Origin of the sequence: Micromonospora sp. NPDC050187, assembly GCF_044459745.1 — a bacterium.
Lineage (GTDB): Bacteria > Actinomycetota > Actinomycetes > Mycobacteriales > Micromonosporaceae > Micromonospora.
Genome location: NZ_JBITJH010000033.1, coordinates 1 through 50,504, shown reverse-complemented (window position 1 = coordinate 50,504; position 50,504 = coordinate 1). Strand labels below are relative to the sequence as shown.

The window sequence follows — 50,504 nt, the reverse complement described above, 5'->3', positions numbered from 1 at the left end:
TGCCCCTGCTCGCCGACGAATACCGCCGCAACCGCACCACCGGCGGCTTCATCATCATCGACGAAGCCACCAACCGCACCGTCGCCGCCGCCATGATCGTCGAAACCACCTGACAACTGGTTGCAGGGGGCCCTTCCTCATCACCAAACGGTAGGAAGGGTCCCCTGCAACCACCTCACCGCACGACCACGACCACCTCAGCCGCAGCCGACCGCCCGCGCACTGGTCTCCCAGAGCCGGGCGGCCAGCTGGCGGTCGGCGGCCTTCGGCAGTGGACGGCGGGGCCGCCGGTCGACGTAGTAACCGCCGTCGACCAGGCGCGCCGGGTCCTCGTGGGCCAGCCAGACCAGCGTGTCCGCGCCCCGCTCCGGGCTCCGGAACGGCAGCATCCGCATGCCCCACGCCACCAGCCGGCTCTCGTTGCCGAAGCGGGTCCGGACCATGCCCGGGTGGAAGCAGTGCGCCGGCACCTCCGGCCACCGGCGTGCGGCCTCGGCGGTGAACAGGATGTTCGCCTGCTTGCTGGTGCCGTACGCGCGGATCGGACGGTACCGGCGCAGGGCGGCGTTCAGATCGTCCGGATCGAGCGCGCCGCTGCGGTGCGCCGCCGAGGCGGTCACCACCATGCGACCGATCCGGTCCCGGAGCAGGTTGCTCAGCAGGAACGGGGCCAGGTGGTTCGCCTGGACGGAGAGTTCGAAACCGTCGATGGTGGTCACCGGCTGCAACACGATGGCACCGGCGTTGTGGGCCAGCACGTCGATCCGGTCGTACGCGGCGCGGAGCCGCTCGGCCAGCCCGCGCACGTCGTCCAGCACCGCGAAGTCGGCCCGGAACAGTTCGGGCTGTTCCCCGCCCGCCTCCCGCACCTGTTCCCCGGCGGCGGTCAGCCGGGCCGGGTCGCGGCCGACCAGTACCACCTGGTCACCCCGGCGGGCCAGGGCCACGGCGGCGGCCAGACCGATGCCCGAACTGGCACCGGTCACCACCACCAGTCGCCGTCGCGTGACATCTTCCACAGGTGCGTTCTCCCGCGTCATGGCGCGAGGTTACCGTGACGTAGCCGAGCCCCCGTGTCGTAGCCGAGCCCCCGTGTCGTCCCGTCCGCCGTCGTCGCCGGACGGGATTAGGAGTGCAGTCGATGGCCGCAGTTGGGCGTGCCCGCCGGTCCTGCCTGGCGGTGCCGGGTTCCGGCGTCAAGATGCTCGGCAAGGCGCAGGGGCTCCCGGCCGACCAGGTCTTTCTCGACCTGGAGGACGCGGTCGCCCCGCTGGCCAAGCCCGACGCCCGGAAGAACGTCGTCGCCGCGCTCAACGAGGGCGACTGGGCCGGTAAGACCCGGGTGGTCCGGGTCAACGACCTCACCACCCCGTGGACGTACCGGGACGTGATCGACGTGGTCGAGGGAGCTGGCGCCAACCTGGACTGCGTCATGCTGCCCAAGGTGCAGAACGCCGCTCATCCCGGACTACCCGGGCGACCCGTACCACTACATCCTCATGCGGATCCTGATGGCCGCCCGGATGCACGGCAGGCAGGCCATTGACGGGCCCTTCCTCCAGATCCGCGACGTCGACGGTTTCCGCGAGGTGGCGAAGCTTCCGCCGCGCTCGGCTTCGACGGCAAGTGGGTGCTGCACCCGGGTCAGATCGACGCCGCGAACGAGGTCTACTCCCCGGCCCAGGCCTACTACGACCACGCCGAGCTGATCCTCGACGCGTACGAGCACTGCACCTCGGAGGCCGGGGGCAGGCTCGGCGCGGTGATGCTCGGCGACGAGATGATCGACGAGGCGTCCCGCAAGATGGCGCTGGTGATCGCGGCGAAGGGACGGGCCGCCGGGATGACCCGGACCTCCGCCTTCACCCCGCCGACCGGCTGAGCGGTCGGCGGGTGCCGCCCGGACGCGCCGGGCCGGCACCCGCCCCCGATCAGTAGGTGCTGCTGCTCGACTGGGACACCGCGAAGACGATGAGCAGGATGTAGCCCACGATCGCCAGTCCGATGAGGCCGGTGAGGACCCAGCCGACGATGATCCCGGCCTTCGCCAGACCGTCGCCGTCCTCGCCCCGTTCCCGGATCTGCCGTCGAGCGACGTGACCGAGGATCGCGCCGATCGGAGCCGTGACACAGGAGGCGACCCCCATCACGGACAGGATCAGCGACACCAGGGCGAGGCTGTTGGTCTGGCGGATCGGCGGGTACGGGTACGCCGGGTAGCCGGTGGGAGGCGGGTAACCCGCCGGGGGGTAGCCGGCCGCCGGGTACGCCGGCACGGTGTAGGCGGGCGCCGCGTACGCGTCGGCGACCGGCTGACCGGGCACCGGCTCCGCCGGGGCGTACGGGTCGGTTCCGGTCGACTGCGCCGGTACGGGCGGGTCGGTCATCGACCGGGTCGGGTCGACCGGCGGGGCGGAGGAGGGGTCCGACCGGGCCGGGTCCTGCCACTGCGAGGGCGGGGGATATGTCATCAGGTCTTCTTCTCCGTCGTGTCCTGGCTGCGCCGTCAGGGTAGTCACCCGGGGCGAAAGCGGAACATCGCGTTACCGGGTGCCGCGTTGCCCGGACCCTGCCGAGCGGGCAGGATCGCGGCATGGCGATTGACGCGCGTGCCGCGGACCGTTCCGGCCGATCCCGTCGGGACGTGAGCCGCCCGGGGGCGGCCCGACGGAGCCGTGCCCCCCTCGCGGCGGCACTGACCGACCAGGACGAGCCGGTGCCCCTGCCCGAGCCGGTGACCATGCGACTGGACGGGCGGGTGGCGCTGGTGACCGGCGCCGGCAGTCCGGACGGCATCGGGTACGCCACGGCCCGTCGGCTCACCGATCTCGGTGCCCGGGTCGCCGTCGTCTCCACGACCCGGCGGATCCACGAGCGGGCCAGTGAGCTCGGGGCCACCGGATTCGTCGCCGACCTCACCGACGAGGCCGAGGTCGGCGCGCTGGCCGACGCCGTCGCCGAGCAGCTCGGCGAGGTCGAGGTGCTGGTCAACAACGCGGGTCTGGCCAGCCGGGCCAGCCCGGAGGTGCTCCGTCCGGTGGCGCAGCTGACCTACGACGAGTGGCGTACGGAGATCGACCGGAACCTGAACACCGCGTTCCTGTGCAGCCGGGCGTTCATCGGGGGGATGGCCGAGCGCGGCTGGGGGCGGATCGTGAACCTCGCGGCCACCGCCGGGGCGGTCAACGCCCTGCCGACCGAGGCGGCGTACTCGGCGGCCAAGGCGGGGGTGGTCGGACTGACCCGGGCACTGGCGATGGAGATGATCGCCGACGGGGTGACGGTCAACGCGGTCGCCCCGGGGACCATCCACACCGCGGCGTCGACCGTGGCGGAGATCAGACACGGCCTCGGCACCCCGGTCGGCCGGCCCGGTACGCCCGACGAGGTGGCCGCCGCGATCGTCTTCCTCTGCTCACCGGCCGCCTCGTACATCACCGGGCAGATGCTCGTGGTGGACGGTGGGAACAGCGTCCGGGAGGCGCAGTTCCGCTGACGTCAGGTGGTGGTGCCGCTGTTCGTCCCGGCCCACACCACCAGGCCGAGCCACCCGCAGCAGAACAGCAGATAGAGCCCGGTGAAGACGTAGCTGAGGATCAGGCCCCAGAGGGCGAGCTGGGCGCCGTCCTCGTGGGTCTGTCGGACCTGCCGGCGGGCCATGTGCCCGAGGACGATGCCGACCGGGGCGAACACGAACGCGAAGACCAGCGAGAGGATGGCCATCACGTTCATGCTTCCGCTGCCGGGCTGCGGTGGGCCGTACTGCCCGTACCCGGGCGGCGGCGTGTACGGCAACTGCTCGCCCCAGTGCGGCTGGCCGCCCTTGTGCGGCTGCTCGCCCCAACCCGGACCGGACGGTGGCGGGTAACTCACGACTTCCCTCCTCGCCGCCCGTTGGCGGAACGTCTTCTTTGCCGGACGCTAACAGTAGCGGTGGAGCTTTTCACAGGGATGTGTGGACCGGTCGCCTTGGCCCGGCCGCATGCCGGGCAGATGCTGACCGAACCTTCAGTCACCGCTCGGTAGGCCGTGGATTCCGCAGGCGGAGATGGTCCGACTCGCCCAGACAGCCGGCCTGACCGACGTGCAGCGGTCGATCCTCGGAGATCCAGAAGACCATCATCTCCCGGGGGCTGCTCCGCGAGTACGGGCTCTGATCCGCCCTCACCTGCTGGCTGGGGCGCGGCCCGGTGATGTTCCTAACCGGACACTGTCGAGTTGCCCGCACAGACGGGGCACCCTGCCCTCGCACCGGTCGACAGGGCCACCTCCGTTCCGGTGCAGGTCCGGGCGTCAGCGGCGGACGGTCGGACCCAGGTGGGGCAGGTCCGCCCGGACGGAGCTCCATCCGGGTGACTGCACCGAGGGGCGTGGCACCCCGGGCGGAGGGACCACCCGGCTTGCGTGGTCCGATGGACGGGGCAGCTTCAAAGGGCCCGGCAGGCCATGTCCCGCCGCATGCGGGGCCGGGCACCACCCGGCTGCGTGGTCCGATGGACGGGGCAACTCCAAAGGGCCGGCAGGCCATGTCCCGCTACAGGCCGGGTTCGGCTCCGGTGGCCCAAAGGTCGGACGCGTCGGTGCCGCCTCTCGCGTAGATGTGGTTCAGCGGCGGGTGAGACCGGCGGCGGCCCGCTCGACGATCAGACACCGGTCCTCGACGTAGTCGATGCCCGCCTCCTCGGCGATCCGACGGGCCTCGGGCGAGACGATCCCGAGCTGCAACCAGACCGCCGGCGCGCCGATCGCGACCGCCTCGCGGACCACCTCGACGGCGTCCTCGGCAGGACGGAAGACGTCCACCAGGTCCACCGGGTGCGGGATGTCGGCCAGGGACCGGTACACCGGCTCGCCGAACAGCTCGTCGGCGGTCGGGTTGACCGGGATGATCCGCCAGCCGTACCGCTGCATTTGGGCCGGCACACTGTGCGCGGCCTTGCGGGGATCGCGGGACGCGCCCACGACGGCGATCACGGCGGCGTCGGCGAGGATCTGCTGGGCGGTACGCACCCGTCGACTCTAACTCTGCCGGCCCGCCCGGCCGCCAAGGTGCGGCATGCTCGACCGGGCCGTCGCCGCCGGGGCTGCCAGCGCGGCGGGCCACTGCCGACGCGGCATATGGCCAGGACCCGAAGTTCCGCACCTGCTTGCAGCAGCAGCGGTCGGCTACGTCCTCGCCGTACCCCGCAACCAGCGGATCTCCGCGTCAGCGGACAGTTCTACCAACTCTGCTTCGGCCCCGCCGACACCAACCATGACGCGGTGATCCGCGTTGCCGGGCTCGGCGGGCCCGTCCCAATGTCGGCGCGGGATGTGTGCCGAGCGAGCGCGGCTCCGGCCGGACCCGATGGCTCCGGCCGGAGCCGTGTGAAACTGTCTCAGTGCTGGTGCTCGGCCAGCTTCTTGCGGACGTCCTCCATGTCGAGCGCCTGGACCTGCTCGATCAGGTTCTCCAGGGCCGACTCGGGGAGCGCGCCGGGCTGAGCGAAGACGATCACCCCGTCGCGGATCGCCATGATCGTCGGGATCGACCGGATGTCGAACTGTGCGCCCAGGGCCTGCTGCGCCTCGGTGTCGACCTTGCCGAAGACGATGTCCGGGTGCTTCTCGGAGGCGCGCTCGTAGACCGGGGCGAACCGCTTGCACGGGCCGCACCACTCCGCCCAGAAGTCGACCAGGACGATGCCGTCCTGTCCGGTCACCTCGTCGAAGTTCGCCGTGGTCAGCTCAACGGTTGCCATTCCAGTCTCCGATCAGCGCGGATTACGTACGCCAGGTGGAACCCGATGGGGTCACTCCGAATTCCCGCGAGTGCGGCCCCGAAACTCCGCAGCTCATCAGGGGGATCGAAGTACGTCTGTTAACACGTCGTGTGCCATCTGCACTTGCAGCCTGCACTTGCGTGACAAGCCGTAATGGGAGCGTTTCCATGAAAATCGACGGCCGTGTCGCTCGTCGTGCGATCGACGCCCCCTTGACAAGGGGGGATCCCAGCTGCGGTGATCGCTCCATCAGTGGATCTCCGTCACTCTCCGCACTGTAACGAAAGGGTAAATGTGACTTGCGTCTCTGTCCTGTGTTACATCTCGTGGGGCAGAATCTTTCCCATCAGAGCGTGGGCGGCGGGTGCCGGGGAGGGCCCCGCCGCTCATTGCGTCCGGACCCCTTCGGAGCTGCCTTAACCATCGATAAGGCATGCTGTGCCGAACGTCGTCGCCCTCACCTAAGGGGCCGGGATGTGGTTCGGTCGCTACTACGAGGAGTTCGCGGTCGGCGCGGTGTACCGGCACTGGCCCGGCAAGACCGTCACCGAGTACGACGACCACCTCTTCTGCCTGCTCACCATGAACCACACCCGCTGCACACGGACGCGCACTACGCGGAGACCGCGAGCCAGTTCGGGCGGAACGCATCGCCAACCTCGAGGTCGAGTCACTGCGGCACGTCGCTCCCACCTTCCACGGCGACACCATCTACGGCGAGACCACCGTGCTCGACAAGCGTGAGTCGACGTCCCGGCCCGACCGGGGTGTGGTCTCGGTGGAGACCCGGGGCTACAAGCAGGACGACGCCCTGGTCTGCGTCTTCCGCCGCCGGGTGATGATCCCCAAGCGGGAGTACGCGCTGGCAGCCGTCCCGGAGGGCGTCGACCCGGAGTGACCCAGCTTCCCCGAGCCCCGCTGACCCGGGCCGGGCGCCGGGTTCGCGCCGTAACGGGGAGGTCCGGCGTCCGGTCGCCCGGTGGCCGGCATATGCTGGCGCCGGAGGTTCCCATGAGCCACTCCCTCGCCGGAGAGCCGCCCGCCGCCGGCCGTCGCGCCGCACCGCTGACCACCGCCGTCTACTCCGCCGCCGAGTGGGACCTGCTCACCGGACTGCCCGGTCGGGTCGTGGCCGTGGCCGCCGCCCCGGCCGCCGGCCGACCGAACCGTGGCGTCGCCGCCGGGCTCGCGGGCCTGGAGGCGGTGGCCGCCGGACGGGCCTTCGACAGCGACCTGGTGCGCGCGGTGGTCGCCACCATCTACGCCCGGCACGACGAACCCACCCCTCCCGCTCGGGCCGGTTGGGGGCGTCGCCGCCGTGGATCCGCCCCGACCGACCCGGTGGAACTGCTCGCCGACTGCCGGGCGGCCACCCGGGTGCTCCGCCGTCGGGCCGACCCGGCCGACTCGGCGGTGTACCGGCAGTGGGTGCAGTCGATCGCGGCCCGGGTCTGCCGGGCGGACCCCGGCGGGTGCCCGCTCGGCCCGGTCGACCAGCGTCTCCTGGACCGGCTGGGAGTGGCGTTGGGTCTGCGCTGAGGCGACGGGCGGGCACCGTACGCTGTGCCAGCGTGACCGGTGACCAGCTCGACGTCGGCGTGGGACCGTGGCCCGGGGATCCACCCGACGACCCCCGCTACGACCCGGAGCTGCTCGCCGAGGGCGACCGGCGCAACGTGGTCGACCGGTACCGCTACTGGCGGCGGGAGGCCGTGGTCGAGGATCTGGACCGCCGCCGGCACGACTTCCACGTGGCGATCGAGAACTGGCAGCACGACTTCAACATCGGCACCGTGGTGCGCAACGCCAACGCCTTCCTCGCCGCCGAGGTGCACATCGTCGGGCGGCGGCGCTGGAACCGGCGCGGCGCCATGGTCACCGACCGCTACCAGCACGTCCGCCACCACGAGACGATCGAGGAGTTCGTCGCCTGGGCGGCCGGGCGGGACCTGCCCGTCGTCGGCATCGACAACCTGCCGGGGTCCTGTCCGCTGGAGACCACCACGCTGCCCCGGCGCTGCGTGCTGCTCTTCGGCCAGGAGGGACCCGGCCTCTCCGAGGCGGCCCGCGCCGCCTGCGACCAGCTCTTCTCGATCGCCCAGTACGGCTCGACCCGGTCGATCAACGCCGGGGTGGCCAGCGGCGTCGCCATGCACGCCTGGATCCGGGAGCACGCCGGCCCGCCCCCGGCCTGACCTGTGCTTTCTCCGTCCGTTACCAGGTGACGGGCCGGACGTGACCGAAAAGGCCGCTCCGCTTGACGGGGTGACGATCCGGGGTGACCGTGTGGATATGAGTGTTTCGGTGAGCTGTCCGCGGTGTGGCGGACCGGTACGGGGGCCGGACCTGATGCACACCGAGTCGCGTTGTCTGGCCTGCGGGCCCGTCCCCCCGCTGCACGTCCCGGAGCACATCGGCCCGGAGATCGTGTCGAGCGTGGTGGAACGGATCATGGCCGGTCCGGCCGGGGAGGCCCCGGCGGTCCCGCTCTGGTCCCCGTGGCCGCTGCCGCCCGGCTGGACCGTGACCGGGGTCGGCTGGGCCGGCGACGACCGCACCGGGGTCCGCGCCACCGTGGTCGCCTGCGCCGGTCCCGCCCCGCTCGGTGGTGGCCCCGCCGACGTGGTCTTCGTCGCCGAGGAGCCCGGCGTGGGGCTCGGCACCCGACTCGCCGGCACACCCGGTCCGGATCCGGGACCCCGGCTGACCGAGGCGCTGGCCGATCCCGGCCCGGGGCACCCCGGGCACGTCGCCACCGCGAAGATCCGGGTGGGGGGCCATCCCACTCCACTGTGGCTTGTCGATTCCTCGACAGATCGAAGCGCGTACGCCGGAGAGGCTCGGGGAATGTGGCTCCATGCGATAGCCTGGCCGGCGAGCGCGGGTTACCTCCTCGCGGAAGACGTCGTCCTCCACGACCTGACCGAGTGGACTCCGCCCGAGCTCGTGTACGGTGCGCCCTCTCCGTACCTGCACGGGAAGGCTTGACAAGCAGTGAGGCTTGACAAGTCTCCCGGAATGCCGGAGAACTGACGCAGTATTCACCGTACGACACCTGACTGATACTCTGGGTGCCGCTGCGGTATGGGACCCGGCACCGCGCGAGAGGATGGGCCCGTCATGGTCAAGAAGGTCCTCACCTGGGCCGGAGTCGCGTTCTTGATTTTCTTCATCGCGTTCCAGCCAAACTCCGCCGCTGACGTCTTCAAGTCGCTCGGCGGGGGCATCATGGACATTGCGCAGGGCTTCGGCGACTTCTTCACCAACCTCTTCGCCTAGCCAGCGATGGGAAGCCCCTCCGGCCTGCCCCCCGACCCCGACGATCCCGACCGGGAGCGCCGGGAGCGCGACACGGAGCCCATCCCCCGGTATCGCGCGGACGACGACCCGCCGCCGGGCTACGGCCCGGAGCGCGGCGAGCGCTCCTCCTATCCGGACGACCTCGGCTACCCGGTCGACGGGCCGCCCTATCCGGACGACGCCCGCTCGGGCCGCACCTGGGTCCGCGATCCGGAGGCCGAGTACCAGCCGCCGGTCTTCTCCGACGACGAGCTGGCCGGTCTCCGGGCGGACGCCGCCGGCTCGGCGCCGCGCCGGGTGCTGCCCCTGGAGGACGAGCCCAGCTCGCTGGTGGCCCGTTACCTCTTCCCCACCGAGCGGTACCGCGGTGAGTGGAAACGGCACTGGATCCACCTCACCACGCCGATCCTGATCGGGGTGGCCGCGACCTTCGTCCTCGGCTACCTCTCCGGCGCGCTCGCCAACCGGAACATCGGCCCGCTGACCACCATCGCCGTGCTGCTCTGGTTCGCGGTCATGGGCTGGGTCGCGTGGAAGGTCGCGGACTGGTGGTACGACCGCTTCATCCTGACCAACAAGCGGGTCATGGTGGTCAACGGGATCATCACCCGTAAGGTCGCGATGATGCCGCTGGCCCGGGTCACCGACATGAAGTACGAGCAGACCCCGACCGGCCGGGCTCTCAACTACGGCACCTTCGTGCTGGAGTCCGCCGGCCAGGACCAGGCACTCCGCGAGATCAAGAACCTGCCCAACCCGAACGAGCTCTACCTGCGCGTCGTCGAGGAGATGTACGAACCGCAGGCGGTCGAGGCGCGGTTGGGCAAGGAGGCCGACGAGGCGAAGGCGGACGACGGGGCGTAGGTTTTCGTCCGAACATCGGAGGAACACGCACCTATTTGCCGTCGACCCGGCTCTCCGGGCATGGCAGCCTGCCACCTACAGGGGCGGGAGGTGAGCGGTGACCGACAGGGACAGCCTCGAGGAGGAGTTCCGCGAGTTCGTCGCGGCCCGTTCCGGTGCCCTGCTGCGTACCGCCTACCTGCTCGCCGGGGACTGGGCCACCGCCGAGGACCTGCTCCAGACCGCGCTGACCAAGACCTACCTGGCCTGGAAGCGCAACGGCGGGATCGACGCCGTGGAGCCGTACGCCCGGCGGGTGCTGGTGAACACCTCGACGAGCTGGTGGCGACGCCGCTGGCACGGTGAACGCCCCACCGAGGTGCTCCCCGAACGGGCCGCCACCGACGAGATCGAGCAGCAGCTCGACCGGGACCTGCTCTGGCGGCACCTGCGTGCCCTGCCGGTCCGGCAGCGGGCGGTGCTGGTGCTGCGCTACTACGAGGACCTCTCCGAGGCGCAGACGGCGGCACTGCTCGGCATCTCCGTCGGCACGGTGAAGAGCCAGACCTCGCGGGCCCTGAACACGCTGCGCCGCCGGCTCGGCACCGAGGAAGCTCTCGACCTGTCCGCCCGGGCGGCCACCCCGGACGACACCGGGGCACCCGCCGGGCCGCCCGCCTCGGCGGCACGGGCCCGCGCGGTGCCGCGTACCCCGGTACGGCCGGTGGCACCGCGACCCGCCGCCGGCACCGGGGCCGGCGCGGATCCCGGCGTCGAGTCCCGGCCGGTCCCCGCGCCGGCCCGGCCGCCGGTGCTCGCCACCCGGCTTCCCGCGTCGACCGGGGAACACCGGTGAACCGCCCCGACAACCCGCACGGCGGTCCGCAGCGTCCATTCCGTGTGGCGCGGGAGGACCTGGAGCAGGCGTTGCGGGAGACCCTGGCCCGGCAGGTCAGTGCGCCCCGGCCGCTCGCCGTCGACCCGGCCGGTCAGGCGGTACGCCGTGCCGAGCGACTGCAACGGCGACGGACCCTGACCGGGGTGGCCCTGGCCGCCGTCGCGACCGTGGCGGTCAGCACCGGCATGGCGCAGCTGGACACCGACACCGCGCGGTACACCAGCCCGACCGTGGTGCTCGGCGACCCGACCGGGCCACCCGCCACGTCGACCGTGCCAGCGGTGCGCCTCGACGGGCCGGTCTTCGCGGGGCTGTCGCTGGTCGCCGGCTCCACCCTGGTCGTCGACGGCCAGGGAACGGACCTCGGTGGGATCGGTCCGGTCGAGCGGGGGCTGCGCACCGGGGAGGGCTGGCTGTTCGTCGGCACCCCCGGGGCGGCCGGGCGGACGGTCTGGGCGTTGGCGGGCAACGGCACCTCGCGGGTGCTGCTCGCCGGGGCGGACGCGGTGGCCGTGGACCCGACCGGCCGGCGTCTCGCCTGGCGGGACGGGACCGAACTCCTCGTCGCGTCGATCGTCAACGGTCAACTGCTGCTCCCGGGGCTGCGGACCCCGGCCCCCGAGTCGGCCGCGCCGGTCGGTTTCGTCGGTGACGACATCCTGGTCCGGGTGCGCCCGGACCGGGCCGGCTTCGCCCTCTGGCGGGCCGACGGCAGCCCCTTCCAGGCCGGCGCGGACCGCTCCGTCCTCGACGTCTACGGCCAACTGCCGGACGGACGGCTGGTCGCCCGGGTCACCGCGTCGCCCCGGCCGTGCCTGGCCCTGCTCGACCCGGCCCGCGCCCTGGCCGTCTCGGCCACCGGCTGCGCGGTGCCCGCGATCGGGGACGGGCCGGGGTCGGTCTCCCCGGACGGGCGGTGGCTGCTGGTGAACGCCGCCACGGGCAGCCGGTCCGCCGACGCCACCGCCCTGCTGGTCGACCTCGCCAAGGCCTTCGGCACCCAGCCGGTGGCCCGTCCCGTGGGGCCGGCGGTGGCCGGCCCGGCGGCCTGGCCGGAGGCCGAGGTCGCCTACCCGGCGGTCGACGGGACGCTGGTGCGGTTCGAGCTCGACCGGAACCCGGTGCGGGTTACGGCGGCGCTGGTGCCGGGACTGCCGGCGGGCCAGCGCCCCGCGCTGGTCACCGCAGCGGCCCGCTGACCGCCGCCCGCCGCACCGCAGCCGGTAGCGTCCGGACCGTGACCCCGCGACCCTCGTCCGCCCCGCCCCGGATCGACCTGCACACCCACTCCACGGCCAGCGACGGCACGCTGACCCCGGCCGAGCTGGTGCGGGCCGCCGCCGACGCCGGACTCGACGTGGTGGCGATCACCGATCACGACACCACCGCCGGGTGGGAGCCCGCACTGCGGGCCCTGCCGTCGGGACTCACGCTCGTCCGGGGCGCGGAGATCTCCTGCCTCTGGAACGGCGTGCGCCCGGGCGTGTCGCTGCACCTGCTCGCGTACCTCTTCGATCCGGACTCCCCGGCGCTCGCCGCCGAGCTGGCCCGGGTCCGGGCCGCCCGCGAGATCCGTGGGCAGCGCATCGTCGAGCTGCTGCGGGCCGACGGGGTAGAGCTGGACTGGACGGAGATCCACACGGCCGCGGCCGGCGGCTCGATCGGCCGCCCGCACATCGCGGCGGCACTGATCCGGGCCGGGCTGGTGGCGACCACCACCGAGGCGTTCGGCCCGCAGTGGCTGGGCTGGCGGTACCGGGTCCCCAAGGACGACATCGACGTCTTCCGGGCGGTGGAGCTGGTCCGGGCGGCCGGCGGCGTGCCGGTCTTCGCCCACCCCCGGGCCAGCCGGCGGGGCCGGATCGTGCCGGACGAGCTGATCGTCGAGCTGGCCGAGGCGGGCCTGGCCGGTCTGGAGGCCGACCACGAGGACCACTCGCCGGCCGAACGGGAGCACGTCCGGGCCCTCGCCGACCGGCTCGGGCTGATCGTGACCGGCTCGTCGGACTTCCACGGCACGCACAAGACCGTCCGGCTCGGCGCCCACACCACCGGCCCGCAGGCGTACGAGCGGATCGTCGCGCAGGCCGGCGGGGTGGGCCCGGTCGTTTCGGACTGACCCCTCTGCGGCCCGCCCGGGGCGTCGCTACGGTGATCGAATGGACGCCAAGCTGTTCGGAGAGGTCTTCGTGACCCTGCTGGTCATCACCGACCCGCCGGGCATGATGCCGATCTTCCTCGCGCTCACCGGCCCGATGTCGGCGCGGGACCGCAACCGGGCGGCCTGGCAGGCGGTGGCGCTGGCCCTCGGCGTGATCGTGGTCTTCGCGGTGGCCGGGCAGACCCTCCTCGACTACCTGCACGTGGACCTGCCGGCCCTCCAGGCCGCCGGTGGGCTGCTGCTGGTGCTGGTCGCTCTGGAACTGCTCACCGGCAAGGCGGACGACCCCAGCCAGCAGTCCACCTCGAACATCGCCCTCGTGCCGCTGGGCACCCCGCTGCTGGCCGGCCCGGGTGCCATCGTCGCGACGATGCTCTTCGTGCAGCAGGCGGAGGGCGCCTCCGACGTCAGCGCCATCGCGGCGGCCATCGTCGCGGTGATGATCACCGTCTGGATCGTGCTCCGCTTCTCCGGCGGGATCGTCAAGGTGCTCCGCCCCGGCGGGATCGAGGTGCTCACCCGGATCGCCGGTCTGCTGCTGGCCGCGATCGCCGTCCAGCTCATCGCGGACGCGATCGCCGCGTTCGTGACGCAGTACGCCAATCTGGCCTGACTCGCCGGGTTACCCGACTGTCGTACCGGGATGGCAGGATCGCGGGGTGCGACGTTCCCCAGCCGACCGGCCCGGCCGCGCCGCCGGAGGCCGTGCCCCCCGCCCCCGTGCCGGTGAGCCCGAGCAGCTCGGCTTCGCCGGCATGCCGGAGCGGCTCTTCGTCTGCACACCGAGCAAACTCGGGGCGTACGCCGACTGCCCCCGGCGCTACCGCTACTCCTACGTCGACCGTCCTGCCCCGCCGAAGGGGCCGCCGTGGGCGCACAACTCCCTCGGCGCGAGCGTGCACACCGCCCTGAAGAACTGGTATGCGCTGCCCGCCGACCGGCGTCGCCCGGAGGCGCTGGCCGCCCTACTCAAGGGCACCTGGGTCCGCGACGGCTACCGCGACGACGAGCAGGAACGGACCGCCTACCGCCGGGCGCTGTCCTGGCTGGAGGCGTACGTCGACACCCTCGACCCCGCCGACGAGCCGGTCGGGGTGGAACGGACGGTGGCGGCGAAGACCGCCGTGCTGGCGCTCAACGGCCGCGCCGACCGGATCGACTCCCGTCCCGGCCCGGACGGCCCCGAGCTGGTCATCGTCGACTACAAGACCGGCCGCGCCGGGCAGGACCCCGACGACGCCCGGGGCTCCCAGGCGCTGGCCCTCTACGCGTACGCCGCCGAGCGGGTGTTCCGCCGGCCGTGCCACCGGGTCGAGCTGCACCACCTGCCGACCGGCACGGTCGCCGCGCACGACCACACCCCCGAGTCCCTGGCCCGACAGGTCGGCCGGGCCGAGGACACCGCGCGGGACATCATGGCCGCCGAGCGGGCCGTCGCCGACGGGACCGAGCCCGACGAGGCGTTCCCCACCCTCCCCGGCACGCACTGCGGCTGGTGCGACTACCGGCGGACCTGCCCGGACGGGGCACGGGTCCCCGGTCGGGAGCCGTGGTCCGCCGTGGAACGTCTCACCGAGGCCGCCCCCGGGGACTGACCTGGCGGAAGCCGCTCCCGGAGACCAGCCCGACGGGACGCGGGCGTCACCGGGTTCCTCAGCGCGGCAGGGCCGGGGCGGCGAGCCGGGCGGCGCGGGCCTTGGCGGCCTGCTGGATCGGGCCCTCGCGGTAGCGCTGCGGCACGGCGGCCAGTGCCAGGCGCAACCCCCGCAGGCCCACCTCGGCGGAGAGGGCGGTGGTGGGCAGTCCGAGACCGCCGTAGAGCCGTCGGGCCCAGCCGGGCAGCAGACCCAGCGCCGTACCGGCGACGCCGAAGTAGGCCCAGCGGGGCGGACCGAGGGTGAGGCCGAGCCGTACCGGCAGGCTGAACCTCCCGGGCAGCGGCGGGGCGGTGAGGAACAGCGCGGTCTCCGCCGCCTCCCGGGTCATCCGCAGCTCCGGGCGGATCCGCCGGTAGTACCCCGCCACCTCGGCGGCGGTGCCGGGGACGGTGTCCGGGTCCAGCCCGACCAGGGCCGCCGCGCGGCGCTGCTCGGTGTAGTAGCCGTCCACCTCGGCGTCGGTCAACGGCAGCCCGCCCCGTCGGGCGGTGGTGACGAACGACTCGACCTCGGTGACGTGCACCCAGCGGAGCAGGTCCGGCTCGTCGACCCGGAACCGCTCCCCGGTGACCGGGTCGACCGCCCGGAGCCGGGCGTGCAGGGCCCGCAGCCGGCGGCCGGCCGCCTCCGCCTCGGCGGTGGTGCCGTAGATCGTGGTCGCCACGTAGGTGGAGGTGCGCAGCAGCCGTCCCCACGCGTCGCGGCGGTAGTTGCTGTTCTGCGCCACCCCGGCCATCGCCCGGGGGTGCAGGGCCTGGAGGTAGAGCGCCCGCAGGCCGGCCACGAGCAGGACGGGTTCCTCGTGCACCTTCCAGGTCACCGAGGCGGGACCGAAGAGGCCGAGGTCATCGGATTCCACCGATCAAGAGTGCCACGCCCGGGGACGTGTCGCGCCCCCTGCGGGTCAGACGTCGGCGCGGCGGCGGGCCTGGCAGGCGGGGCAGAGCCCCCAGAAGGTCACCTCGGCCTCGTCGACCTCGAAGCCGTGGGCGGTGTTCGGATCGAGGCAGGGGGCGCTGCCCACGGCGCAGTCGATGTCGGCGATCTCGCCGCAGCCCCGGCAGACCACGTGGTGGTGGTTGTCCCCGGCCCGTGCCTCGAACCGGGCGGGACTGCCGGCCGGCTCGATCCGGCGGGACAGACCGGCCCGGGAGAGCGCGCCGAGGACGTCGTAGACCGCCTGGGTGGAGACCGAGTCCAGCCGCTCGCGGACCCGCCGGGTGACCTCCTCGACCTCGAGGTGCCCGCCGGCGGCGAGGACGTCCAGGACGGCGAGCCGGGGTCGGGTGACCCGCAGGCCCTTCGACCTGAGCAGCTCCTCGGCACGGGACATGGATCCATCACAGCACGCCGCCCGGGGGGCGACGACCGGCCTCCAGGGACACGTGGCCCCGGCCACAGCCCAGGTCATTACCGGTGGCGCTGAACCGGATCCGGCCGGAGTGCGTGTGTTCGGGCGGGACCCGGGTGCGACGTACGCTGGCGGGGCGCGGAACCATCGGAGGTGGCGGGTGTTCGAGAAGGTCGCTGGGTTGCCGGGACACGTCTTGGTCGTGCACGCCGTCGTGGTGTTCGTGCCGTTGCTGGCGCTGCTGGCCGTCGCCTACGGGGCGCTGCCCCGGTGGCGTGACCGCCTCGGCTGGGCGGTGGCGGCGCTGGCCGTGGTGACGCCCGTGGTCGCCTGGGTGGCGACCGAGTCCGGCGAGGCGTTCGAGCGGGTGCTCCGGGACGGCGGTTACCCGCCGGAGATCCTCTCCCAGGTCGAGACTCATGCCGCGTACGGCGACCGGCTGCTCTGGACCACCGTGGCGCTGGCCGTCGCGGCGATCGCGTTGCTGCTGGCGACGAGCGGCCGGGCCCGTGCCCGCGCGCTGCCGTCCTGGCTGCCGGTGGTGCTGACGGTCGTGGTGGTCGGCCTGGCCGTGCTCGCGACGATCTACGTCTACCTGACCGGCGAGACGGGCGCCCGGGCGGTCTGGGACGGCGTGGTCTGACCGGAGTCGGCGTCCGGGCCGGCCCCGGGCTCGACCGGTCGCACCCGGACCGGCGCGGGCTCGACCTGTCGCAACGGGCGCGGCCGGGCTCGACCTGTCGCACCGGGCACGGTCGGGTTGGACCTGTCGCGCCGGGTGCCGCTCAGAACAGCACCCGCGAGCAGATCAGGCAGATCACCCCCAGCAGCACCACCCCGGCCACCGCTCCCACCACCTGGGTGACCCGTTGGGCCCGCTGCTCGGCGGCGTCCAGCGCGTCCGCGTCCTGCGACGGGAGCCGGCGCGGCGGCGGAGCTTGCAGGTGCAGCGGGGGACGCCAACCCGGCGGGGGCGCGGTGGTGGGCGGGGGACCGGCGTAACCGCCGGCCGGCGGGGTGGCCGGCGGCGGGGGCGGTGGTGGCGTGGGCTCGCCGTCCGGCGGCCGACGCCAGTAGTCGTCCTCGGAACCTTGGGGCGTCGTCACGCCGTCCGACGCTACCGGGAGCCGGCACGCGGCACCGGGACGCGGCTCGCGCAGACGACCGTGGCGGTCGCCCGCCCGGCACCGGGCCGATCCGCGCTCGGCTACGCTCTTTGCTCGTGAGCACGGAGGATCGGCTGCCGCACACGCCCGGCGACGACGACCGCGTCGTCGACCTGGGCGACGACTTCGTGGTGCTTCCCGAGCAGACCACCGACGACACCGACCGGGGCTGGGGTGAGTCAAGCGGCGACAACGACGACCGGTTGCTCGCCGAGCGCCCGCCGCACTGGGACTGACACCCGGGCGGGCTGCGGTCAGCCGCGCACGATGACCGCGAACCGGCTGCCCTCCGGTTGCCCGACCACCCGTTCCGCCTGCGGCGGCGCGAGCGCCAGGTAGAGCGCGGACGAGCCGTCCAGGTCACCCGCGCCGACCACGTCGAGGACCAGTGCCCGGGAGGCGAGCAGGACGGTCGTGGCCGGACCGGCGGCGGGCAGCGCCAGCAGGTCCACGCGGCTTCCCGGCCGGACGACGGCGAGGGCGGCCGGCTCGGCCAGGCGCACCGGCACCCCGACCGTGCCGCCGGGCAGCGGAAGCGCCCCACCGGCCCGGTCACCGGCCCCTCCGTCGGCCGCCGCCGGTGGCGGGCCGGTCGGTGCGGAGGAGGCCGGGGCGGGACCGGCCGGGGCGGAGGCCGTCCCGGCGGGAGCCGCACCGGGGGCCGGACCGCAGCCGGGCGGGGCGTACAGGACGGTGGCGGCCAGACCGAGGAGCGTGGCGACGAGCCCCGCCCGCAGCAGCGGGCCCGCACCGGGCCGGCCCCGCCACCGGACCGGACGTAGTGACCGTTCGCCGACCGTACGGCCGAAGCCCATGCCCGCCTCCCTCACCCGTGGTGACGGCGTCGGGGCGGTCCGTTGGCCCTGGCCCCGGTCGACGCCGGATCGACGCGCGGAAACGCGTCGGGTCAGCAGGCTAGGCGGTGGGAAACGGCGACGCGGGCCGCCTGTGGACGACCCGCGTGCCTGTGGATGACGCCCGGCGGCGGAGTGGATCTGCTATGGCAGGGCCACCGCTGCGGGGACGGTCAGGAGGAGGAGCTGGCGGCGGGGGCCTTGGTCGCCGACGAGCCGCCCGAGGAACTGCCCGACGAGCCGCCGGAGCCGTTGCCGCCGGCCGTCGAAGAGGACGACGACGAGGACGACGAGGAGCCGGAGTCGCCGCCGGACGACCCGTTCGACGACGAGTCGGACTTGCCCGCCTTGCCACCGGTCAGCGAGTCCGCACCCGAGGAGCGCGAGTCGGTGCGGTAGAAGCCGGAGCCCTTGAAGACGATGCCGACCGAGTTGAACAGCTTGCGCAGCCGACCCGCACACGCCGGGCACTCGGTGAGCGGCTCGTCAGAGAAGGACTGCACCGCCTCGAGCTGGTGGCCGCACGCGGTGCAGGCGTACTGGTACGTGGGCACGTTCTCCTCCGGATCTGGCACGGCCTGTTGGCACTCGACCTATTCGAGTGCCAATGGTGCGTCATCCGACCCGGGTTCGTCCAGCCGGTGTGGTCAAGCCGTGGTCAACTCCCGCAACCCGCCGGTCGGCGTGACCACCGCCCGGACCGGCCGGTCGTGCGGCTCGGCGGGCAGCCGGTCGACCAGCTCACCGTCGTGCAGCAGGGCGACCGTCGGAGTCCCGGCGGACACCCGGGCCAGCGCCCGGTCGTACGATCCGCCGCCCCGGCCGAGGCGGATCCCGCGCCGGTCCACCGCCAGCGCCGGCACGACCACCAGCTCCGCGCCGGCCACCGCCGCCCGCCCCAGCCGGGGACCGGCCGGCTCCCGCATCCCCCGGCCCGCCGCGACCAGGCCGCCCGGGCCGGTGTACCCGGCCCAGTCCAGGTCCAGGTCGTCGCGGAGCACCGGCAGCAGCAGCTCCGCCCCCGGGGGAAGCGCCGCGCGCAGCACCTCCGGCAGGTCGCCGCCCGGCTCGGAGCCCACCGGCACGTACCCGGTGATCCGGCGCGGGCGCAGCCGGCGTACCAGATCGACCAGCGCGACCCCGACGGCGGTCGCGGCGGTGGCGCGCTCGGCGACGCCCAGGGCCCGGCGGCGCGCGAGCAGGTCAGCGCGGGTCTGCCGCTTCGTCCCGGGGGTCGCTTCCGCTTCATCAGAAAAATCCGTCACGCAACACTCCTGACGCAACGCTCATCCAACGGTGCCGCTGTGTCAGCATCGCAGCATCGGGCGTGGGACTTCCAGGGGGAAGAGTGACGCTACGCGGACGGTTGACCGCAGCCTTCCTCACGGTGGTGCTCGGTCCGGTCCTGCTCGGGGCGTTCTTCGTCGGCACCACCCTGGCCACGGTCGACCAGCGGCGCTCCGCCGAACGGCTCGAACTGGCCGTCGGGGCCGTCCGGACCTCCGTCGACGCCCTCTGCCAGCAACTGCGTGCCGCCGCCGACGCGGTCGCGCTCAGCGGCGCGGACCCGGTCGGCCGGGCCGGCGCCGCCACCCAGGTGGTCGGCCGGGGACTCGCCGCCGCCGTCCTGGTAACCGACGTGGCCGGGCGCACCGCCTACACCACGCCCGGCGCGCCGGAGCGTCCCTGGCTGGACTGCGCAGGCACCCGCCGGCTCGACGGCCCGGTCCGGGCGCTCACCGCCGAGGTGGAGCTGCGCGACCGCGCCGGGGCCGTGCTGGGCCGGGTCGCCGCCGCCCAGCTCGTCGACCCCGGATTCGTGGCCCGGCTCGCCGCGGTCACCGGGGTCGAGGTCACCCTTCTCACCGGCGACGCCGGCATCGGGCAGACCACCGAGGCGAGCGGGGCACGCGACGAGGTGCTGGCCGCCGCCGCCCCGGTCGGCGACGACCGAATCACCGGCACCGGGGACGGGCGGTACGTCCGCCGCGCCGGACCGGCCCCCGGCCAGCCGCTGCCCCTGCTCCTCTCCGTTCCCGGCGACCAGTCACCGGGCCTGCACGCCGCCCTGGTCGCCGCGGTGCTGCTCGCCGGGCTCCTCGCCGTGCTCGCCGCCGCGCGGCTGGCCCGGGTGACCACCCGGCCGCTGGCCGAGCTGGCCCACGCCGTCGAGCGGGTCGCCCGGGGCGACCTGACCGCCCGGGTGCCGGTGCGCAGCTCCGACGAGATCGGCCGGCTGGCCGGCACGTTCAACCGGATGACCCGGGAGACCCAGTCCTACGTGGCCGCCCTGACCAGGAGCCGGGACCAGATGCGCGGCCACCTCGCGGTGCTCGGCGACACCCTCGCCAGCACCCACGACCTGGACCGCATCCTCCGGGTCATCCTGCACAGCGCGATCGCGGCGACCGGCGCGCGGACCGGCACGGTGCTGCTCGTGGAGGAGGACGGCGTCCTCGTCGGGCGGTGCGCGACCGGTCCGGACGGCGACGACGTCCCGGAGCCGGCCGCCCTGCGGGTGCCGGTCGGCAGTGGCGTCGTGGGGACGGTGGCGGCCACCGGCGAGCCCCGGCGGGGGCGGGTCGAACCGGGCGACGGGCCGCCCGGCGGGGCGGACGGCCGGACGTACGTGGCGGTGCCCTTCGCCGCTCCCGGTGCGACGGCCGACGTCCCCTGGCGGTCCGCTCCCCCCGGCGAGGCCGCTCCCGGCACGCTCGGCGTGCTGGTCCTCTACGACCGGCTCGGCGCGGACGGGTTCGACGACCACGACCTGGTGACCCTGCGGACGTTCGCCGGGCACGCGGCGGTGGCAGTGGAGAACGTCCGGGTGCACGAGGAGGCGCAACGGCTCTCGCTGACCGACCCGCTTACCGGGCTCTGGAACTACCGCTACCTGCGCGAGTCGATCCGCCGGGAGGTGGAACGGGCCAGCCGCTTCGGCCGGATGCTCAGCGTCCTCGCCCTGGACCTGGACCTGTTCAAGAAGGTCAACGACACGTACGGGCACGCCGTCGGCGACGCCGTGCTGGTCGAGTTCGCCCGCCGGGTGCGCGGCGAGATCCGTGAGGTGGACCTCGCCTTCCGGCAGGGCGGCGAGGAGTTCGTGCTGCTGCTGCCGGAGACCGACGCCCGGGGTGCGGCGATCGTGGCGGAACGGCTGGGGGCGGTGGTCCGGGACGGTCCGTTCGAGGCCGAGTCGCACTCGGGCGTGCCGGCGGCCGCGCCGGTGCGGATCGCGGTGACCGTGTCGGTGGGCATCGCCGTCTACCCCGACCACGGCAGCACCGCGCAGCAGGTGCTCGACGCCGCCGACGACGCCCTGTACGCGGCGAAGGCGGCCGGCCGGGACACCTACCGGGTCGCCCCGGTGCCGGTCCGCCCCACCGCCGAGGAGATCACGGTCCGGGCGGCGGCGGTCCCGCCGGAGGACGGGATGCCCCGCGCCGGTGCCGGTGGAGGCGCGCGTCACGCCGCCGACGGCGGCGCGTCTTCCGGGCCACACCCGCCACGGCAGAGCCGTGGCCGATAGTCTCGCGACATGTCGGAGCAACCAGCGAATCCTTCAACGGCGCCCACCTCGACCGGCCGCCGGAGGGCGGTCAAGGCCGTCATCCCGGCCGCCGGTCTGGCCACCCGCTTCCTGCCTGCGACGAAGGCGGTGCCCAAGGAGCTGCTGCCGGTGGTCGACCGGCCGGTGTTGCAGTACATCGTCGAGGAGGCCACCGCAGCCGGGATCGGCGACGTCCTGCTGATCACCGGCCGGGGCAAGACCTCGATGGTCGACCACTTCGACCGCCGCCCCGACCTGGAGACGCGGCTGGAGGAGAAGGGCGACGCCGAGCGGCTGGCCGCCGTCCGCCGCCCGAGCGAGCTGGCCGAGATCTACACCTGCCGGCAGCCCGAGCAGCTCGGCCTCGGCCACGCCGTCGGGTACGCCGAGTCCCACGTCGGCGACCAGCCCTTCGCGGTGCTCCTCGGCGACGAGTTCGTCAAGCCGTCCGAGCCGCTGCTGCCGGCCATGTTGGAGCTCCAGGCCCGCACCGGCGGCATCGTGCTCGCCTTCTTCGAGGTCGATCCGGCCGAGACCAAGCGGTACGGCATCGCCTCGGTGGAGCCGGCCGAGGCGGAGCTGACCGACATCGGCGAGGTCGTCCGGGTCACCGGAATGGTGGAGAAGCCGAAGCCGGAGGAGGCCCCGAGCAACCTCGCCGTCCTCGGCCGGTACGTCCTGCCCGGCACGATCTTCGACGCGATCCGCCGGACCGGGCCGGGCAGCGGCGGGGAGATCCAGCTCACCGACGCGATGGAGCTGCTGCGAAGCGAGGGCACACCGGTGCACGCCATCGTCTACCGGGGCACCCGCTACGACACCGGCATGCCCCTGGGCTACCTCCAGACCGTCGTGCAGATCGCCTGCGAACGGGAGGACCTGGGCGACGAGTTCCGCAAGTGGCTGGGGGAGTTCGTGGCCTCCGACGCGTCGGGCGGTCCTAGTACATGACCGCGACGGCCGACGCCGAGGCGGCCGCGAACGAGTTGACGCCGCTCGCCGACTACCTGGGCAGCGTGCTGCGCAGGTTACGCGCGCTGCCTCCGCTCGACCTCGACCTCACCCAGGCGTACGGCAACGTCCTCGCCGAGGACGTCGTCGCGCCGCACTCGTACCCGGCCTTCGACCAGGCTGCGGTCGACGGGTACGCGGCCCGCTGGGAGGACATCGGATCCGGTGCGGGCCGGGGCGTCGGGTACGCCCCGGGGCGCGCCGGATCGCCGAGCGGCCGTACGGTCCGGCTGAACGTGGTCGGTGACCTCGGCGCGGCCAGTTGGCGGCCGGTCCGGCTCACCCCGGGTTCGTGCTTCTCGGTGGCGGCCGGCGCGCCGCTGCCGTCCGGCGCGGACGTGGTGGTGCCGGTGGAGTGGACCGACCAGGGCATGGCCGCCGTCGAGATCTTCCGCGTCCCCAAGCGCGGGTACGGGGTCCGCCGGGCCGGTGAGGAACTGCCCGCCGGCACGCTGCTCGCGCGCGCCGGCACGTACGTCTCCCCGGCCCTGGTCGCGGTCCTCGCCGCCACCGGCCTCGGGCACGTGGTGGTGCGGCCGAGCCCCCGGGTGGTCATCGTGGCCACCGGCGACGAGCTGGTCGACGTGGGCCGGGGCAGCCAGCCGGGGCAGGTGGTGGACGCCAACTCGCACGCGCTGACCGCCGCCGCCGCCGAGGTGGGCGCGCTGGCGTACCGGGTGGGTATCTGCGACGACGACCCGGAGGCGCTGCGCGGCCTGCTGGAGGACCAGACGCTGCGGGCCGATCTGATCATCACCACCGGCGGCACCGGCACCGGGCCGGGCGACATGGTCCGCCGGATCCTCACCCGCCGGGAGGGCGGCCGGGCCGGACCGGTCACCTTCACCGAGGTCGCCCTTTATCCCGGCACGGCCCTCGGATTCGGTACGGTCGGGGCCGAGGAGGTGCCGGTGGTCTGTCTGCCCGGAGAGCCCGGTTCCGCGATGATCGGCTTCGAGGTGCTGGCCCGTCCCGCGATCAACCTGCTCGCCGGGGCGGAACCGGTGTTCCGGCCGAGCGTCCGCGCCCACCTGCTGGAGACCATCACGTCCCCCGGCGGGCTGCGGGAGTTCCGCCCCGCGCACGTGGCCGAGCGGCGCGGCGGCGGCTACACCGTCCAGCCGCTGCCGGGCGGCCCGTTCACCCTCTCCGGACTGGCCGAGGCGAACGGCCTGATGGTGCTCGGCGAGCGGGTCACCACCGCCGCGGCCGGCTCCACGGTGGACGTGCTGCTGCTGGACCGTCGCCGGTGAGCGTGGACGGTGGGTCTTCGGAAGTGGCCGTGGACGGGGGACCCGCCAGCCGGACGGTCGTGAGCGGAGGGTGGACCGGGCGATGATCGGGATGCTGTTCGGCAACGCCCCCGGCTGGCCGGCTGTCCTCACCGACGGTCCGGTGACGCTGCGGCCGTACCGCCGCTCCGACGCGGCGGCCTGGTCGGAGGTGCGCCGGGCGAACCGGGACTGGCTGGCCCCCTGGGAGTCCTCGGTGCCCGGCCGCTGGAACGAGATGAACTCGCCCGCCGCATTCCGCTACGTCCACCGTGACCAGCGCCGGTCGGCGCGGGTCGGCGAGGGGATGCCGTTCGCGGTCTGCGTGCTCGAGGACGGGCGTGAGCGCCTGGTCGGGCACCTGAACATCGGCAACATCGTCCGGCGGGCGTTCTGCTCCGGCTACGTCGGCTACTGGGTGGACAGCCGGGTGGCGGGACGCGGGGTGATCCCCACCGCGATGGCGCTCGCTGTCGACCACGCCTTCGGCCCCGGCGGGCTGCACCGGGTCGAGGTGAACATCCGCCCGGAGAACGGGCCGTCGCGCCGGGTGGTGGAGAAACTCGGCTTCCGCGAGGAGGCGCACCACCAGCGGTACATGCACATCGACGGTGCGTGGCGCGACCACATCGGCTACGCGATGACCAGCGAGGAGGTGGCCGCCGAGGGCGGCCTGCTGGCCCGCTGGCACCGGATACGCGCCGCCGCCGGATGATCTGTCCCACCGTCGGTAATCCGGCGCGGCGCACAATCTTCCTGCTCGGTCGCCCGTAACCTCAAGTAACTGCAAGCTGTGGCAAGCGCTGCGGTGGCCGCATGATCGGCGGAACGGGCGATGTCCGGTCGAAGATCCTGCGGCCGGCGCGCGGATGCCCGAACTTCGGTGACGGGAGGGGTGAGGGTGCCGACCTCGGTGCTCCTCGCCGTCCTCGCCGCCGCCGGCCTGCTGGCTCTCGCCCCGGCACTCGTCCGCCGGTACGACGCCACCGAGCGGCTGGTGGCGGAGCGGGCGCAGTCGACGGCGCGGGTGCTCCAGCGCCGCCGGCGGCGCCGTACTGTGCCCGGACGACGTCCGGTGAACCCGTCCCGTTCCCTGGTGGTCACGCTTAGTCCGGACGGCGCCGGTGGGACCACCACTACCACCACCGCCCGCTCCGCGTCGAACGCCGGACCGGCCGCCGCCGGATCGCCCGCCACCGGCCCGGCCGCCGACCCCTCGGGTACGACGCCTGGCCGGGGATCCGGCCGCCGGTCCGGACGGCTGCGCGCCGTGCCCCCCGCCCCCGGACGCCCCCGCCGCCGCACGCCGCGCCGGCAGCACGCCCCGGTGGTCTACCGCCGCCGCCGGGTGCTCGCCGCGCTACTGCTGCTGAACTTCGTCGAGCTGATCGGCGTGGTCGTCGCCGGCCCCGGATTCTGGATCAGTGTCTCCGTCACCGGCACCCTGCTCGTGGCGTACGTCGTCCACCTGCGGGCGCGGGCGGTGGTCGAGCGTCGTCGGCGGCGGGCGCGGGCCCGGGAGGCGGCCTGGCTGGCCGCCCGACAGGCCGAGGTCCGCCGCGAGCAGGCCCGCCGGGCGGCGGCCCGCCGGGAGCAGCAGCGCCGCCTGGCGGCCCAGCGCGAGTCGGTACGGCGTACCGCCATGGGCCTGGACCGCCCCGACGACCTGCCGGCGGCGGCCAGCGGAGGCGGCTCGGTCTCCTACCGCCGCACCGGCGGCCTGCGGGGCCGCCCCTACCAGTCCCGCCGCTAGGGTCGCTGCGCGGATCGTGGTGGCCTTTTGGCTCGTCTGGGCTTTTCCTGCCCGGCGGGGCCGCTCCGGTCGTTGCCGGTGGTGCTCCGTGCCTTCCGCCGTGCTGGCCGACCGGAACCGGGAACGGCGCTGCTTGACGGCCCGGCGGCCGACGGGAGGGTGCGGCTGCTGGTGGCGCGGTGGCTGCCGGGTGCAGGCATGGCCGGAGGCGGGTATGCGTGGCCGGGTGTGCGTGGGCGGGTGTGCGTGGGCGGTTGTCTTGGGCGGTTGTCTTGGGCGGCGGGTGGTCGGGTAGGTCGCCCTTTGGAGCTGCCCGCACAGACGGGGCACCGGCCCGCGCTGGCCGTTGTCCTGGGACCGTGGTGACTTCCGGCCCTCTGGGGACGCTTCCCGCCACGGTTCCGTCCGGGAGGGGTGGGGCGATTCGCTCTCGGGGCGGGGAACCTGTTAGCCTTGTCGCCGGCCCGCCCGGTGAATGCCGGGTGGGACCGAAGCCGGTTCGCCGGCGGAGGGGCTGTGGCGCAGACCGGTAGCGCACCTCGTTCGCATCGAGGGGGTCAGGGGTTCAAATCCCCTCAGCTCCACCCACAACGTCAATGGCCAGCGGAAACGCTGGCCATTGATCATTGGGCACAGATCCGGCACAACTCAGCCCGGAAGCCTCACCCCAGAGCGGCTACCCGCAGCCTCCGAAGCGCCGTGCTGACGCCGGTTCTTCTTCGGCCACCAGTACACGTACGTCTCCAGCGTGATCCGCAGGCTGGAGTGCCGTAGGGCGTTCTGCACGTCGGTGGGGTCAGCACCCGATGTGATCAGGCGAGTTGCGAAGTAGTGCCGCAGGGAGTGGAACGTGCCTTCATCGGGCCACCCCGCCGCCCTGCGCCATCCACGCCACAGGTCCGACCAACGCTGATCATGAATCGGCTTGCCCTGTTCGTCGGTGAACAACAGCGGAACCGCCCGCCGCTTTGCCGGCTTCCCCGGATCGGGAGTTCCCGCCGTGATGTCGGGCAGCTCGACCAACGCGGGCGGGTACTTCCGGACGTGCTCCGCGAGCACCAACGCCACGTGGTCGTCTAGGTCCACATCACCGACCGAGCCAGCCTTAGGCGGAGCGAGGTAGAACCCGCCGTACTGGCTCTTGTGAAAGCGGAGCTGCTGAACCACATGCAGTTCCTGGCGAGGCCGGTCGACACACCGCACGCCGTCCTCCAAGCCGAGAACTTCACCCAGGCGCAGCCCTTCACCCGCGCCGCACCAGATGGCCGCCTGGTAACGGTCGGGCACGACGTCGACCAGAGCGAGCATGTCCTCATCGGTGGGAACCCACTTCGGTGCCCGAGAGAAGCCCCGCAGGATCGCCGACAGCCGCACCGCCTTGCACGGGTTGTCGGAGATGACCTTGTCTGCAACGGCGGCGTTCATGACAGCGTTAAGCAGATCGAAGTACGTCTCTGCCGAGGATTGCGCCACGTTGTTTCGCAGCAGGAGCGCCACCCATTCCAGCACGTCCGTGACCGTGAGTGCTCGCATCTGTCGCTTGCCAACGTGCGGGTAGAGGTGGTGCCGAAGGCGTGACTCCGTGTGGCGCTGGTAGTCGAGGGCTTGCCCGATCTGACGCGAGAGCCGCCACCGCTCGCCGTACTCACGGAAAGTCACCTGCCGTTCGGCCTGATCGACCTTGGTCTCTTCCGCGATGCCGGCGCGGGCGTCCAGGTCGAAGGCTTCCGCGTCGACCTTGCGCTCAAACAGCCTTTCGCGGGGTTCGCCAGCGGCGTCGGTGTAGCGCACCCGCCAGCGTTTGCCCCGGCCGACATGCTGGCGGCGGAGGGTCTTGTCGAGAAGCGGCAGGGAGTCGGTACCTGGGTGCGGCAGCGACCAGACGGCAGCGTAAAGAGCTGGGAGCGGGTAGACCCCTCCGAGGGGCGTCTAGTCCGAGGATCGATCTTGGGGCAGTGGCAGGCCAATGATTGGGTACTGCCAGTTCACCCGACTACGACATGTATCCGGCGGGAACTGTTGCTAGCGGTTGGCGGATGGATGGCGACGATATCCACCGAGGATACTGGAATGCTCGTCGCGGCTAACGCCCTTGCTGACGGATGGTTCATTTAGGAGCCGAGTCTTCTTTACCGGAAGCACAAAGCGCAGGTTACGGCTCAGCATTAACATGACGACATAGTGGAGCGGCAGAGGCGGCACGAATTTGTCGTTGCAAGGGTCAACGCTCTTGTTTCTTACCTCAGCCCGGGATTGCCGCAATAGGTGGTTACCCGTGCGTGCCCGTCGGATGCCTTCATGCCGGCGGGCACTTTGCTTGTTCCTGCCAACCATGGCCGGAGCGTAGTGTGTTCAGACTTTCTTTACTTGGTCAAGGGCGGGCAGCAAGCGGCCCGCCGCCGTGTCGCGCCGGGGCGCGCGTGCGGCCTGGCGGCCGGTCACGCCCCGGCGCACGGCGCAGCAGGAGTTGGAACCGACCGCCGCCGGAGCGCAGCGCCGAGAATGTCCCGCAAGGCTCGCCCGGCAAGCCCCAAGCATGGGGGCGGTGTCCGCCGGGGGCAGGGCCCGTGACACGAGAGCCAACTGGCAGGTTCTCGACTGCAGAACGCGCAGTGTCGTCACGGCTGAGGGATCGCGGTGGGAAGAGTCGTGCTGTGTACGAAGACAGTCTCGTAAGTTGCTCCAACCTCGTGATTGATCCACCACCTGGCTGCCTCATCCGGGTTAAGCCAAACTCTGCTTCCTGGCGGGACGGAAAGTTGCCCCTCGATCGTTGAACCGACGGCTACGCCGTAACCCACGGTCTTGCAGCTTGGGTACATCTGCTCCAGAAGGGGGCCGTAGTACCAGAGGCTGGTCTCGCAGCCCATAAACGCTTCTCTGTCAGTGATCCGCACACTTAAGACAGGGCCAAGGTCACTGTAGCACCCTGCTGTTCCGTATTCTGCTCCGTCAATTGTGCTGGAGAATCGCCATGCTATCCCCTTTTGGGCCTCGACCGTAACGCAGTTGTTCAGGTAGACGACGGTTCCGGAAGGTGTTCGATAGAAGGGTGCGACGTAGGAATCTTGGAGGTCGCAATTGCGATACGTTTGGTCCATTGGACCGCCGTCGGGTAATGCTGGGTCGAAGGTGGTTCCGCAGTCCGCAGCACTTGCGGGCGCTGCTCCTGCAATGACGGCGGAGAAAGTGAGGAAAACTGACGTGATGAGAGCGGTGAGGTGTCGTTTCACGAAGGCCTCTCAGGGTGAGTGTTGGCACGGATAACCATCAGTCTGGCTACAAACCTCCGCGTCCGACCTGATCTGTCGCGATTGGGACAACTCAGTAGTCGGTCCTGGTCAGTCAAAGGCGCTGCTGTGGCGGCGTCCGCAGGGGGCGGGGCAGGGAGCCAACTAGTGCCTCGTCTTGGAACGTTGATCGTGTAATCCGCTGGTTCTGAGGATCTGTCGGGCAGGCTGTCTCCCAACGGTTCGACCTTGGGAGGTGGTGGCCGGTGGGTAGACGGCCGGAGGTGTTCGTCCGGCAGGTGTCGATGGCCGAGGGTCAGCGGTTGCAGAAAATCACTCGCACGGCGAAGGACCCGGTGAAGCCCTCGGCGACCAGGAAGCGGCCAGCTTGGCCAGGCTCCAGGTCGAAAACGGCAGACCGTGCTCGGCCGGCCTCGACTTGGCGAACTTTTTGATCTCGCGTCGCTCGGGCAGGGTGAATGTCCTGGGCCGACCGCCCTTGTACTTCGGGTATAGGGACTCGAAGCCGTCGGCGTTGAAATTGTGGATCACATCCCGGACCCGGTCCACGCTGGTGAACGTCACCTCGGCGATCTTCGCCACGGGCATGCCCTGCGCGGACAGCAGCACCATCTGCGCCCGCCGCCACGTCACCACCGACCCGGTGCCCCGGCGGATGATCCGCAGCAGACGCTGCCCCTCGTCGTCATCGATCTCGCGGACACGTACTCGCTCAGCCACCAGCACAGCTTCCCCGCCGCGCTGGCCGGCGAGTGTCATTCCATCGGCGTGCCGATCCGAAGCCGGTTGCCGTCAGGATCGCGCAGCTCAATCTCACGCGCCCACGGAGCGTCCTTCGCCTGCACATCGAACTCGGAGGCGATGGCCTCGACGTCACGAACGCGGACATAGACCAACGTGTCGGGGCGGGCATCTCCCTTGTGCTCCGACAAGAACAACCGCACCCCGCCCCGGGCAACCTCGACGAACGCGGGAAGTCCCGGTTCGAACCGGTGTTCCCACTGCTTGACGAAGCCCAGTCGCCCGTACCAAGCAACCGCCGCCGCAGCGTCCTCGACGCGAAGAATGGGAATGACTTCCTCGTCCATGGCTCCATCGTCGCAGACCCAGGGCAGACGTTGCCTGATGCGGCACTAGCAGGTTCTCGACTGCAGGATGCGCAGTGTCGTCACGGCTGAGGGCTCACGGTGGGAAGAGTCGCGCCGTGTACGAAGACAGTCTCGAAAGTTGCCTCAACATGGTAGTGGATCAACCACACGGCTGCCTCATCCGGGTTAAGCCAAACTCTGCTGTTTGACGGGGCGAGAAGTTGCCCGTCGATCGTTGAGCCGACGGCTACGTCCTGGCCCACGGTTTTGCAGTTTGGGTACATCTGCTCTATGAGGGGGCCGTAGAACCAGAGGCTGGTCTCGCAGCCCATAAACGCTTCCCTGTCGGTGATCCGCTTATCGATGATGAGAAGGCCATTGTGGCACGTTGCTGTTCCGTATTCTGCTCCGGCAATTGTGGTGGAGAATTGCCATGTTATCTCCTTCTGGGTCTCGACCGTGGTGCAGTTGTTCAGGTAGACCACGGTTCTGGAGGGTGTTCGGTAGAAGGGTGCGACGTAGGGCGTGGAATGGGGGTCGCAATTGCGGTAGGTTTGGATCATTGGTCCACCGTCGGGTGATGCTGGGTTGAAGGTGGTTCCGCAGTCCGCAGCACTCGCGGGCGCTGCTCCTGCGATGACGGCGGAGAAAGTGAGGAAAACTGACGTGATGAGAGCGGTGAGGTGTCGTTTCACGAAGGCCTCTCAGGGTGAGTGTTGGCACGGATAACCATCAGTCTGGCTACAAACCTCCGCGTCCGACCTGATCTGTCGCGATTGGGACAACTCAGTAGTCGGTCCTGGTCAGTCAAAGGCGCTGCTGTGGCGGCGTCCGCAGGGGTCGGGGCAGAGACGCCTGCTAGTCGATCTATCGTGCCCGGATGACCTTGGGGGAGGGCGTACCGGCGAGCGTGCCGGATCAGCGGGTTGAGCCGTTCCGGCCACGTTGACGTTGGCCGGTGGTGGCCGCCGTGGCGGTGGCCGTGGTGTGCGCCTCCCTGCTGACTCCGGCGGCGGTGGCCGGTCGAGCGCAGTCGGACGCCGAGTGCGGAGAGGCCACCCCGGAATCCGCGGTGACGGTGTGGGTTCTCCGGCTCGGCGCGGGCGAGCGCATCGGGTCGACTAGCGGAGACGGCCTTTTCCGATCCGACAACTGATCTGCGGCAGTTTTGTCGTCTGGGTGCCAATTGGCCGGCGAGCTGGCCCGGCTCGTCTTCCCGGCGCCCCACACCCGGAGCCGAATGCACCGGTGGCAATCACCGCTGCCCTGTACATGCCGGATCTCCGCGTGCCACACGAAGGTCCGTGTACCGATTCGCATCTGCCGCAGTCGCTTCCGCACGCAAACCACCTCACGGTCGATCTTTCCCGCTTCGCCGCAGCCCGCCGAGGTACCTGGCTGCGACGCCTGCCGCCGATCGAGTCGCCTGGCGTGCACGCTCATGCTGCGTTCCGTGCGCCGGCCGTCGCAAGTGGAGTGACGGACGAGTGCCGCGCATCAGTCGACGGACGACAAACCGGCTGCCGGCGCGATCGATCTTGTGTAGCAGCGGCTCAGGACCTCGATCGCCATCCCGAATTGCGGTGGTTCCGCTGTGCGGGCGGCTGGCGGCGTCTACAGCCGGATAGGTCCCGCCGCTGCGGCGATTACTCGTGGCGTCCGTGATGATCGTGACTGTATGGTGGCCGGGCCGGCCGCGGGACTTCGGTGCGACTTCCGGAACCCGCCTCTGAAGCGATGCTTCGCAGTTCGTGCCTTCATTCCCCGGCCGGCCTCTCTGCCACTCTCCGGGAAAGCTGGGTCGCGGTCGTGTCGCTGTCGGAGCAGGTCGCGTGCGAGGACGTGGTCATGTTCGTCAACGCGGCGATCGCCTCCACGGCACAGCGCGAGTTCCACAGTCGCGCGAGCGCGCAGCGGATGTCGCTGGGGTTCCTGCACGAGTACGTGCTGGGCAACTACCGGGATCTCTACGCGGCGACGGCGGCCCTGGACATCAACCATTTGAACGCGGCGATGGTCGTGACGAACCTGCTGCGCACCGCGTCGACCGCGAGCCCCGAGCAGCGGGCGGTGGAGGGGCGGCTGATCGCCGCGCGGCTGCGGCTGCTGCCGCCCCAACGGGTGTACTCCGTGTTCCGTGAACTACGCCGGCTGGGCGTCAACAACCGGCGTACCAGGGCGATCGTGCGCGACTGGGTGGCTGGCCGGCCGGATCCGGCGTTCGACGCGGTGAAGTACCGCCGGTCGCTGTCGGTCGCGGCCCGCCACGCCCACCTGCAGCTGCCCGGCGAGGTGGGTACCGCGCTGTTCGACTGGCGTCGCCCCAAGCGGTACGACACGCCGATCCTGGAGGCGTGGCGGCGCGCCCACTACGAACAGCGCGCGCTGTACGAGCTGCCGTACACGGTCGCCGAGGGCCTCGCCGCCCAGCGTGGCATCGACCGAGCCCGCTTCCTGACCGGCATCGCGCCGAAGCTCACCGACGGCGAACGGCTGCGGCTACAGTCGGCTGCCACGCGGCACAAGGTCGTCGCGGTCGCCATGGATCTTGCCACGGTGCCACTGACCCGCCTCGCCGTCTACGCGCTGTCGCTGTCCCGGCCGGAGCGGAAACGCCGCCGCGACGAGCTGACCGAGGCGCTGCGGGCAGCCGCCCGGCGCGCCACCCGTCGACAGGCGGGCACGTGGGGCCGGGTCGTGGCGGTCCTCGACGACAGCTACTCCGCCTCCGGCTCCGGGGTGAAACGCCGCCGGCCCCTCGCCGTCGCCCTCGCCACCCACTACCTGCTGGAGGCGCTCGCCGCCGAGTACACCGGACTGTGGCTGAACCACCGGGGCGACCCGCTGCTGGTGCACCCCGTCGGAGCGACCGGGCTCGGTGAGCGCATCCTCGACGGCCTCGAACAGCGACCCGAGCGGCTGGTCGTCGTCTCCGACGGCTGGGACAACGCCCCGCCCGGACAGGCCGCCGAGGTGCTACGGGTCTGGGGTACCCGCCTCGACCTCCACCGGCGCACGAGCATCGTGCATCTCAACCCGGTCTACGACGCCGACACCTTCGACGTACGGCGCCTCGCCCCCGGTGTGGCCACCGTCGGCGTGCGCGACGCCGAGGACGTCGCGGCCCTCGTCGAGCTGGCCCGCTTCGCCACCGGCGGTGCCGGCTTCGACGAGCTGCGCCGCCATCTCGCCGACCGGGTGGACCGGTTCCTCACCGACGACGCCGGCATCGAGGGGTCACCATGACCACCGCCACGACCGTGGACGGGATCGACCTGACCGGGCTGACCGTCGCCCCCGACCAGACGTGGGGCGCGGTACGCCTGGTGCCGCTGCTGCGGCCCGTACCCATCACGGATCTGCGCCTGCACGCCCGCCTCTACGACCCCGACGAGCTGTCGATCGTCCACACCGGGCCGCGCAGCGCATACGTCTCCTACGTGCCACACGCATTCGTCGCGAGCTGGACCACGGACGACACGCCCGCCGCCGCCTACGGCACCCAGCTACGCGACCCCGCCGCGTCCGGCGCCCCCACCGGTATCCGGCTGGCGTTCCGGCGACGCATGGCCCGCCGTGAGAGCAAGCAGCGGCTCCGCTTCCTGCCGCTGCACCTGGCGATGGAGGGCTATCTCGCCCTGCAGTTCGGCGGGCCGCCCATCGCCTGGCAGGAATGGACCGGCCACGCCGTCACGCGCGGCCTGTCCCCGCGCGTCGAGGCCAGCTACACCGGTACCGCCATTCCCGGCCTCGACGATGCGCTGCGCATCTTCGAGATCCACCCGGACCAGTGCGGAATGGTGCTCTACGTCGCCGACACCCTCGCCGCGGCGTTCGTCGTCAGCCATCCTGACGACTACCGCGCCCTGCATCCGACCCTGTTGCAGGACTTCTACGGCGAGCTGATCTTCCAGTACGCCCACCTGTTCCCGGCCGCGCCCAGCTTCACCACCCGTCTCGACGACACCGCCATCGCCAGCGTCGCCGACCTGCGCGCGCAACTCGCCCGGGCCCGCGCCGACTGGGCGGCCCTCCACACCGTCATGGCCGGCGGGCTCCTCGCGGCAGAGCGCCTCACGGTCACGCCGGTATACCGGATGGGGCGCTTCACCCTGTCCCGCTTCCTGCCGGCCTTCGACCCCGACGCCGAGAACCACATCGGCGAAAGGATCACCGACGACACCGGCCGACTCGCGTACCTCAAGACGTTCCGGCTGTCGGCCGCCCAGACCCGCCGTGGTCACCTGCTGTCCCAACTCGCCGCCCATGACTGGGACCTCGACACCACGGCCACCGCCCTCGGCACCGACCGTCAGGGGATCGCACTACGCCTGGACAACGCCGGCTTCGGCCACCTGCTCCGACCCGACATCATCGACGCCTGTCGCAACCACGCCCGAAAGCTACGCGACCAGGCGACGAGAACCCAGCCCACCTCGCGGAGGGGGTGACTCGTGTGCGCGTGGTCGATCACGCCGTCTGTCGGGCGCGGTGGCGACCGCCGGGTCAGCGGATCGTGGCGATGAGGCGACGCAGGGCGGCGTGGGCGGGTGGGCCCCAGGTGGGCTTGCCGCCGGGGCGGCCGTGGACGCCGTCGTCGCCGATGAGGATGCCGCCGAGGGCGCGTGCCGTCGCCCAGCCTCGGGCGCGGCGCATGGTGGCGGTGCCCGGGGTCGGCTGGTAGGCCGCGTGGAAGTGGTCGGTGGTGTCGTCCGGTAGCAGGAGCCACCCGGCGGCGAGGTCGTATGCCGGGTCGCCCGCGCAGAGGTCGCCGAAGTCGATCACGCCGCAGAGGGTGCCGTCGGCGGTGAGGACGTTGGCCGGGTGCAGGTCGGCGTGGATCCACAGCGCCGGGCCCGTCCATCGAGGCGCGGTGACCGCGTCGTGCCAGACGGCGCGGACGGCGTCCGGGTCGTCGATCAACCCTCGCTCGGTGGCGGAGGTGAGCCCCCGGGCGAACTGGTCGGCGCGGTCGGCCAGTGGCCCGCCACGGTCCCGGCCTGCGGGCGCGCCGACGGGAGCGGGTTGGTGAAGAGCCGTCAGGAAAGCGGCCAGGGATTCGGCCGCGTCCACGGCGCGGGTGACGGGGATCCGGTCGGCGGGTGTGCCCGGAACCCAGGTGGTGATGAGCCAGGGCCGGGGGAACCGTTCGGAGGGCTCGCCGAATCGCTGCGGGACGGGGATCGGCAGCGGAAGGCGCGGGGCAAGCGTGGACAGCCAGGAGTACTCCTTGCGCAGCAGCGCGTCCGCCGTACCGGTCGCCCAGGGAAGCCGGACGGCCAGGTCCTCACCGAGCCGCCACAGTTGGTTGTCCCAGCCACGCGCGCCCAGCCGAACCGGGCGATCGGCGAGGTCGGGGTGCTGGTCACGCACAAGATCCCGGACCAGATCCGCAGTGATCTCGATCCCGGTCGTCAGTGCCAGCGGCTGGGCTGTCACTCCGGGTCCAGGAGGCACGGTGAGCTGGCCGACAGTTGGACCGCGTTCGGGGGCTCGCCGCTCGTCACCGCGTACCCGATCGATTTCTCCGGGTCGTACCCGGACACGGCGAACCGGCCGTCGCCAAGCTCGGTGAAAGGTCCAGAACCGTTGTACAGCGCGCGCAGGGTCCGCTCGTGGTCCTCCGGCGCCAGCGGCAGCTCCCAGACGACCTGCATGACGTAGGCGCGGTCGACGTCGAACCATCGCGCGCTGTCACAAGGTAGCTCCGACTCGCGCTGCGGTGCCGGCAGCGCCCCGAAGTGCTTCCGTACGGCGTCGGCGGCGACCTCCAGGATCACCGCCCGCGTCCGGTCCCGGGACATCTCCTCCGGCGGCCGGGGCGCATCATGGTCGTCCACAGTGCAGCCGGCCGTCAGTCCCACGCCCAACAGCATTCCCGTCACCCCGAGACGACGTCGCATGTGCGGCATCCTAGGGGTCCCGGGCTCCGAGCCACGGGCGCACAGGACGAGGTGATCGCTGCTTCCGAAGCCCTGAGGGCGCGGAAACGGGCCGTGGCCGCGTCAGTGACCGAGGACGAGATAGGCGAAACCGAGAACACCCCGGTAGACGCCCACGTACTGGCGCAACTGGGTGTCGAGTTCGTCGCGGACCTCGGCCGCCCGGGGGTCGTCGGCATGCCCCAGCAACCATTCCTGCCGGCCCGCGCGCCACCTGGCCTCGAAGTCGTCCCATTCCCGCTGGTCGGCGGTGCTGAGGTGCAGCACCCGCCAGCCCAGCGTCCGAGCCTGGTCCACGAGGTCCGCCAGCGTCAGGGTCTGGTCGCCGAAGATCTCCGTGGCTTCGGCCGTGGGCGGACGCTCCCAGAATCCGTCACCGAACAGGAGGCGTCCGCCCGCAGGCACGAGTCCGGTGAGCGCGCCGAGGGCCGCAGCCGGGCCGCCGAAGGCGTGCGATGCGCCGACGCACAGGACCCGGTCGGCCGGCTCCCGCCAGGTGGACGCGTCCTGCTCCACGAAGGTCACCCTCGTGTCCAACGACCGCTCGGCGGCGAGCGCGCGGCCTCGCGCGAGATCTGCGTCGTTGGTGTCGACACCGGTGCCTGTCGTGGAGGACGTGCCGGACGGGCTGCCGGTGGTGACCGCCCGGAGGAGCAGTTCGCCCCATCCGCTTCCGAGGTCCAGCACTCGTGCGCCGTCGGGGATGGCGAGCCGGTCGAGGAGCAGGGTGGCGTGGTCCTCTGACAACGGTGCGTTCCACCGCAGGTGTGCGTAACGCGCGGCGGCGAGATCATTGGCGGAGGTCATCGATGCAGTGTGCCCGGTCCCCGACCAACCGTGCGATGGGTTTCGTCGGTGTTCAGTGTTCGAGGACCTTGCTCTCGTCCTGGAGCCGGTCCCGGGGATACCAGCGCAGTTCGACGATGGTGCCGTCCGGGTCGCGGACGTAGAGCGACTCGCCGTTGCCCCGTGCGCCGAACCGGGGACCGGGGCCGTCGACGACGTCGAACAGGCCGGAGTCGACCACCGCCCGCCAGTCGAGCGGTTCCACCACCAGGCAGAGGTGGTCGAGCGTCGACGTGCCGTTGCCGCGTACCAGGTCGATGATGGTTTCCGCGCTGACCCGGACCGACGGGAACGGGGCGGTGCCGGCCCGCCACTCGGCGACCCGGACCGGCTCCAGTCCGAGTCGTCCGCAGTAGAAGTCCAGGGCACGTTCCACGTCGTGCACGCGGAGCACCAGGTGGTCGAACGCCGTCACTCGGAGCATGGGGCTACCTCGTCTCTCGTCCATGGATGGCTTCCGTTCCGGGCCTGGGACGGTCCGCCGATCCTCTGGCGGGGCCGATCCGAATTCGGCGGGTTGACGGGTTCCACTGTTCGCCCTGCCCGGCCGGGTACCAAGACACGATCACGCTACGATTGTTTAGCGAGAGTCAACGATGGGGCGATGATGAGCGTCGGCGCGGGAGAAACGCAGGGCGGTGCGGGACGGGACCCGGGCACCACCGTGCCGGGCGGGCTGCCCCTGGAGCGGCACGAGGTCGAGATCTTCCTGACCCTCGCCGAGGAACTGCACTTCGGCCGGACCGCCGAACGCCTCCGGGTCACCACCGGCCGGATCAGCCAGGTGGTGCGGCAGCTGGAACGCCGGATCGGCGCACCGCTCTTCGCGCGGACCAGCCGCGTCGTCCGGCTCACCCCGATCGGCCGGCAACTGGCGGACGACCTGACGCCGCTGGTCGCCGGCATGGCCGAGGCGGTACGCCGGGCCGTCGAAGCTGGCCGGGGCGTCACCGGACGGCTGCGGGTGGCGTTCCTGGGCGAGTGGACGGCCCCGACGCTGCTCCGGGCGGTGAACCTCTTCGAGCGGCGTCATCCGGAGTGCGCGGTCGAGGTGCACGAGGCGCAGCTCGCGAACTCCCGGGCCAGCCTGGTGGACGGCTCGGTCGACCTGCTCATCGCCTCGTTCCCGTTCGACGGGATGGCGTGCGGTCCACCGCTGCTGGCGGAGCGTCGACTGCTGGCCGTGCCCGCCGACCACCCGTTGGCCGGGAAGGAGTCGGTCTCCCTGGAGGTGCTCGCCGACCACCCGGTGGTGCAGTATCCGGCGGTCACGTCGGCCGCGTTCAAGCGCGACCGTACGCCGGACCGGACCCCGTCGGGACGACCGGTGCCGAAGGGACCGGCGGGCCGGACCTTCGCCGAGATGATCTCCCTGGTGGCGCTGGGGCGGGGCGTCCTGCCGGTCGGCGAGAACACCCGCCGGTACAACCCGCGCCCGGATGTCGCGTACGTGCCGATCCACGACGCGCCGCCGATCCACCGTGGCCTGGTCTGGCTGGAGAGCAACACGACGGCCCGGGTCCGGGAGTTCGTCCGGGCCGCCACGGACGCCAACCCGGCACGCCAGGCCGACGAGGGGGCCTGACGCGCCGGGGCGACGCGGATCGTTCAGTACGTCGGCGACAGGTGCGCGAGGCGGTTCGGTGAGCCGGTACCCGGACTGGTCACGACGCCCAGGGTGGTGACGCTGAGGAGGTGGCTGTGCACCTGGGCGGGTGTCCACAGCGGGTTGTTGCTGAGCACGCGTGCGGCCAGCCCGGCCACGTGCGCCGAGGCGTGGGACGTGCCGCTCGCCGTCATGATGGCGATGTCCGAGGTGTTCGAGGCCGAGGCGATGCCCACGCCGGGGGCGACCATGTCCAGGCACGTGCCGCAGTCGGTCACCTTCACCGAGATCAGGGTGGCGTCCTTGGCCACCCCGTACGTCGTGCCGGCGAGGTGCGTGCCGTGCGGTCCGCAGACCGGTGGGCCACCGTAGTTGTAAGGAAGCCTGGCCGCCGAACTCCTGGTGGGCGATGTGGATCCCGGAGTCGATGACGTACACCGGACCTCCAACCGCCTAGGTCGTCCCGGTACTCGTGACGGTGCTGTTCGGCGGTCGTCGGACGGCCAGGCTCGGCGGTCGTCTGACGGTGGTGCCCGTCGGTCGTCGGCTCGGCCGGTTCACAGCAGGGGCGACATGTGCAGGAGGAGGTTGGGCGAGCCGCTTCCCTGGTTGGTGACGACCGGGACGGCGAGGCTGGTCAGGTAGGCGTTCACCTGGGCGGGGGTCCACGTCGGGTTGTTGCTCAGCACCCGGGCGGCCATGCCGGCGACGTGGGCGGAGGCCTGCGACGTGCCGCTCAGCGGCGTCGTGGCGGTGTTCGACAGGTGCACCGCCGACACGATGTTCACGCCGGGGGCGAAGAGGTCCAGGCAGGTGCCGAAGTTGGAGAAGCTGGCCCGGGCGTCGTTCGACTGGGTCGCGCCGACGGTGAGGGCGGTCGGTACCGAGGCCGGCGAGAAGTTGCAGGCATTGGCGTTGGAGTTGCCCGCCGCCACCGTCACCGTCACGCCGTCGGCGACCAGATTCGCCACCGCTGTGCCCACCGCACTGCTCGAACCGGTCAGCAGCGCGATGTTCGCGACGGCGGGCGGATCCCAGGGCTGGTGGTCGGCGGCCACCCAGTTGATGCCGTTGATCACCATCGCGAGCGTGCTGGGGATTCCGGTGCAGTCCCCGACCACCTTGACCGCGACCAGCACGACGTTCTTGGCCACCCCGTACGTCGTTCCGCCGATGGTCGCGGCCGTGTGCGTGCCGTGTCCGGAGCAGTCCTCGGCCGGCAACGTGCCGTCGATCGCGTCGTAGCCGTGGTACGCCTGGCCGCCGAACTCCTGGTGGGTGACGTGGATTCCGCTGTCGACGACGTACACCCGGGCGGGGTAGCCCTCGCTGGTGTAGGTGTAGGTGTTGCTGAGCCCGACCGGAGCGTCGAGCCGGTCCAGGTTCCAGGGTGCGTTCGGCTGCGTCGTGGCCATCTGGACGGTCTGGTCGCGTTCGACGTGGGCCACGGCCGGGTGGGCGGCGATCCGGCGGGCGACGGCGTCGGAGGTCCGTACCGAGAAGCCGTTGAGGGCGTCGCCCCACACCCGGTCCGGCCGGACGCCGAACCGGCTGGTCACGTCGGCGGCCAGCCGGGACACGACGGACTGTCGGGTGCCGGCGGGCCCGCCGACCGCGCTGTCCTTGACGACGACGACGAAACTGTCGGGGACGGTGGCCGGGCCCTCGGCCCCCAGGATCTCCCCGACGGGGCCCGAGACCCGGTCGGGCCCGGGCGCCGAGGCGGCCGGAGTGGCGAGGACGGCGGCGACCAGCGTGGTGGCGGTGGCGACCGCCACGACCGCCAGTCCACGCCGACGGGACCGGACGAGGGGCACTCTGCGCGGGAAATCCATCTCCAAGCCTCTTTCTGCTCAGGCCGGTCCGACACTCGCTGGTCGAGTGGATGGCCTCGGATGGGTTTCCGGAATCTACCGAGGCGGGCGGGCCGGCAGAACAGGCGACGTATCGTCAGACGTCTTTTTGTCGCAGGGTGACAGAGAACCGGCTCGGATGTATCAGAACGCCGTCTGACGCATCGAGGGTTGTGGTGTCCCAGCAGGGTGTCCGGTGCGGCGCGGGATGTTGGAGCGGAAGGGCCACTCCTCGAAGGCCCGGCACCGGCCGTCGGGGGCGAAGTCGAGGATCCACAGATCGCGGAAATGCTGCGGGTCCGGCGGACCGTACCGTACCTCCAGCCGGACCACCGCCCGTGGGCCGTCGACCGCGACGACGTCGAAGCCGGACCCACGTCGCCACGCCGGACTGGTCGATCATCGGTGGGCTCCTTCCGCATGGGGGCGGCCGTGACTGGGTATGCGTACCCTTTTCGTGTTCGACTCCGGATCGGCAGAGTGGATCGCATGGACGAGAAGTCGCGTGGACCGGCCCGGCCGGTGCTCTGGATGGTGGGGCTCGGTGTCGCCGCTGCCGCGGCCTATCTGGCGTTCCTTGGCTGGGACCGGAAGAAGGACCTGGATCCCGTGACCGGTGCCGAGACCGGGCCGTACGAGGCGTGGCAGGTCGTCGGCCTGGCCCTGGTGGTGGGGGCGCTGGCGTTCGCGGCGGGACGAAAGCGCCAGGTGATCGCGGCGGTGACGGCGATCCCGGCCGTACTCACCCTGGCCTTCGTCGTCACCGCCGTCACCGGCCCCGAACGCGGTCTCTGGCCGATCGGCGCGGCTCTGATGGCGCTGGGCTCGGCCGCCGGCACGGCGGTCATGGCGCTGATCGGCCGGAGTACCGCGAACCGTCCCCGGGCCTGAGAACCATGGCCGGCCACCGGCGGGCCGGGTGCCCGGCGGCGACAGATCGTCACCGCCGGGCTCGGGTCCGGACCGGTCAGCTGCGTCGACGACGCAGGCCGACCAGTGCGGCACCTGTCAGGACGAACGCGATCCCGAGGGTGAGCAGCGGCGCCAACGTCGACATGCCCGACACGCCGGTGACCGGCAGTTGCGTCTTGGTGGGCGTCGGCTGTCCGGTCGGGGTGGACGTCGGCTGTCCGGTCGGGGTGGGCGTCGGCGTCGGCGGCTGGGTGGGCGTCACCGTCGGTGTCGGTGTCGGCTGCCCGGTCGGTGTGGGTGTGGGTGTGGGAGTGGGCTGCACGTCCGCGCAGGTGTGAGTGAGTACGAAGAACTCGGCGGTGCCGGAGATGACGGCTGTCGCGTCCACCAGCGTGAAACCGGCCGGCAGGCGGATCCACGCCTTGCTGGTCCCCATGTCGTTCACGATGGCGCCACCGTCGTCCGGGATGGTGACCGTCAGCGGCCCGTTCGGTGTGTCGAAGGTGGCCGTCACCGACTCGAAGACGCCGCTGGTGTTCGGGTTGCCGGGCAGGTTGAACACCCAGACGTCCTCGCCCGGGTAGGGACCGCCGCCGAGGTTCGGGTCGCACTCCTGGGTGAATTCGGCAGCGGTGGTGGGCACGTTGCCCGGATTGATGTTGATCGTCGTCTGGGCTGCTGCGGGCGTTCCGGTCGTCAGTAGCAGTCCGACCGCGATCGCTCCCAGAGCGAGGGAGCGGGTCAGCATCGTTCTCATCGTGTCTCCTGGACCTGTCGAAAGCTGGAGGGTGGCGCAGAAGCGACGCTACCGACGGCCATGAGAAAATTTAGCCTTTTGGAGGCAAAGAAGCCTTTTGTGGTAATAGTCCGGGTTTGGTCGTTCCTCGCTGTCTAGGCGCCGGTCGCCTCGCCGGGGTGACCGGGGAGGCGCGCCGACCCTGACCGCCGAGGTGCGCTGACCCCTCGTTGGCTCGCCGTGGGACGCGACCGGGGCCGGTCCGTCGGACGGACCGGCCCCGATGAAGTACGACAGTCAGGGCTTCCAGGAGCCGGCGGCCTCGAAGTTGTGCTGGTACTCGACGACACCCTTCTTGTCGGCCACGTCGAAGACGACCGTGCCGCTGCGCTTGCTGCCGGTGCGCAGGTTCACCCCGGAGGAGAGCGGGGTGCCGCAGCCGGAGAGCGCTCCGACCAGTCCGTTGGCGGTCTTGCCGTCCTGGGCCACCCACTCGAAGTAGAACGGGTTGACCGAGGCGGTGCCCTTGGTGACCCGCACGGTCACGTCGGCGATCAGGTACATTCCCTCGTCCGGGTCGGGCGCGAAGGACCGGCAGCCCTTGTTCGAGGTGGTGAAGCGGCTGATCATGATCTCGACGGTGCCCTCGTCGTCGGTGATCACCAGCGTGTCGCCGACCTTCATGTTGAAGGTCTCGCCGTCCTTCCCGCTGTTGCTCGGCTGCGGGGCGGCGGTGGTCGGGACGGTCGCGCCGAACGGCCGGTCCTCGGTCGGCCGGACCAGCGGGCCGGAGGAGTTCCCCGGCGTCGACGCCCGGCCGATGCCGGTGTTCTGGCTGGCGCTGTCGTCACCGGCCAGCGCCAGGACGACAACACCGACGCAGCAGAGCAGGACGAGGACGACCGCGACGAGGACCACGATCAGCGCCGTGCTCTTCCCGCCGGAGGAGGTCGACGGTGGCAGAGGCAGGCCGGGGTACGGCCCGGCGGGACCGGGCGGGTAGGACGCCATCGGCGTCGGCCCCGGCGGGTAGGGCACGCCGGAGGCCGGCGGATGGCCCGGGTAGCCGGGTGCCCCCGAGCCGGGCGGCGGGTAGCCGGGAGCGCCCGAGCCGGGCGGCGGGTAGCCGGGAGCGCCGGAGACCGGCGGGTAACCGGGGGCACCGGAAACCGGAGGGTATCCCGCGTCAGGCGCCCCGCTGGTCGGGTGCGGTGGCACCGGCGTCCTCTGCTCCTGCGGGTAGCCGGGGTACGACGAGCCGGCCGGCGGGTACAGCGGTGGCGGAGCTGTGGGATCCGGGTAGTACGACGGATCGGAGTACGCGTACGGATCAGGGTCCGGCTGGTAGGGATCCTGAGGCGGGCCCGGGAAGGGATCCTGCGGCGGGCCTGGGGGGTGACTCACGGTGCTCCCGGATGCAGAGGGTCAGGGCTCGACGCGCTCCCGACCGGGTGCGCCGACGCACCGAACCATCCTTCCCTGCCTCGCCCCGGTGGTCGTCGGCTGAACGGATCATTCGTCCGGTCTGACCGACCCGGCCTGTCCGGGACCCCGTCCCGGGTTCGGCCGTCCGCGGTGACGTGCCGCGGCGGATCGGTCAGCGGTGCGGCAGCACCGCGGCGGTGCGGACCAGGCCGGCGTCCACGGTGAAACGTCCGGTGATCACGCTGGGCGGATCGATGGTCTTCTCCCGGGCTGCCTCGACCTTGGCCGGGGAGATCCGGGCGACCCAGGAGCCGGCGTCCGGGTCGATCTCGACCAGCGCGTCCTGGAAGTCGAGCCAGGTGCCGACCACGGGGTGCCAGACCTTGTAGACGGTCTCCTTCGCGCTGAAGATCAGCGCAGGCCAGGAGACACCGGTCGGTAGCCGCCCGCAGTGCTCCACCTCCTCCTTCCGGAGGATCAGCCGGCGCACCCCGGCGTCGAGGATCTTGTGCTGTTCGGCGTCCATGCCGACCGACCGGACCTCGTCCGCGCGGGCCGCGGCGGCGGCGCAGTAGCCCTTCGTGTGGGTGATGGTGCCGACCACGTCCGCCGGCCAGGCCGGGGACCGGTCGGCGGCCGACGGCACCGGCACCGGATCGAGCCCGAGGGCGGCGATGGCCCGGCGGGCGCACACCCGGCCGGCGGTGAAGTCGCGCCGCCGGCTCTCCACCGCGCGTTCGCCGAGGCAGACCCGCTCGGCTTCGAGCAGCTCGCCGGTGAAGTCCGCCGGCCCCGCCACGACCACGGCGACCGGCGGTGGCAGCAGGTCACGCATCAGGCTCCCCTTTCAGGTACGACCGCAGCCGGGCCACTTCGACGTCGAGCCGGTCCCACCGTACCGGCGGCGACCCCGGATCGACCCGAGGACCGTGGCCCGGTGGGCGAAGGCGGCCAGGCATCAGACATCGACGACCGGCTCATTGTCGCGCTGCTCCCAGGTGCCGACCACCCGTCCCCGGTGCGCCACCATCGAAAGATCCATCCGGCGGCGCGGCTGACGTGGACGCACCGCCGGGCGTCAACGGAACACGTCGACGCCCGGCGGCCGGTCCAGCAGGTGCGGCCGGTGCCCCATGTCACAGCTGGTCGGTGGTCGGATCCACGCTCGCCATGCCCGGAGGGTGCCCGGTCGTGGCCGGTGTGTCAGAAGGCGTGGGTCACGGTGACCAGGATGTTGGAGCAGGAGGCGGCGTGGCTGGTGAGGGCGTTCTTCTCGGCGGTGTCGACGGTCAGCCGCCAGCGGGTCTTCACCGCCGCCCACTCGGTGACGTACCGGCACCGCTCGTGGGTCGGCATCCAGCTCGCCGGGTCCTGGTCGCCCTTGGACTGGTTGACGTTGTCGGTCACGGCGACCAGCGAGCGGACGTCCCCCAGGTCGTTGGCGAAGGACTGGCGGCGGGAGGTGGTCCAGTTCCGGGCACCGGAGTCCCACGCCTCGGCCAGCGCCACCATGTGATCGATATCCAGGTCGGACGGGTTGGTCCAGTACGCGGCGTCGTAGTACGAGTACCACCGGCCGCCGGAGAGTTGGCATCCCGAGCCGACCGACGGCCGGGTGGTGGCCTCGGCGATCAGCACCTCGTACCGGGTGTTGCAGTCGTCGCCGTCGGTGTCGATCCAGTGCGGGAAGAGGTCCCGCGAGTAGCCGGTGCGGTTCTCCGTGGCGACGGGGAGGTCGGCGACGAGGGTGCGCAGCGGCACCGACACGGTGGCCGCCTGAGCGGGGGCGGTGAAGCCGAGGGAGGCGGCGGTGGCGGCGGCGAGCAGGCCGCCGACCCAACGAAGGGTGCGGTTCATAACATCTCCATCCGATCGCGGTATTGCCGTCATTTGACGCGCCGGAGGTGCCGGCGGATCCTTGACCGCGTGAACTGATAGAGAAAATTATCGATACTTTGCCCGGTGTTCGATAGAGGTGCGCCGATGGCTCGATGGTTGCTGGGTGGCCGTGTCGTCCATGATGGACCACGGACCGTTATGTGCCGGATGTAAACTATTTGTCCGGCGGAGCGGGGGGCGGGAATCTGAACCGGGCGCACCCGTTGTGTCGGTGAACCAGGGGTGGTTAAGCTCTCTCTTGCGCGCCCCAATCGCCCGCTTCCCCCGTGGCAGGCGATCGGGGCGCGCTTCGTTGTGCGCCGCGCCGGTCAGATCCAGCGGCCGTCCAGCCACATCCTCGCCGACCAGTCGGCGTAGGGGAGCAGCGTGCCCACGAAGATCGGGTAGAAGTAGGCGAAACAGATCGCCACGAGCAGCACGTACCCCCCCGCGACGACGCCGCCGAACAGCCGTCGGTCGTACGCCTCCTGGGCGGCGGTCGATCCCGGTGGAGCCGGCGCGCGTGCCTCGGCGGGCGAGACGATCGCGCCGAGCACGTAGACCACCGCCAGCACCAGGAACGGCAGGGCCGGCGCGGCGTAGAAGGAGAACATCACCCGCCCGTCGAGGGCGAACCAGAACCACGGCAGCAGGCCGCCCGCCGCACCGAGCAGGATCGCTCCGGCCCGCCAGTCACGCCGGGCGATACCCAGCCAGACCACGGCGACCAGCGCCGGCAGGAAGGACCACCAGAGCAGCGGGGTGCCGAGCAGCAGGATCTCGCTGGCGCAGCTCGGCGCGCCGCAGTTGCCCTCGCCCGACCAGTGGAAAGCCACCGGGCGGCCCAGCAGCAGCCACTGCCACGGCCAGGACTGGTACTTGTGCGGGGTGCTCAGCCCGGTGTGGAAGTCCAATGCGGCCCGGTGGTAGGTGTACAGGTTCTGCAACGCGCCGAGGACCGGGGTGTCGCTCAGTCCGGGAGTGTTCGGGTAGCGCTCGGCGAGGCGGTAGTAACCGTCGTCGGAGAGGAACCAGCCGGTCCAGGTGGCGAGGTAGGCGACGACCATCGCCACCCCGGCGAGCACCAGCCAGGGCAACTCGTCGAGGAGGGCGTCCCGCCACGGGCGACGAACCCCCGCCGAACGGCGGACCCCGACCTCCCACAGGACCACCAGCAGCGCGAAGACGGGCACGAAGTAGAGGGCGCTCCACTTGACCCCGAACGCGCAACCCATCAGCACCCCGGCGGCCAGCCGCCACCAGGGGACGGTGAACGGCGGCCGGCCGGCCCGGCCGGGGCGGGACGGGTCGAGGCCGGCGTCGAGCGCGGTGGCCCACCGCCGCCGGCGCGCGTCCCGGTCCAGCACCAGCGCCCCGAACGCGGCGAGGACGAAGAAGAGCAGGAAGATGTCGAGCAGGGCGGTGCGGGAGAGCACCAGGTGGAAGCCGTCCAGGGCGAGCAGCAGGCCGGCGGCGCAGCCGAGCGCGGTGGACCGGAACATCCGTCGGCCGATCCGCACCAGCAGCAGCACGGAGAGCGTGCCGACGACGGCGGCGGAGATCCGCCAGCCGAACTCGGGGCTGGTGGTCATCAGGTGGCCCGGCACCGAGATGTTGTGCTCGGTGTCCTGGTAGCCGAAGGCCCACTCGCCGAGCCCGATCAGCCACTTGCCCAGCGGCGGGTGGACCACGTACGAGACGGCGTTGTCCTTGAAGTTCCACTCGACGCCGTGCTCGACCAGGCCCCAGCCGTCCCGGGCGTAGTAGATCTCGTCGAAGATCTTGCCCTTGATGTCGCCGAGCCCGACCAGCCGCAGGATCGCGGCGATCGCCACCACCACGGCCGTGGCGAGCCAGGAACGCCCGTCCAGCCGGCCGTCGACCGTGGCCAGCCGGCGACGGACGAAGTCCGGCAGCCGACCACCCCCCGCGTCGCCGGGCGGGGTGGTCCCGGGCCGTCCGGCGGAGTCGTCGATCCGCTCCGGCGGTCCGTTCTCCGGCTGACCTTCGCTCGCGCTCTGCGCTGTCGACGCCTGGGTCACGACGGAATCGTAGGCCGCCCGGGTGCCCGGCGGAGGCCTTGTCTCCGTTACCGGGAAGTCTGTCGATGAGTTTTTCGGTCGACCGAGGGCGTTCAGAACGCGGTGACCAGGAAGCCCACGGTCACCAGCAGCGGTCCGCCGGCGGCGGCCGTGATCGCCCACCGACGGGCCCGTCGGCCGTCCAGTCCGGCCGTGCCGGTCACCCGGGCGATCCCGGTCGCGCACGCCGCCACCAGGCCGAAGCCGAGCAGCCAGCGCAGGTGCATGGTGGCGCCACGGTCCGCGTACGCGGTGGTGCCCTCCGGCCCGGTCATCCGGGCCGGCACCGCCGTCACGGTCGGCTGGTCCTCGGCGTCGAGCCCGCCGATGCGTACGCCGTGCGCGACGAACCGTCCGTCGGCGGCGACGAAGGTGCCCCGGCACCGTTGGGTCAGACCGCTGCCGGTGCACTCGCCTACCACCGTGCCGGTCGTGGCATGCCCCACGGCCAGCCAGAACGGTTCCGCGCTCACCCAGGCGAAGAAGGCCGCCAGGAGGCTGAGACCGAGCAGCCCCGCCAACCCGGGCAGGGGATCCCGCTGCCGGAGCACCCGGGGCCTCGTCCGGCGTCGGGCGCGGGCCCGGACGGCCGACGCCGCGCGCCCGTCCTCGGCCGACTGCTCGACCCGGATCGGGGTGCCGTCCCAGTGCACCTCCTCGATCGGCAGCCAGAAGTCGCTCCCGTCGGCGCCGGTGCCGCCCTCGTCCGGCCCGTCCGAACGCGGCCAGCCGAGGTGCTGCCGGACCGGTACCCGGTGCGGCACCGCCCCGATCGGAGCTCCGGTGGTGGGTTCGACCCCGGCCGCCGCTGTCAGCGCCGACCCGCCGGTCGTCGTCCCCGCTCCGGCGGCCGTGGCTTGCGGCCCACTGGTGGTCGTTCCGGCTCCGGCGGTGGTGGTGTCCGGTACGCGGTCCGGCCGATCCGGCGGTGGATCCTCCGGAGGATGTGGCCGGGGCCGTGGGGGCCCTCCGCCCTGACTCCGTCGATCACGGGGTTGCCGGGGTTGTCGATCCCCGGCAGCACTGCCGGCTTCATGATCGGTGTGACCGGGGGACGGCTGCCCGGATGCGGGATCAGCGGGGCCGGGAGGTGGTTCCTCGGGCTCGCGGTCGGCGCGACCGGGGGGCGGCTGCTCGTGCTCGCGGGCGGCTCCTCTGCCAGTCACGACGTTCATTGGACACCGAGTCGTCGCCGCTGACGCGCAGCTCACGCCGCGTGTCGACGACAAAGCGGACAGGAAGTGCGGCGACCGTCCGGCCCGCGCGCGGGCCGGCCGACCAGCCGGTGCGGCCTATTGGTTCGCAGCCGGTTCCCGGTGGTCACTAGGCTTGCTGGTCATGAGTCACGTACTTGCGGCGGTAGCCTGGCCGTACGCCAACGGCCCGCGCCACATCGGCCACGTCTCCGGTTTCGGCGTCCCCTCCGACGTCTTCGCCCGGTACATGCGGATGGCCGGCCACGACGTGCTCATGGTCTCCGGCACGGACGAGCACGGCACGCCGATCCAGGTGCAGGCCGACGCGGAGGGGGTCACCGCCCGGGACCTCGCCGACCGGTACAACCGGGTGATCGTCGAGGACCTGCACGGTCTCGGGCTGTCGTACGACCTCTTCACCCGGACCACCACCCGCAACCACTACGCGGTGGTGCAGGAACTCTTCGAGGGGATGCACCGCAACGGGTACATCGTCCCGAAGGTCACCATGGGCGCGATCTCCCCGTCCACCGGGCGTACCCTCCCCGACCGGTACATCGAGGGCACCTGCCCGATCTGCGGGTACGACAGCGCCCGGGGCGACCAGTGCGACAACTGTGGCAACCAGCTCGACCCGGTCGACCTGATCAACCCGAAGTCGAAGATCAACGGCGAGACCCCGCAGTTCGTCGAGACCGAGCACTTCTTCCTCGACCTGCCCGCTCTCGCCGACGTGCTCCGGCAGTGGCTGGACACCCGGGAGGGCTGGCGGCCCAACGTGCTGCGGTTCTCCAGGAACCTGCTCGACGACCTCCAGCCCCGGGCCATCACCCGGGACCTGGAGTGGGGCGTGCCGATCCCGCTCGACGGCTGGCGGGACCGCCCCGACAAGCGCATCTACGTCTGGTTCGACGCGGTCATCGGCTATCTCTCCGCCTCGATCGAGTGGGCCCGCCGCTCCGGCGACCCCGAGGCGTGGCGGAAGTGGTGGTCCACCGACGGCGCCGGTGCGGACTCCCCGGCCTACTACTTCATGGGCAAGGACAACATCGTCTTCCACTCGGTGATCTGGCCGGCGCTGCTCTCCGGCTACTCCGGTGCGGGCGCGAAGGACGGCGAGCCGGGCGCGTTGGGGCGGCTCAACCTGCCCACCGAGGTCGTCTCCAGCGAGTTCCTGACCATGGAGGGGCGGAAGTTCTCCTCGTCCCGCCGGGTGGTCATCTACGTCCGGGACTTCCTCGAACGGTACGACGCGGACGCGCTGCGCTACTTCATCGCCGTCGCCGGCCCGGAGAGCAACGACACCGACTTCACCTGGGCCGAGTTCCTCCGCCGCAACAACGACGAGCTGGTCGCCGGCTGGGGCAACCTGGTCAACCGGTCGATCTCGATGGCCGCGAAGAACTTCGGCGCGATCCCGCCGATCGACCCGGCCGGGCTCACCGAGGCCGACGAGGCGCTGCTCGCGGTGGCCCGCGCCGGCTTCGACACGGTCGGCGACCTGATCGCCCGGCACCGGCAGAAGCAGGCCATCGGCGAGGCGATGAAGGTGGTCGCCGAGGCGAACCGGTACCTCTCCGACCAGGCCCCCTGGAAGCTCAAGGGCGAGGACGACAAGCCCCGGATGGGCACCATCCTGCACGTCGCCCTCCAGGTGGTCAGCGACGCCAACACGCTGCTCACCCCGTTCCTGCCGCACTCCGCGCAGAAGGTGCACGAGCTGCTCGGCGGCACCGGCGTGCACGCCCCGATGCCGTCGATCGTCGAGGTCGAGGACCTGGACGGCGGGCCGGCGTACCCGGTGCTGACCGGCGACTACACGCAGGGCACGCGCTGGGAGCCCGTACCGCTGGAGGTGGGCCGGCCGTTGGCCGCGCCGAAGCCGGTCTTCCGCAAGCTCGACCCGTCGATCGTCGACGAGGAGCTGGCCCGCCTCGGCGGCTGACCGCCGGACGCGGGCCCCCGCCCCCCCCCCCCCCCCCGCGGCCCCCCCGCCCCCCCCCCCCCCGGGGGCCCCCCCCCCCCCCCCCCCCGGCGGCGGGGGGGGGGGCCCCCGGGGCCCCCCCCCCCGGGCCCCCCCCCCCCCCCCCCCCCCACCCCCCCCCCCCCCAC

Annotated in this window: 51 protein-coding genes, 1 tRNA gene and 2 pseudogenes; 27 read left to right on the top strand and 27 right to left on the bottom strand. The window is 72.0% G+C overall.

From position 1 onward, the window contains the following. Positions 1-113: hypothetical protein (locus ACIBJE_RS29715; protein WP_396753587.1), on the top strand; the 113-nt coding region annotated here is incomplete at its 5' end. An 84-nt stretch (positions 114-197) separates the two neighbouring features. Here ACIBJE_RS29715 and ACIBJE_RS29710 read toward each other — a convergent pair. Next, the gene (locus tag ACIBJE_RS29710) at positions 198-1,019 is read right to left on the bottom strand and encodes an SDR family NAD(P)-dependent oxidoreductase (protein WP_396753586.1); all 822 of its coding nucleotides are present in this window, start codon (positions 1,017-1,019) and stop codon (positions 198-200) included. A gap of 122 nt (positions 1,020-1,141) precedes the next feature. On the opposite strand from ACIBJE_RS29710, the pseudogene ACIBJE_RS29705 reads away from it, so the two are divergent. Further along, a pseudogene (locus ACIBJE_RS29705) lies at positions 1,142-1,882 on the top strand (HpcH/HpaI aldolase/citrate lyase family protein). Positions 1,883-1,931: 49 nt separating this feature from the next. Here ACIBJE_RS29705 and ACIBJE_RS29700 read toward each other — a convergent pair. Further along, complete coding sequence (locus ACIBJE_RS29700; protein WP_396753582.1) at positions 1,932-2,471, bottom strand: DUF4190 domain-containing protein; 540 nt, start codon at positions 2,469-2,471, stop codon at positions 1,932-1,934. 122 nt (positions 2,472-2,593) lie between these two features. Between ACIBJE_RS29700 and ACIBJE_RS29695 the strand changes: the two genes are divergently transcribed. After that, positions 2,594-3,496: an SDR family NAD(P)-dependent oxidoreductase gene (locus tag ACIBJE_RS29695; RefSeq protein ID WP_396753581.1), complete on the top strand. Its 903-nt coding sequence runs from the start codon at positions 2,594-2,596 to the stop codon at positions 3,494-3,496. 2 nt (positions 3,497-3,498) lie between these two features. On the opposite strand, the gene ACIBJE_RS29690 is transcribed toward ACIBJE_RS29695, so the two are convergent. The 3 genes from ACIBJE_RS29690 to trxA form a co-directional block, all read right to left on the bottom strand. Then, on the bottom strand, positions 3,499-3,873 hold the full coding sequence (locus ACIBJE_RS29690; RefSeq protein ID WP_396753580.1) for a DUF4190 domain-containing protein: 375 nt from the start codon (positions 3,871-3,873) through the stop codon (positions 3,499-3,501). Positions 3,874-4,605: 732 nt separating this feature from the next. Beyond that, complete coding sequence (locus ACIBJE_RS29685; protein WP_088980826.1) at positions 4,606-5,010, bottom strand: CoA-binding protein; 405 nt, start codon at positions 5,008-5,010, stop codon at positions 4,606-4,608. 368 nt (positions 5,011-5,378) lie between these two features. Next, positions 5,379-5,741: a thioredoxin gene (gene trxA / locus ACIBJE_RS29680; protein WP_285792248.1), complete on the bottom strand. Its 363-nt coding sequence runs from the start codon at positions 5,739-5,741 to the stop codon at positions 5,379-5,381. Between the two features lie 495 nt (positions 5,742-6,236). Between trxA and ACIBJE_RS29675 the strand changes: the two are divergent. The 11 genes and pseudogenes from ACIBJE_RS29675 (at position 6,237) to ACIBJE_RS29625 (ending at position 14,559) form a co-directional block, all read left to right on the top strand. Next, positions 6,237-6,660 (top strand): annotated as a pseudogene (locus ACIBJE_RS29675) (MaoC family dehydratase). Positions 6,661-6,752: 92 nt separating this feature from the next. Then, positions 6,753-7,301 (top strand): hypothetical protein, encoded by a 549-nt coding sequence (locus ACIBJE_RS29670; protein ID WP_396753579.1) that lies wholly within the window; start codon positions 6,753-6,755, stop codon positions 7,299-7,301. Positions 7,302-7,333: 32 nt separating this feature from the next. Then, the gene (locus tag ACIBJE_RS29665; RefSeq protein WP_396753578.1) at positions 7,334-7,957 is read left to right on the top strand and encodes a TrmH family RNA methyltransferase; all 624 of its coding nucleotides are present in this window, start codon (positions 7,334-7,336) and stop codon (positions 7,955-7,957) included. A gap of 109 nt (positions 7,958-8,066) precedes the next feature. Further along, positions 8,067-8,750, top strand: coding sequence for a DUF6758 family protein (locus ACIBJE_RS29660; RefSeq protein ID WP_396753577.1), 684 nt, complete (start codon positions 8,067-8,069; stop codon positions 8,748-8,750). 132 nt (positions 8,751-8,882) lie between these two features. Further along, complete coding sequence (locus ACIBJE_RS29655; RefSeq protein ID WP_170107933.1) at positions 8,883-9,041, top strand: hypothetical protein; 159 nt, start codon at positions 8,883-8,885, stop codon at positions 9,039-9,041. 6 nt (positions 9,042-9,047) lie between these two features. After that, positions 9,048-9,926 carry a PH domain-containing protein gene (locus tag ACIBJE_RS29650; RefSeq protein ID WP_396753576.1) on the top strand — a complete coding sequence of 293 codons (879 nt, stop codon included), beginning with the start codon at positions 9,048-9,050 and terminating at the stop codon, positions 9,924-9,926. A 97-nt stretch (positions 9,927-10,023) separates the two neighbouring features. Continuing rightward, entirely contained in the window at positions 10,024-10,761 is a 738-nt protein-coding gene (locus tag ACIBJE_RS29645; RefSeq protein WP_396753575.1) for a SigE family RNA polymerase sigma factor, read from the top strand. Continuing rightward, on the top strand, positions 10,758-12,002 hold the full coding sequence (locus ACIBJE_RS29640; protein WP_396753574.1) for a hypothetical protein: 1,245 nt from the start codon (positions 10,758-10,760) through the stop codon (positions 12,000-12,002). The genes ACIBJE_RS29645 and ACIBJE_RS29640 overlap by 4 nt, the downstream gene beginning before the upstream one ends. Before the next feature lie 38 nt (positions 12,003-12,040). After that, positions 12,041-12,922 carry a PHP domain-containing protein gene (locus ACIBJE_RS29635; RefSeq protein ID WP_396753573.1) on the top strand — a complete coding sequence of 294 codons (882 nt, stop codon included), beginning with the start codon at positions 12,041-12,043 and terminating at the stop codon, positions 12,920-12,922. 40 nt (positions 12,923-12,962) lie between these two features. Next, entirely contained in the window at positions 12,963-13,577 is a 615-nt protein-coding gene (locus tag ACIBJE_RS29630; protein ID WP_358050222.1) for a MarC family protein, read from the top strand. 142 nt (positions 13,578-13,719) lie between these two features. Further along, positions 13,720-14,559 (top strand): RecB family exonuclease, encoded by an 840-nt coding sequence (locus ACIBJE_RS29625; RefSeq protein ID WP_396753585.1) that lies wholly within the window; start codon positions 13,720-13,722, stop codon positions 14,557-14,559. A 58-nt stretch (positions 14,560-14,617) separates the two neighbouring features. Here ACIBJE_RS29625 and ACIBJE_RS29620 read toward each other — a convergent pair whose 3' ends face one another. After that, positions 14,618-15,481 carry an oxygenase MpaB family protein gene (locus tag ACIBJE_RS29620; RefSeq protein WP_396753572.1) on the bottom strand — a complete coding sequence of 288 codons (864 nt, stop codon included), beginning with the start codon at positions 15,479-15,481 and terminating at the stop codon, positions 14,618-14,620. Positions 15,482-15,526: 45 nt separating this feature from the next. Next, positions 15,527-15,955 carry a Fur family transcriptional regulator gene (locus ACIBJE_RS29615; RefSeq protein ID WP_396753571.1) on the bottom strand — a complete coding sequence of 143 codons (429 nt, stop codon included), beginning with the start codon at positions 15,953-15,955 and terminating at the stop codon, positions 15,527-15,529. 178 nt (positions 15,956-16,133) lie between these two features. Between ACIBJE_RS29615 and ACIBJE_RS29610 the strand changes: the two genes are divergently transcribed. Beyond that, complete coding sequence (locus ACIBJE_RS29610) at positions 16,134-16,616, top strand: DUF2231 domain-containing protein (protein WP_396753570.1); 483 nt, start codon at positions 16,134-16,136, stop codon at positions 16,614-16,616. A 142-nt stretch (positions 16,617-16,758) separates the two neighbouring features. Here the strand turns inward: ACIBJE_RS29610 and ACIBJE_RS29605 are convergent, their stop codons facing one another. Beyond that, a complete protein-coding gene (locus tag ACIBJE_RS29605) occupies positions 16,759-17,079 on the bottom strand; it encodes a hypothetical protein (protein ID WP_396753569.1) in 321 nt (106 codons plus the stop codon). Between the two features lie 116 nt (positions 17,080-17,195). Between ACIBJE_RS29605 and ACIBJE_RS29600 the strand changes: the two genes are divergently transcribed. Next, positions 17,196-17,375 carry a hypothetical protein gene (locus ACIBJE_RS29600; RefSeq protein WP_396753568.1) on the top strand — a complete coding sequence of 60 codons (180 nt, stop codon included), beginning with the start codon at positions 17,196-17,198 and terminating at the stop codon, positions 17,373-17,375. Positions 17,376-17,393: 18 nt separating this feature from the next. Here ACIBJE_RS29600 and ACIBJE_RS29595 read toward each other — a convergent pair whose 3' ends face one another. From ACIBJE_RS29595 to ACIBJE_RS29585, 3 genes are all read right to left on the bottom strand, one after another. Beyond that, on the bottom strand, positions 17,394-17,954 hold the full coding sequence (locus tag ACIBJE_RS29595) for a flagellar biosynthesis protein FlgA (protein WP_396753567.1): 561 nt from the start codon (positions 17,952-17,954) through the stop codon (positions 17,394-17,396). A gap of 212 nt (positions 17,955-18,166) precedes the next feature. Then, positions 18,167-18,568, bottom strand: a complete 402-nt coding sequence (locus ACIBJE_RS29590) for an FmdB family zinc ribbon protein (protein ID WP_396753566.1) — start codon at positions 18,566-18,568, stop codon at positions 18,167-18,169. 72 nt (positions 18,569-18,640) lie between these two features. Further along, the gene (locus tag ACIBJE_RS29585) at positions 18,641-19,258 is read right to left on the bottom strand and encodes a 5-formyltetrahydrofolate cyclo-ligase (RefSeq protein ID WP_396753565.1); all 618 of its coding nucleotides are present in this window, start codon (positions 19,256-19,258) and stop codon (positions 18,641-18,643) included. Positions 19,259-19,341: 83 nt separating this feature from the next. On the opposite strand from ACIBJE_RS29585, the gene ACIBJE_RS29580 reads away from it, so the two are divergent. The 6 genes from ACIBJE_RS29580 to ACIBJE_RS29555 all read left to right on the top strand — a co-directional run bounded on the left by ACIBJE_RS29580 (position 19,342) and on the right by ACIBJE_RS29555 (position 26,162). Continuing rightward, positions 19,342-21,522: a diguanylate cyclase gene (locus ACIBJE_RS29580; protein WP_396753564.1), complete on the top strand. Its 2,181-nt coding sequence runs from the start codon at positions 19,342-19,344 to the stop codon at positions 21,520-21,522. A gap of 9 nt (positions 21,523-21,531) precedes the next feature. Further along, a complete protein-coding gene (locus ACIBJE_RS29575) occupies positions 21,532-22,494 on the top strand; it encodes a UTP--glucose-1-phosphate uridylyltransferase (protein WP_396753563.1) in 963 nt (320 codons plus the stop codon). After that, a complete protein-coding gene (gene glp, locus ACIBJE_RS29570) occupies positions 22,491-23,807 on the top strand; it encodes a gephyrin-like molybdotransferase Glp (RefSeq protein WP_396753562.1) in 1,317 nt (438 codons plus the stop codon). The genes ACIBJE_RS29575 and glp overlap by 4 nt, the downstream gene beginning before the upstream one ends. A gap of 91 nt (positions 23,808-23,898) precedes the next feature. Then, positions 23,899-24,540 (top strand): GNAT family N-acetyltransferase, encoded by a 642-nt coding sequence (locus tag ACIBJE_RS29565; protein ID WP_396753584.1) that lies wholly within the window; start codon positions 23,899-23,901, stop codon positions 24,538-24,540. Positions 24,541-24,720: 180 nt separating this feature from the next. Next, the gene (locus ACIBJE_RS29560) at positions 24,721-25,578 is read left to right on the top strand and encodes a hypothetical protein (RefSeq protein ID WP_396753561.1); all 858 of its coding nucleotides are present in this window, start codon (positions 24,721-24,723) and stop codon (positions 25,576-25,578) included. A gap of 510 nt (positions 25,579-26,088) precedes the next feature. Beyond that, positions 26,089-26,162 (top strand) — tRNA-Ala (locus ACIBJE_RS29555). Between the two features lie 64 nt (positions 26,163-26,226). Here ACIBJE_RS29555 and ACIBJE_RS29550 read toward each other — a convergent pair. The 4 genes from ACIBJE_RS29550 to ACIBJE_RS29535 form a co-directional block, all read right to left on the bottom strand. Further along, on the bottom strand, positions 26,227-27,369 hold the full coding sequence (locus ACIBJE_RS29550; protein ID WP_396753560.1) for a tyrosine-type recombinase/integrase: 1,143 nt from the start codon (positions 27,367-27,369) through the stop codon (positions 26,227-26,229). A 1,772-nt stretch (positions 27,370-29,141) separates the two neighbouring features. Beyond that, complete coding sequence (locus tag ACIBJE_RS29545; protein ID WP_396753559.1) at positions 29,142-29,549, bottom strand: transposase; 408 nt, start codon at positions 29,547-29,549, stop codon at positions 29,142-29,144. A gap of 35 nt (positions 29,550-29,584) precedes the next feature. Beyond that, on the bottom strand, positions 29,585-29,917 hold the full coding sequence (locus ACIBJE_RS29540) for a glyoxalase superfamily protein (protein ID WP_396753558.1): 333 nt from the start codon (positions 29,915-29,917) through the stop codon (positions 29,585-29,587). Positions 29,918-29,997: 80 nt separating this feature from the next. Beyond that, positions 29,998-30,402: a hypothetical protein gene (locus ACIBJE_RS29535; RefSeq protein ID WP_396753557.1), complete on the bottom strand. Its 405-nt coding sequence runs from the start codon at positions 30,400-30,402 to the stop codon at positions 29,998-30,000. A 1,324-nt stretch (positions 30,403-31,726) separates the two neighbouring features. Here ACIBJE_RS29535 and ACIBJE_RS29530 point away from each other — a divergent pair. Continuing rightward, positions 31,727-33,163, top strand: a complete 1,437-nt coding sequence (locus ACIBJE_RS29530) for a hypothetical protein (RefSeq protein ID WP_396753556.1) — start codon at positions 31,727-31,729, stop codon at positions 33,161-33,163. Continuing rightward, positions 33,160-34,368, top strand: coding sequence for an ARPP-2 domain-containing protein (locus tag ACIBJE_RS29525; RefSeq protein WP_396753555.1), 1,209 nt, complete (start codon positions 33,160-33,162; stop codon positions 34,366-34,368). The genes ACIBJE_RS29530 and ACIBJE_RS29525 overlap by 4 nt, the downstream gene beginning before the upstream one ends. A 55-nt stretch (positions 34,369-34,423) precedes the next feature. Here the strand turns inward: ACIBJE_RS29525 and ACIBJE_RS29520 are convergent, their stop codons facing one another. The 4 genes from ACIBJE_RS29520 to ACIBJE_RS29505 all read right to left on the bottom strand — a co-directional run bounded on the left by ACIBJE_RS29520 (position 34,424) and on the right by ACIBJE_RS29505 (position 37,129). Then, positions 34,424-35,335, bottom strand: a complete 912-nt coding sequence (locus ACIBJE_RS29520; protein WP_396753583.1) for an aminoglycoside phosphotransferase family protein — start codon at positions 35,333-35,335, stop codon at positions 34,424-34,426. 17 nt (positions 35,336-35,352) lie between these two features. Next, the gene (locus ACIBJE_RS29515) at positions 35,353-35,820 is read right to left on the bottom strand and encodes a hypothetical protein (RefSeq protein ID WP_396753554.1); all 468 of its coding nucleotides are present in this window, start codon (positions 35,818-35,820) and stop codon (positions 35,353-35,355) included. 102 nt (positions 35,821-35,922) lie between these two features. Then, entirely contained in the window at positions 35,923-36,666 is a 744-nt protein-coding gene (locus ACIBJE_RS29510) for an SAM-dependent methyltransferase (protein WP_396753553.1), read from the bottom strand. A 52-nt stretch (positions 36,667-36,718) separates the two neighbouring features. Then, the gene (locus tag ACIBJE_RS29505; RefSeq protein ID WP_396753552.1) at positions 36,719-37,129 is read right to left on the bottom strand and encodes a VOC family protein; all 411 of its coding nucleotides are present in this window, start codon (positions 37,127-37,129) and stop codon (positions 36,719-36,721) included. A gap of 180 nt (positions 37,130-37,309) precedes the next feature. Between ACIBJE_RS29505 and ACIBJE_RS29500 the strand changes: the two genes are divergently transcribed. Next, positions 37,310-38,290, top strand: a complete 981-nt coding sequence (locus ACIBJE_RS29500; protein WP_396753551.1) for a LysR family transcriptional regulator — start codon at positions 37,310-37,312, stop codon at positions 38,288-38,290. Positions 38,291-38,313: 23 nt separating this feature from the next. Here ACIBJE_RS29500 and ACIBJE_RS29495 read toward each other — a convergent pair whose 3' ends face one another. After that, entirely contained in the window at positions 38,314-38,622 is a 309-nt protein-coding gene (locus tag ACIBJE_RS29495) for a S8 family serine peptidase (protein WP_396753550.1), read from the bottom strand. A gap of 246 nt (positions 38,623-38,868) precedes the next feature. After that, complete coding sequence (locus ACIBJE_RS29490; protein ID WP_396753549.1) at positions 38,869-40,089, bottom strand: S8 family peptidase; 1,221 nt, start codon at positions 40,087-40,089, stop codon at positions 38,869-38,871. Between the two features lie 564 nt (positions 40,090-40,653). Here ACIBJE_RS29490 and ACIBJE_RS29485 point away from each other — a divergent pair. Continuing rightward, positions 40,654-41,055 (top strand): hypothetical protein, encoded by a 402-nt coding sequence (locus ACIBJE_RS29485; protein WP_396753548.1) that lies wholly within the window; start codon positions 40,654-40,656, stop codon positions 41,053-41,055. Between the two features lie 76 nt (positions 41,056-41,131). On the opposite strand, the gene ACIBJE_RS29480 is transcribed toward ACIBJE_RS29485, so the two are convergent. The 6 genes from ACIBJE_RS29480 to ACIBJE_RS29455 form a co-directional block, all read right to left on the bottom strand. Continuing rightward, entirely contained in the window at positions 41,132-41,833 is a 702-nt protein-coding gene (locus tag ACIBJE_RS29480) for an LPXTG cell wall anchor domain-containing protein (protein WP_396753547.1), read from the bottom strand. A 276-nt stretch (positions 41,834-42,109) separates the two neighbouring features. Continuing rightward, on the bottom strand, positions 42,110-43,216 hold the full coding sequence (locus tag ACIBJE_RS29475; RefSeq protein WP_396753546.1) for a hypothetical protein: 1,107 nt from the start codon (positions 43,214-43,216) through the stop codon (positions 42,110-42,112). A 193-nt stretch (positions 43,217-43,409) separates the two neighbouring features. Beyond that, positions 43,410-44,072 carry a 4'-phosphopantetheinyl transferase gene (locus ACIBJE_RS29470; RefSeq protein ID WP_396753545.1) on the bottom strand — a complete coding sequence of 221 codons (663 nt, stop codon included), beginning with the start codon at positions 44,070-44,072 and terminating at the stop codon, positions 43,410-43,412. Between the two features lie 368 nt (positions 44,073-44,440). Continuing rightward, positions 44,441-45,094, bottom strand: a complete 654-nt coding sequence (locus tag ACIBJE_RS29465) for an HNH endonuclease family protein (protein ID WP_396753544.1) — start codon at positions 45,092-45,094, stop codon at positions 44,441-44,443. Between the two features lie 350 nt (positions 45,095-45,444). Further along, complete coding sequence (locus tag ACIBJE_RS29460; RefSeq protein WP_396753543.1) at positions 45,445-47,157, bottom strand: dolichyl-phosphate-mannose--protein mannosyltransferase; 1,713 nt, start codon at positions 47,155-47,157, stop codon at positions 45,445-45,447. Between the two features lie 92 nt (positions 47,158-47,249). Next, positions 47,250-47,960: a hypothetical protein gene (locus ACIBJE_RS29455; RefSeq protein WP_396753542.1), complete on the bottom strand. Its 711-nt coding sequence runs from the start codon at positions 47,958-47,960 to the stop codon at positions 47,250-47,252. A gap of 574 nt (positions 47,961-48,534) precedes the next feature. On the opposite strand from ACIBJE_RS29455, the gene metG reads away from it, so the two are divergent. Then, positions 48,535-50,337, top strand: coding sequence for a methionine--tRNA ligase (gene metG, locus ACIBJE_RS29450; protein WP_396753541.1), 1,803 nt, complete (start codon positions 48,535-48,537; stop codon positions 50,335-50,337). Positions 50,338-50,504 lie beyond the last annotated feature (167 nt).

Excerpts from the sequence above, each read along its gene's own strand:
- ACIBJE_RS29700 (WP_396753582.1), bottom strand. The coding sequence starts at position 2,471 with ATGACATATCCCCCGCCCTCGCAGTGGCAGGACCCGGCCCGGTCGGAC.
- ACIBJE_RS29695 (WP_396753581.1), top strand. The coding sequence starts at position 2,594 with ATGGCGATTGACGCGCGTGCCGCGGACCGTTCCGGCCGATCCCGTCGG.
- trxA (WP_285792248.1), bottom strand. The coding sequence starts at position 5,741 with ATGGCAACCGTTGAGCTGACCACGGCGAACTTCGACGAGGTGACCGGA.
- ACIBJE_RS29670 (WP_396753579.1), top strand. The coding sequence starts at position 6,753 with ATGCTGGCGCCGGAGGTTCCCATGAGCCACTCCCTCGCCGGAGAGCCG.
- ACIBJE_RS29655 (WP_170107933.1), top strand. The coding sequence starts at position 8,883 with ATGGTCAAGAAGGTCCTCACCTGGGCCGGAGTCGCGTTCTTGATTTTC.
- ACIBJE_RS29650 (WP_396753576.1), top strand. The coding sequence starts at position 9,048 with ATGGGAAGCCCCTCCGGCCTGCCCCCCGACCCCGACGATCCCGACCGG.
- ACIBJE_RS29630 (WP_358050222.1), top strand. The coding sequence starts at position 12,963 with ATGGACGCCAAGCTGTTCGGAGAGGTCTTCGTGACCCTGCTGGTCATC.
- ACIBJE_RS29625 (WP_396753585.1), top strand. The coding sequence starts at position 13,720 with ATGCCGGAGCGGCTCTTCGTCTGCACACCGAGCAAACTCGGGGCGTAC.
- ACIBJE_RS29615 (WP_396753571.1), bottom strand. The coding sequence starts at position 15,955 with ATGTCCCGTGCCGAGGAGCTGCTCAGGTCGAAGGGCCTGCGGGTCACC.
- ACIBJE_RS29595 (WP_396753567.1), bottom strand. The coding sequence starts at position 17,954 with ATGGGCTTCGGCCGTACGGTCGGCGAACGGTCACTACGTCCGGTCCGG.
- ACIBJE_RS29575 (WP_396753563.1), top strand. The coding sequence starts at position 21,532 with ATGTCGGAGCAACCAGCGAATCCTTCAACGGCGCCCACCTCGACCGGC.
- glp (WP_396753562.1), top strand. The coding sequence starts at position 22,491 with ATGACCGCGACGGCCGACGCCGAGGCGGCCGCGAACGAGTTGACGCCG.
- ACIBJE_RS29565 (WP_396753584.1), top strand. The coding sequence starts at position 23,899 with ATGCTGTTCGGCAACGCCCCCGGCTGGCCGGCTGTCCTCACCGACGGT.
- ACIBJE_RS29540 (WP_396753558.1), bottom strand. The coding sequence starts at position 29,917 with ATGGACGAGGAAGTCATTCCCATTCTTCGCGTCGAGGACGCTGCGGCG.
- ACIBJE_RS29525 (WP_396753555.1), top strand. The coding sequence starts at position 33,160 with ATGACCACCGCCACGACCGTGGACGGGATCGACCTGACCGGGCTGACC.
- ACIBJE_RS29515 (WP_396753554.1), bottom strand. The coding sequence starts at position 35,820 with ATGCGACGTCGTCTCGGGGTGACGGGAATGCTGTTGGGCGTGGGACTG.
- ACIBJE_RS29510 (WP_396753553.1), bottom strand. The coding sequence starts at position 36,666 with ATGACCTCCGCCAATGATCTCGCCGCCGCGCGTTACGCACACCTGCGG.
- ACIBJE_RS29505 (WP_396753552.1), bottom strand. The coding sequence starts at position 37,129 with ATGCTCCGAGTGACGGCGTTCGACCACCTGGTGCTCCGCGTGCACGAC.
- ACIBJE_RS29500 (WP_396753551.1), top strand. The coding sequence starts at position 37,310 with ATGATGAGCGTCGGCGCGGGAGAAACGCAGGGCGGTGCGGGACGGGAC.
- ACIBJE_RS29485 (WP_396753548.1), top strand. The coding sequence starts at position 40,654 with ATGGACGAGAAGTCGCGTGGACCGGCCCGGCCGGTGCTCTGGATGGTG.
- ACIBJE_RS29480 (WP_396753547.1), bottom strand. The coding sequence starts at position 41,833 with ATGAGAACGATGCTGACCCGCTCCCTCGCTCTGGGAGCGATCGCGGTC.
- ACIBJE_RS29470 (WP_396753545.1), bottom strand. The coding sequence starts at position 44,072 with ATGCGTGACCTGCTGCCACCGCCGGTCGCCGTGGTCGTGGCGGGGCCG.
- ACIBJE_RS29465 (WP_396753544.1), bottom strand. The coding sequence starts at position 45,094 with ATGAACCGCACCCTTCGTTGGGTCGGCGGCCTGCTCGCCGCCGCCACC.
- metG (WP_396753541.1), top strand. The coding sequence starts at position 48,535 with ATGAGTCACGTACTTGCGGCGGTAGCCTGGCCGTACGCCAACGGCCCG.